This window comes from Microcoleus sp. A2-C3, assembly GCF_036706065.1.
In the GTDB taxonomy this organism is placed as follows: domain Bacteria; phylum Cyanobacteriota; class Cyanobacteriia; order Cyanobacteriales; family Microcoleaceae; genus Microcoleus.
In genome coordinates this window covers 1-42,168 of the sequence record NZ_JAUBVX010000055.1, presented here as the reverse complement: position 1 = coordinate 42,168, position 42,168 = coordinate 1, and the positions used below count along the sequence as shown (strand labels likewise).

Annotated in this window: 28 protein-coding genes and 1 pseudogene; 17 read left to right on the top strand and 12 right to left on the bottom strand. The window is 45.0% G+C overall.

Going from position 1 to position 42,168, the window contains the following annotated elements; translation table 11 throughout:
* Positions 1–56: 56 nt before the first annotated feature.
* Positions 57–596 (bottom strand): ADP-ribosylglycohydrolase family protein, encoded by a 540-nt coding sequence (locus QUB66_RS24175; protein ID WP_332969968.1) that lies wholly within the window; start codon positions 594–596, stop codon positions 57–59.
* Positions 597–894: 298 nt separating this feature from the next.
* Between QUB66_RS24175 and minC the strand changes: the two genes are divergently transcribed.
* The 6 genes from minC to QUB66_RS24145 all read left to right on the top strand — a co-directional run bounded on the left by minC (position 895) and on the right by QUB66_RS24145 (position 5,950).
* Positions 895–1,698: a septum site-determining protein MinC gene (gene minC / locus QUB66_RS24170; protein WP_332969969.1), complete on the top strand. Its 804-nt coding sequence runs from the start codon at positions 895–897 to the stop codon at positions 1,696–1,698.
* A 395-nt stretch (positions 1,699–2,093) separates the two neighbouring features.
* Positions 2,094–2,900: a septum site-determining protein MinD gene (gene minD / locus QUB66_RS24165; protein WP_265237096.1), complete on the top strand. Its 807-nt coding sequence runs from the start codon at positions 2,094–2,096 to the stop codon at positions 2,898–2,900.
* Between the two features lie 115 nt (positions 2,901–3,015).
* Complete coding sequence (gene minE / locus QUB66_RS24160; RefSeq protein ID WP_332969970.1) at positions 3,016–3,399, top strand: cell division topological specificity factor MinE; 384 nt, start codon at positions 3,016–3,018, stop codon at positions 3,397–3,399.
* Positions 3,400–4,003: 604 nt separating this feature from the next.
* Positions 4,004–4,579 (top strand): TerD family protein, encoded by a 576-nt coding sequence (locus tag QUB66_RS24155; RefSeq protein WP_332969971.1) that lies wholly within the window; start codon positions 4,004–4,006, stop codon positions 4,577–4,579.
* Between the two features lie 12 nt (positions 4,580–4,591).
* Entirely contained in the window at positions 4,592–5,194 is a 603-nt protein-coding gene (locus tag QUB66_RS24150) for a TerD family protein (protein WP_332969972.1), read from the top strand.
* A gap of 54 nt (positions 5,195–5,248) precedes the next feature.
* A complete protein-coding gene (locus tag QUB66_RS24145; protein WP_332969973.1) occupies positions 5,249–5,950 on the top strand; it encodes a matrixin family metalloprotease in 702 nt (233 codons plus the stop codon).
* Between the two features lie 27 nt (positions 5,951–5,977).
* Here the strand turns inward: QUB66_RS24145 and QUB66_RS24140 are convergent, their stop codons facing one another.
* The 4 genes from QUB66_RS24140 to QUB66_RS24125 form a co-directional block, all read right to left on the bottom strand.
* On the bottom strand, positions 5,978–6,433 hold the full coding sequence (locus tag QUB66_RS24140) for a tellurite resistance TerB family protein (RefSeq protein WP_265237091.1): 456 nt from the start codon (positions 6,431–6,433) through the stop codon (positions 5,978–5,980).
* 578 nt (positions 6,434–7,011) lie between these two features.
* Entirely contained in the window at positions 7,012–9,624 is a 2,613-nt protein-coding gene (locus QUB66_RS24135; RefSeq protein WP_332969974.1) for a chloride channel protein, read from the bottom strand.
* Between the two features lie 40 nt (positions 9,625–9,664).
* Entirely contained in the window at positions 9,665–9,880 is a 216-nt protein-coding gene (locus QUB66_RS24130) for a hypothetical protein (RefSeq protein ID WP_265237087.1), read from the bottom strand.
* Positions 9,881–9,967: 87 nt separating this feature from the next.
* Positions 9,968–11,122 carry a DUF58 domain-containing protein gene (locus QUB66_RS24125; RefSeq protein ID WP_332969975.1) on the bottom strand — a complete coding sequence of 385 codons (1,155 nt, stop codon included), beginning with the start codon at positions 11,120–11,122 and terminating at the stop codon, positions 9,968–9,970.
* Between the two features lie 284 nt (positions 11,123–11,406).
* On the opposite strand from QUB66_RS24125, the gene QUB66_RS24120 reads away from it, so the two are divergent.
* The 10 genes and pseudogenes from QUB66_RS24120 to QUB66_RS24075 all read left to right on the top strand — a co-directional run bounded on the left by QUB66_RS24120 (position 11,407) and on the right by QUB66_RS24075 (position 30,593).
* Positions 11,407–12,687, top strand: a complete 1,281-nt coding sequence (locus QUB66_RS24120; RefSeq protein ID WP_332969976.1) for a type IV pilus twitching motility protein PilT — start codon at positions 11,407–11,409, stop codon at positions 12,685–12,687.
* Between the two features lie 697 nt (positions 12,688–13,384).
* Positions 13,385–15,013, top strand: a complete 1,629-nt coding sequence (locus QUB66_RS24115; protein ID WP_332969977.1) for a polysaccharide biosynthesis protein — start codon at positions 13,385–13,387, stop codon at positions 15,011–15,013.
* Between the two features lie 247 nt (positions 15,014–15,260).
* Entirely contained in the window at positions 15,261–16,466 is a 1,206-nt protein-coding gene (locus tag QUB66_RS24110; protein WP_332969978.1) for a glycosyltransferase family 2 protein, read from the top strand.
* 561 nt (positions 16,467–17,027) lie between these two features.
* Positions 17,028–17,174 (top strand): annotated as a pseudogene (locus QUB66_RS24105) (IS1 family transposase); the annotation flags it as partial.
* Between the two features lie 197 nt (positions 17,175–17,371).
* Positions 17,372–18,154, top strand: coding sequence for a helix-turn-helix domain-containing protein (locus QUB66_RS24100; protein WP_332969979.1), 783 nt, complete (start codon positions 17,372–17,374; stop codon positions 18,152–18,154).
* The gene (locus QUB66_RS24095; RefSeq protein ID WP_332969980.1) at positions 18,151–19,317 is read left to right on the top strand and encodes a DUF1822 family protein; all 1,167 of its coding nucleotides are present in this window, start codon (positions 18,151–18,153) and stop codon (positions 19,315–19,317) included. The genes QUB66_RS24100 and QUB66_RS24095 overlap by 4 nt, the downstream gene beginning before the upstream one ends.
* Before the next feature lie 31 nt (positions 19,318–19,348).
* The gene (locus tag QUB66_RS24090; protein ID WP_332969981.1) at positions 19,349–21,208 is read left to right on the top strand and encodes a CHAT domain-containing tetratricopeptide repeat protein; all 1,860 of its coding nucleotides are present in this window, start codon (positions 19,349–19,351) and stop codon (positions 21,206–21,208) included.
* The gene (locus tag QUB66_RS24085) at positions 21,205–22,401 is read left to right on the top strand and encodes a tetratricopeptide repeat protein (RefSeq protein WP_332969982.1); all 1,197 of its coding nucleotides are present in this window, start codon (positions 21,205–21,207) and stop codon (positions 22,399–22,401) included. Before QUB66_RS24090 ends, QUB66_RS24085 begins: the two co-directional genes overlap by 4 nt.
* Positions 22,402–22,713: 312 nt before the next feature.
* The gene (locus QUB66_RS24080; RefSeq protein ID WP_332969983.1) at positions 22,714–29,463 is read left to right on the top strand and encodes a CHAT domain-containing protein; all 6,750 of its coding nucleotides are present in this window, start codon (positions 22,714–22,716) and stop codon (positions 29,461–29,463) included.
* Between the two features lie 110 nt (positions 29,464–29,573).
* Positions 29,574–30,593 carry a tellurite resistance TerB family protein gene (locus QUB66_RS24075; RefSeq protein WP_332969984.1) on the top strand — a complete coding sequence of 340 codons (1,020 nt, stop codon included), beginning with the start codon at positions 29,574–29,576 and terminating at the stop codon, positions 30,591–30,593.
* Between the two features lie 274 nt (positions 30,594–30,867).
* On the opposite strand, the gene QUB66_RS24070 is transcribed toward QUB66_RS24075, so the two are convergent.
* The 4 genes from QUB66_RS24070 to QUB66_RS24055 all read right to left on the bottom strand — a co-directional run bounded on the left by QUB66_RS24070 (position 30,868) and on the right by QUB66_RS24055 (position 36,156).
* Entirely contained in the window at positions 30,868–31,437 is a 570-nt protein-coding gene (locus tag QUB66_RS24070) for an RNA recognition motif domain-containing protein (RefSeq protein WP_265239380.1), read from the bottom strand.
* 1,289 nt (positions 31,438–32,726) lie between these two features.
* A complete protein-coding gene (locus QUB66_RS24065) occupies positions 32,727–35,168 on the bottom strand; it encodes a zinc metalloprotease HtpX (RefSeq protein ID WP_332969985.1) in 2,442 nt (813 codons plus the stop codon).
* Positions 35,169–35,509: 341 nt separating this feature from the next.
* The gene (locus tag QUB66_RS24060) at positions 35,510–35,887 is read right to left on the bottom strand and encodes a clan AA aspartic protease (RefSeq protein WP_332969986.1); all 378 of its coding nucleotides are present in this window, start codon (positions 35,885–35,887) and stop codon (positions 35,510–35,512) included.
* Positions 35,884–36,156 (bottom strand): hypothetical protein, encoded by a 273-nt coding sequence (locus QUB66_RS24055; RefSeq protein WP_332969987.1) that lies wholly within the window; start codon positions 36,154–36,156, stop codon positions 35,884–35,886. The genes QUB66_RS24060 and QUB66_RS24055 overlap by 4 nt, the downstream gene beginning before the upstream one ends.
* 199 nt (positions 36,157–36,355) lie before the next feature.
* Here QUB66_RS24055 and QUB66_RS24050 point away from each other — a divergent pair, with 199 nt between their 5' ends.
* On the top strand, positions 36,356–39,724 hold the full coding sequence (locus QUB66_RS24050) for a tetratricopeptide repeat protein (protein ID WP_332969988.1): 3,369 nt from the start codon (positions 36,356–36,358) through the stop codon (positions 39,722–39,724).
* Here the strand turns inward: QUB66_RS24050 and QUB66_RS24045 are convergent.
* The 3 genes from QUB66_RS24045 to QUB66_RS24035 all read right to left on the bottom strand — a co-directional run bounded on the left by QUB66_RS24045 (position 39,714) and on the right by QUB66_RS24035 (position 41,872).
* Complete coding sequence (locus tag QUB66_RS24045; protein ID WP_332969989.1) at positions 39,714–39,992, bottom strand: hypothetical protein; 279 nt, start codon at positions 39,990–39,992, stop codon at positions 39,714–39,716. The two genes, QUB66_RS24050 and QUB66_RS24045, sit on opposite strands and share 11 nt — an antisense overlap.
* Positions 39,993–40,401: 409 nt before the next feature.
* Positions 40,402–40,917, bottom strand: a complete 516-nt coding sequence (locus tag QUB66_RS24040) for a hypothetical protein (RefSeq protein ID WP_332969990.1) — start codon at positions 40,915–40,917, stop codon at positions 40,402–40,404.
* A 37-nt stretch (positions 40,918–40,954) separates the two neighbouring features.
* Positions 40,955–41,872, bottom strand: a complete 918-nt coding sequence (locus tag QUB66_RS24035) for a hypothetical protein (RefSeq protein WP_332969991.1) — start codon at positions 41,870–41,872, stop codon at positions 40,955–40,957.
* Positions 41,873–42,168 lie beyond the last annotated feature (296 nt).

The following is a 42,168-nucleotide window of genomic DNA, read 5'->3' as shown; positions in this document are numbered from 1 at the left end:
AGAGAAATTAAGATAGGCTACACACTGAAATTATCTTTCGGTTATTATAGGATCATTTATTCTGTGGGACTCTCTAAAGTACCAAAATAGCGGCAAGCATCGACGCAAGTACCAGCACCGTGAGTAGTGCGAGAACTTGCTCCAGATTTTTCTATGACTTCTAAAGGATTTTTAGCATAAAACAAAGGCACGGGAGCCAAACGCATAATCGAACCATTGCCAGCAGTCTGAGCATCGGTAAAACCGCAGTAAGGTTTTCTTGTATCTTCAAACTTCCAAAGTGCTTGTTGCACAGTATTTCCAATATCAAAACATTCACCAGTGCTGCTCAAATGTCCGTCTCGCCACCACCGCAAATAAGTTTCTAACTGATGGACTGGATCGAAACCTTTTTTCTCAATCAAACTTTCAGCTAAACAAAGTGCCATCGAAGTATCATCCGTCCACTCTCCCGGTTGCAGTCGAAACGGGCCGCCGCCAACCATATCGTTAATAGGCTCAAATGTTCCGGGGCGATGGAATTCTAAAGTTGTTCCCAAAGCGTCGCCAACTGCTAAACCGAGAAAACTACCGCGATAAAGTTCTATTTGCTGCATAAAGTAGTTAAAAATTAATAATTACAGGACTTAGACAAAAAGTGGTTTGACGCGCTACTTATCCCGCCTTTGGTGCGGAGTACACACCCTACTTTATTCCGATCTTAATTCTATTTCTCTGTGTTCTCTGCGCCCTCTGCGGTTAATTAAAAAAAAATCTTGGTGACAAACGAAATATAATTGCCTTACCTGCGGTTAAAAATAAAAAAACCAGACTTTTCGCCCCAAAAGCTGAGGCAAAAGACTACTCAGGCTAATATTGATGTTAACCTGTCTCTACCCGATATCAAACTGTCCCATGACACCCGATGCCACCGCCGGAGCTGCTGCTGCCGCCCCTCAATCAACACCCGAAGTCAGCTTAGAGCTGCAAGTCAGACTCAAGACTGAAGATGGACAGCTATTGTTGCTACTTCCCCCAGAAACCAATAACGAAGCCGCAACTGGTACGGAATCGACTTGGACTGAACTTTGGCAACAGCTAAAAGTTAGGCTAAATGCTGGAGAACGCTTTTGGCAGGAAAATGCAGAAGTACAATTGATGGGGAGCGATCGACTTTTAGATATCCGCCAACTGCAAGAAATCGCCGATGCCCTCTCTGAAGTGGAACTGCAACTCAAACGAGTCCACACCAGCCGCCGCCAAACAGCCGTTGCCGCAGCTACTGCCGGCTATTGTGTAGAACAGCAGCCTCCGGTTTCTTCCCTGAATAAATCCACTGCCCAAAAACCGCAATCGCTGGCGGAACCTTTATATTTGCAGATGACAGTGCGATCGGGCGTAGAAATTCGTCATCCAGGGACGATCGTACTTTTGGGAGATGTAAATCCCGGTGGCTCAGTCATCGCCGGAGGCGATATCCTAGTTTGGGGCCGTTTGCGGGGCGTCGTGCACGCTGGTGCCGGCGGCAACACCAACAGCGTGATTATGGCCTTGCAGATGGAACCGATGGTGATTAGGATTGCTAAGTACGTTGCCAGAGGCCCAGAAACCTCACCCGCTCAGTTTTTCCCGGAAGTCGCCTATGTGACGCCTCAGGGGATTCGGATCGGCAGAGCCTCTGATTTTGACAAATCGCAGTTAATCGGCGGTAATGAGTAATAAGTCATCAGTCATTAGTCATTAGTCATTGGTCATTAGTCATTGGTCATTGGTCATTGGTCATTGGTCATTAGTAATACTATTTTTCTTTAAGTCGGCGCTTGATAATTTTGGTCTTGGCGAAATTAGTCAGTCAAGGAAATTTTAAAATTTCAGTGCAAATTTAGAGACAATTCGTAGAACAATGAGAGTTATGAGTTTTGAGTGTTGAGTTGATTCAATGAATAACAGATTGCGGCCCAATTCTCATAAAATAATTGCCAACAAACGACAAATAATAAGATTAATTGCCAATGACCAATGACTAATGACTACTGACTAATGACCAATGACTACTGACTACTGACTACTGACTACTGACCAATGACTACTGACCAATAAATCTAAAATCGCTTATGGCTCGCATTATTGTTGTTACATCAGGGAAAGGCGGAGTGGGAAAAACCACATCCACAGCTAATCTCGGCATGGCTTTAGCTAAGCGGGGGCGCAATGTTGCCGTAATTGATGCCGATTTCGGCCTCAGAAATTTAGACTTGCTGCTGGGCTTAGAAAACCGGATTGTTTACACGGCATTAGAAGTTCTCGCCGGAGAGTGCCGGTTAGAGCAAGCTTTGGTGAAAGATAAGCGGCAGCCGCGTTTGGTGCTGTTGCCGGCTGCTCAAACTCGGATGAAGGATGCCATCAGCGCCCAGCAAATGAAGCAGCTTGTGGGGATGTTGTTACCAAAGTATGACTATATTTTGATCGACTCTCCGGCTGGAATTGAACAGGGTTTTCAAAATGCGATCGCCCCGGCGCAAGAAGGTATCATTGTCACCACTCCAGAAATCGCTGCTGTTCGTGATGCCGATCGAGTCATCGGCCTGCTGGAAGCCAACAACGTCAAGAAAATCCAGCTAATCGTCAACCGGATTCGGCCCGCAATGGTGCTGGCAAATGATATGATGTCGGTGCAAGACGTGCGGGAAATCCTCGCCATTCCGCTGTTAGGCGTTGTTCCCGACGACGAGCGCGTCATCGTTTCCACCAACCGAGGCGAACCATTAGTATTGTCGGAAACAGCCTCTTTAGCTGGAACTGCCTTCGACAATATTGCCCGCCGCTTAGAAGGCGAAAAAGTTGAATTTCTAGATCTCAATCCCCGTCGGGAAAACTTGTTTACTCGACTCCGCAAGTTCTTAAACATTAAAATTATGTGATGTGCTGCAATATTGGCGATCGATCTTGAACAGCAGCCACTGCATCACAAAAAGTAGCCGAAATTTTCCCCAGTGATTTTTTCTATGCCCAACCCTTGACAAACCAGATCTACCCATGCTGTACACACTTTTCGAAAGACTTTTCCCGCACCCCCCTGACAACAGCCGCGACGATGTAAAACGTCGCCTCAAACTGGTTCTAGCCCACGATCGCTCAGAGCTCAGCCCCGAAATGGTTGAGTCGATGCGCCGAGAAATTCTAGAGGTGGTGTCTCGCTATGTGGAAATTGATACTACCGAGTCGGAGTTCTCGCTAGCTAGCGATCAGCGGGCTACAGCATTGATTGCAAATCTCCCGATCCGGCGGGTGAGGCGGGAACATCCACCGGAAAATTTGCCCTATAAATTGCCAGAAAAATTGCCAGAGAATCGACCTGAAAATGTTGCTGAGTATGTACCGGAGTATGTAGTCGAAACTCTCCCCGACACTACGGATTAACCGGGATTGACATTTTTAGATCGGGTAATAAGTTCGATCGGCTCGATCGGCATTTAAACCAAACTATAGCAACCGCCAAGGCTGTTAGGACATAGCATAGAAATAGTCCCAAATCCTGCGGAGCGACAGCTTCGCTGTGCCGATGCCCAAACCGTAAAATGGCGAACTCGGTCAGAAGGTCATCCCAGGGCTGGGGTTGGATGGCATGAAGAAAATCGAAGCCGCTAAAGTTTTTGGAATCAGTCGCAACACCATCGAATTGTGGCGTCGATCTGCCGAAACACGAGACTTCCAAGCTGCCTGCCCTGTGGCAACCCCCGGTAATGATCACAAACTTGGCAAAGTAGCGGCGAGTTTGTCAAACTACACAATCACAATACCCAAGCTGAGATAGCACCACTATCTGAGGCAGGGAATGATTGCTTTGTACTCAAATCTCCAAAAAATAATTAACATTTGTAATCTCTATTGACATCTGTACAGTGAGCTAATATTCTGATTATTTAAGATTTTAAATTATACGCTTCTTTTCAGCAAAGACTTAAAAAACTTTTTAAGTCCGCGCCTCCCTCACCACTTCTAAAATAAAGAGGAAGATTGAATCATGGCAGTATCTCTGACAAAAGGACAACGGGTATCGCTAGAAAAAATTTCACCCGGTCTCTCAGAAGTATTCATAGGACTAGGATGGGACGTTAAAGCTACAGACACGGGCTCTGACTTTGACCTAGACTCAGCATTGTTCCTCCTAGGTGCTAATGACAAATTAATTTCTGACAACCACTTCATTTTTTACAACAATCTCACAAGTCCAGATCCCGACAAATCTGTACAGCATATGGGAGACAATCTCACCGGGGCAGGCGAGGGGGATGATGAAGTTATCAAAATTAACCTCAAAAAAGTTCCTAATGATGTCCAAAAAATTCTTGTAACTGTCACCATCCATGAAGCAGAGCAACGCCATCAAAATTTTGGTCAGGTGCAAAATTCCTTCGTGCGAATCGTTAATGCCCAAACACAACAGGAAGCTGTTCGCTATGACCTTGTAGAAGATTATTCCATAGAGACAGCGCTGATCATGGCCGAACTTTACCGGAAAGACGGCGAGTGGCGTCTCAATGCAGTGGGCTCCGGTTATAAAGGTGGTTTGCAAGCATTACTCGATCGCTATAGCTAAAAGGTAAAACACATGGGAATTAACCTACAGAAAGGACAGCGCATCTCGCTTTCCAAAGAAGCGCCAGGGCTAACAAAACTGATCTGCGGATTAGGGTGGGATGTGGCAAAACGCTCAGGTGGGGGTTTGTTTGGGGCTTTTAGCAATGCTCCAGATTATGACCTGGATGCCTCAGCGATCTGTTTAGATAAAAATGACAAAGTGAAGGATATGGCCAATATCATTTATTTTGGCAATCTCTCCCACCGTTCAGGATCTATTACGCATCTAGGTGATAATCTAACAGGGGCTGGAGACGGGGATGACGAGCAAATTCTCGTCGATTTATCTCGGATTCCCTCAGAAATTGTCAAACTGGTTTTTACAGTTAACATTTACGATTGCATTTCGCGCAAGCAAGACTTCGGACAAGTTCAAAATGCGTTTGTGCGTTTGGTTAATCAGTCTAATAATCAAGAACTTGCAAAATATAACCTATCAGGTTCTGAATACAAAGGCATGACGGGGATGCTCATGGCAGAAATCTACAAGCATAATGATGAGTGGAAAATGGCGGCGATCGGTAACGGTGTTAAGGTTAATGGGTTACAGGAACTTGTGAAAACCTATGCTTAACAACTCATTCAATACCTAGATGCTTCTTACTTGCTGGAATCAGATACCGAATCAATGTCTCTGTACGATCGCCTAGACTTAACCAAACACAATCGCCAGCTAAAACTCCCGCTTTCTCAACGGATAAACCTAACTAGAACCCCGAAACTCCGCTGTCAAGGCTGTCGTTCCCCTATCCAGCCTCAGTGGGAGTTTTGCCCTTCCTGTGGAGGATTTCTAAGCGATCGGGATAGCGATTTTCGCCGCTGCATTTGGGTAGATGTATCAGGAATGGATGTCGCACCAGAAAGTAGAGAAGCGATCTTTTTCCTGTTGATGGACGCCTTCTCCAAACTCTACGGCGCGTTTAGAAGCATCAAGGTATTTTTGACCTCTGAGCCCCCCGATCCCAAAGAGTGGGGTTCAGACTTTACCCATGTTTATATATTCGCGGATAATCAGCCCGTTGACTATCTCGGCGTGGCTAGTTTCAAGTATGGAATGGTGACAGATCGGGCGATTATTCGCATTGACCAAGTATTCTATGCTTCTGACAATGCCAGACTTAATGTCAATCAACAATCTAACTTAATTGCAAATACCATTGCCCATGAAATAGGACATACACTAGGACTCGATCATTCTGCACTTCCGACCGATGTCATGCACAATGGACTTGTTCATACAGTTCATAGCTTAATGCCTCCTTCATTTCATGCAGAGCAAATAAACTCAATGAACAATGCTATTCGCAAATATAAGGCTTTGAAGAATTGATTGGCATGAACCAGAAAATAGTTGAATTTAAAGGTCGAATTCCCCAGGATTAATGCCTACAGCATGGCAAGCTTCTTTGACAATCTTCTTTTCATCGCTGTCAAAATTACCATCTGCACCACCGATGATAATGCCGATTTGGATGACAGCACGACCTTGGTCTAGTTTTTTATTGAGTTTTGATATGGCTTGGATAGCCTCAATTTTACCAAAATCGAAGTCTTGTGATAGCTTCTCACAATAGAATTCAAATTTTTGCTTCAATTCCAACGCTGGAAAAATTTTGAGTGTTTCATTTGAAACTATTAGAGCCGCCGTCTTTTGTCTTTCAGCGGAATTGATAGTGCCGTCAGCAGCAGCAATCAATGCACATATTGCCATTGAAGCATCAGCAAACTCATTATTTTTAAATTTGGAAATATTGGTTTGCAAAGAATCGTTAATTTTTGATACGTTCTGCTTGAATTGATCCCAAAAACTCATTTTTTCTCCTGTTTGGTGAACGAGATGTGATGTCCGTGACCGGAGTCAGAGTAATCTAAGCTGCTCTTAACTTGCCAAGCAATTGCCTGACCCTGTAAGACGCTCAAGTTTAGAGATTACACTCCTGTAGTTTATCATGTTTATTGAGATTTTAGATTAATAATAAATTATTTCGGGGTCAATTTGCAGCCGGCTGATAAATATCCGTTGCTACCCGCAGGGAACTAGGGTCATTGAATTATAGCCTTTCTCAAAAAGGTGAGGTACAGGTTTAGATTTTAGATTTTAGATTTTAGATTTTAGATTGGGGGATTTTAGATTGGGGGATTCATGGATCGATCAATACCTCATGTTTGTGAGAACTGCTATAGCACATAGAACCACTTCCAGTCTATGTCCTAACCGACGAAAGCGGTTTCTATAAAGCGGACTTCAGTCCGCACTACGAACCAATGGCGAAATATGTCAATCGATCGCTCCACGATTCCTATCGTATCCGCTAGATTACTATAACAAAAACGGTTCGTATTGCGGCTAATCAACCGGATATGAGATATTTTGTGGTTCATTTTCATGCTTCAAAACGCTCTCACCAAAATCACATTGCAGTTACTTTGACGAGAAATCAGGGCTGGAATATTTCCCTGTTTCATCTGTTGCAACAATCCCTCTCGACTCGCACCCAAAATAATCACATCGCTTCCATCCTGCTTGGCATAACTCAATACTGCCGCCGACACAGAATCAGCACATACAGAAGTCGTCAAGATAGAGGCATTCACTTGGGGCTTGAGAAACTCAGCGGCAACTTTCAAGATTTCCTCGGTTGGTTCAAAGTCAGCACGATCGGCTTGGCGCTCCTCAGAAGCATCGTACACATGAAATAATCTGACTTGTGCGGTTTTGCTCATAGAAATCAATCCAGGTAGCAACCGAACTGCTTGCTGGGCATTGGGGCCGCCTGCCATTGGTACTAACCACCGCTCAAAAATTGCTCGATCGGTTAACTTAACCAACACTACTTCACAAACAGCCTGTCGAATCATAGTATCGACAACTCGACTAAAAACCCGCCCCGGTGTTTTAGTGCTGCCTTTCCACCCCATGAAGACGAGATCGATATGTCGCTCTTCAATCGTTTCGAGAATGGCACTTGACAAATCATGCGCCACTAGAATCTGGGTATGGATCGGAACTTGCCACGCTTGACACAGACGGGTTGCCTGCTTTAGTAGCTTTTGACACTCCGCCGTTTTTACTGGAGTTTCTGCAAGCGCCTCATGTCTTGACACAACAATCACCTGCAAACATTCAATTTCATAGTTGCGATCGCGGGCAATTGCCACTGCCATTTCTAACAGCGTCAGGGATGTTTTTGGATTGCTCAACGGCACGAGGATGCGCCCTTGTCCCGTTTCTGGCGATTTGGTTTGGTGAACGATCCGAGCTCGTTCTACCTTTGGTTGAGCGAGATTTTCGTTGTTGAGATAGGCTGCTTCAACGCGAATAATATCGCTGCGGGTAATAATACCGACCAATCGCCGTCCTTCTACGACTGGTAAGCTATGGAGATTGTGTCGATCGAGCAAATGCAGCACATAGGCAAGCGTATCTTCTGGGTTAATGCGAACAGGCTCTGGTGTCATCAGCTCGCTGACAAGATTCTCACCATTCAATCCTCGTGCAGAAAAGTTGGCAATATCCTTTTGAGTTACAATGCCGACAAGCTTGCCGCTTTCTACCACCGGAAACGTGCGGTGGGTAGACTGAGAAAAAGCCTGTAACGCTTCTTCCAGCCGAATTAGACTAGAAAGCGTTTCTACTTTCGGCTGCATCACATTCAATGCAGTTAGATCTGTCCAAGGATCTTGAGCGCTCGTTTCTTTCGTCAGGTGAATGCCTTTAAAGGCTAGCAAGCGATCGTAAAGCGAACCCTCATCAAGCAATTCTGCAATCAGATAAGAAGTTACAGATACGATCATCAATGGCAACACTAAATTAAAGTCAGTCGTCATCTCAAACACCAGGATTACCGCAGTAATCGGAGTGCGAGCAACCGCACAGAAAAATGCCGCCATCCCCACCCGCGCATAAGTGGTTGCCAGACTTAAACCCAAAACTTGGTGTTCTGCGACTCCTACGAGGTATCCTAACGCTGCACCGAGTACCATACTGGGAATCAGCAACCCGCCCGGTGCGCCAGAACCGTAGGTGACGACGATCAGAAAAAAGTGGATGCAAAAGACGATCGCCACGAGTTGCCAGTCTGCATTTCCGGTTAATAGCAGTTCTTTGAGTCCGGCATTGTCTCGAAATATATCTGGTAAGGCAGCGAGTGCAATTCCCGTAATCAGCCCAGCAAATCCGATGCGCCAGGGTAAGCTGACATGGAAAAAGCGGCGGTACAACGTCAAACTTGTCAGGATTGAGCGATTGAACAGCACGCCAAGTCCGCCTGCTAGGATTCCTAGCAGCAGGTAAAAGGGAATCTCAGCAGCAGAAAAGCTGGTATTAAAGACAACAAGATGCAGGTCTAAATCGAGATTGTGCGAACCACTGATCCGAGCGACAACTGACCCGATGAACGAAGCTAGGATCGCGGTTCCCAAGGTGATTCCAGACACGTCTTGCAACAGTTCTTCGACTACAAATAAAACACCTGCGATCGGCGCGTTAAACGCGGCTGCAAGTCCCGCTCCGGCTCCGGCTGCGAGGATCTGACGGCGATGATCCGGTGAAGTTGGAAACCATCGACTCAGTTGACTCGCTAACGCTGCCCCAATCTGTACTGTCGGGCCTTCTCGTCCGAGGGGTATGCCGGCAGCGAGTATGAGGGTGGCGCTGACCAACTTCACTAGGGCAATTCGTAAATTCAAAGGCATCGGAACGTTGGCGAGTACCGCCTTGACTTCGCTCATGCCGCTCCCGCTGGCGGCCGGAGCCAGGCGATCGACTATGAATCCAGACAAGAATCCGCCTAGGGCCCCGATCAAGGGCAGCGCAATATAGGCCGGGATTAAATGCGTTGCCTGCTGCCGCCAGCCGCCGAGCCAACCTACTCCTTGTGCCAACAATAGCGCAGCCAGTCCTGACACTAGCCCAATCAGGCAGGCTTCAAAAATCGCCAATCGCTTGGGACGCAACAGTTGATGGGAAAAGCGACTCCAGATAAGTTTTCCGATGCGTATCATTTTGCCTTTGGGAAAAGTGCAGACGTTGACGATCCTCCGGTTAAAGCAGCGGTTTGGGGGATGGTGGATTGAGACCCGCAGGCTGCTCGGTGGGCGATCGCCAAAGCTGTTGTGGGTGATGCCTAAACCAGTAGTCTATCGTAATGCCACCCACGAACAACAGCAGCAATAAATATAGTTCTGTTCGCCCAAAAATAAAGTTTGAGCGATCGCCGGAAGAAAAATTTCTCTCTTTGTCATCAAATTCGTCTTTCATATTTCTGTACACAAAACTATAAAAAGGCTCCCATTCTGAGTAAAGCGGCTCCGATCTTCATTCTTAACGATCGTAGCGTTTAAAAGTCTAGGAGACGCTTGCTTGTAACTGAAGTTCTAACGGTCGGTCGGAGCGAATTTCTAAGCCTGGTAAATCGTGTTTTACTAATATTTTTTCGTCTGTTTCAGCAGTGGCGCTCGGCCACAGTACCCAGCGGCTGCCTTGGGAAAGAGTGCTTAAACTGGCAGCGTTTTGAGTCAGCCAAATTATCGACAGTTTCGATCGATTCTTGATCGCCTCTTCCCCAGCATTAACCGCGGCTAAAGTTTCCAAAACTACCCGGTTCCCCGATACGAGTCCGGTTCCGGCAGTCCAAAGTTTGACGTTTAACAGGCGCTTGCTAGCATAGAAGTAAAGAGAAGCTGCTACTGTCACGGCTCGTTCAAATTCCTTTGCTTCCCACATGGCACCGCTGTCGAGAGCAATAATAATTTCTTGACCGCCGGCGGCAACTTCTAACTCTCTCACCCGCAGTTCTCCGTAGCGGGCGCTGGTGCGCCAGTGAATCAGGCGGGTGGGGTCTCCGTGGCGGTAAGGTCTGAGGTTGCGGGTGAGGCCTTCGGTAGCAGTTTGCGATCGACTGCGATTGTACAATTGCGGGCTGTCTTCTTGACCGATGCGATCGATCAAAGGACAAGTGCTCAACGGCAAAACCAGCGGGTAGACAACCGCTACCGCTTTCGCCGGACGGCTGCGGCGGCACCAAAACAACCCTAAAGGCGCAGCCGTTCTCAAGTGCACCTCTTGCCAGCGATAGATACCGCGCTGCCGGATTTCTAGATAGTATGTATCCCTGTATGTACTGTTAGGCTCTATGACTTCGATCGGGCGGACGACCTCTTTTCCCAATACAAACGGCAATATGTCTACTACTTGCAACAAAGTTTTAGGTTGGCGATCGCGATTTTCGATTTCTAGTTCGATCGTAATTTTATCCCCCGCACTCACTGGTTCGATCGGGCGACGGCGGACTTCCAAGGAACGAAGCGATTTTGCCGGCAAAACCGCCGCTACTACCAACAACGCCAAACTCCCACCGCTTAGTGCGTACAGCCACCCAGCCATTGTATTAGTAGCAGAACCAAAAAAGAAAACCGTCATTCCCGATAGCAGCCAACCCGCGTAGGCGGGAGTAACAGCGCGATTTTCGAGCCAGTCGGCAATTTTTTGAATGATGTTCATACAAGTTAAAACTGTTAATTGCTCGATCGCCCACCAAGCCTAATTGTAAAATATTTTCACCATTTAGCACCGAATTAGCAAGCGAGCGATTAGATTAGAAATCGGGCATTTTTTCGCAATAAATCTACATTGACCCCGCCCAAAAACGGATACCGTGCCATGTACACTCAATCACGGTCGATCCCCAAATTTTAGACTAAGAGTTCCTGCTCCCAGATTAATCTGTGGAGTAAATCTAAAATCTAAAATCTAAAATCTAAAATAGACTGACTGGAGACCAAAAAATGAACCCATTAAACAATCCTACACCCGTTCGACCAGACGCTCAAGCCCGCCGCACACCGCCGCCTCCGCCGCCCTTGGGTGTAACACCCGCCCATCCTGCACCCCCACCGAGTGCCCCCCCCTCGGCCCAGCAGCGTCCTGTTGAGACTCCCGTCAGTACGATCGAACAAATGGTCAGAGATGCCCATAGCGCAGGTGCTTCCGACATTCATGTTCGAGTCGGCCAAGTACCTAGATTTCGGATTCGGGGCGTGATGCAAATAGCAACCAGCCACCCGAAAGTAACACCAGAAATTTTTGAACACTACTTAGCTGAAATTCTCAGCCCCGAACAACGAACACAGTTTACTAATACCAAAGAATTAGATGCAGCAATTTTTTACCCAGGCTTCGTGCGCTGTCGTGTCAATTGTTTTGATTCCCTCAGCGGTGGTGCCATAGTATTGCGGTTGATCAGTTTGGAAATACCGACTATCGATTCCTTGAGGTTGCCAGAAGCTCTCAAAAATATCATTTTGCGATCGCAGGGATTAATATTAGTTACAGGGCCTACCGGTTCGGGAAAATCAACAACAGTAGCTGCGATGATCGACCATCTCAACCAGATGGAACAGAAGCACGTAGTTACAATTGAAGACCCGATCGAATTTATTCACCCTTCCAAAAAATGCTTAGTTAGCCAGCGGGAAGTCGGCTTGCATACCCACGAGTTTCAACAGGCTTTGCGGGCAGTTTTGCGGGAAGACCCCGATGTAATCCTGATCGGAGAAATGCGCGATCGCGTTACCATCAATACAGCCCTGCAAGCAGCTCAAACAGGTCACTTAGTAATTGGAACCCTCCACACTCGCAGCGCCATTAACGCTATCAACCGATTGTTGAACCTCTACCCGCCCGAAGAACAACAGGCGATGCGGATTCAAATTTGCGATTCTTTAGTAGCGGTAGTTGCCCAACTTTTGCTGCCAACTGTTGACAACCGCCGCGTCGCAGTTCACGATATTTTAGTGAATACGCCAGCTATGCAGGAATACTTGATGAAAGGTGCTGATGATGAAGCTTTCCGGTTGATGGAAACTGACACCTACGAAGGAATGCAGATTATCAACCAGGGGCTTTACAAATTAGTGCTTGAAGGCAGAGTGACCATCGAAGAAGCGGCTAAAACTTCTCCCGAAGCCAGCGATTTAGACCGTCGTTTGCGGACAGGAGGCTACGATCCTGCCTCGGCTCGCGAGTTTGAAGGCAGCAAAAAAGAGCGCAGCGTTCGCGCCCGGTAGCAACACACATACAGGGGTAGGCACAGCAGCACTACCCCTGCGATCGGGTAGCAATCTTGGTGTTGCTTAATCATGGTATGAAAAAAATAAGTGGAAAATCCAAACGCTTTGTGAATACTGGTTCCTATGACGGGCATATTTAGCCTTTCATACCGTAAATCAGCAACGCCGCAATCTTTTGGGCCGACCGAAATATTTGGCGCTGTTGTGCCTATACTTACTTAAATTAACTATATTTAGTATCAAAAAAAACACTGTATTTAAGTAGTCAAAGGCTAGAAAATCAATTTCAAGTATATTTTTAAGCTTTTTTAACGCCGCCTACTTTACATTAACTTTAAAATTGCGTGAAAAATCGCAGGGAATTGCAAAGAAATAGTAAAGATTAGTCCTGAGTATTGCCAACAGCCAGCAACTTAAGTTTATAGTTGTAGTGATCAATTTTTGACCGATCGCGTTCCGACTTAGCCGATCGCAAAAGTAAGCAGGTTAAAAAAGCGCTTAATAAAACTACAAGTAGGCTTAATACAAGTAATTTACTAGGAGAACCGATTGCCTGCCTTTCCAATTAAGTCGCTTTCAGTCTAAAAACATCCTAAAATCCAGCAGACTTTTAAAGATTCTGTCCCTTGAAAATCTGTTTAAAAACTTTGAATCAGCAACGGTATTTCTAGAATTTACAGGAGCAAAGAACGTCATGAGTGCATTTAACCTCTCAGAAATGTTTAAAGGTGCCAGCAAAGCTGAAATAATCGATCGCATCCAGCAGCTAGTTCCCCCAGGTTCCCCGGAACCGCAAGATCCTGAAATCCTAGCAGTCTTACAAAGTCTCACCGCAAAGCTAATCGCCGCCTATCAAGCCGACGGACAACTAGAAAGCGAACCTTTTAGCGACGTGCGCGATCGCACCGTTCACCTCTACGCCTCCGCAGTCAGCAGCAAAATCAAAGGAAAAACCATTCTCGTAACCGGGGGAGAAGGATGCGTCGGCGGTTTCTTAATCGAAAAACTCCTCGAATTAGGCGCAACTAAAATCATTTCCGTAGACAAAGCCCGATGTCAAAACCCCGAAGAAACTCTCCCGCACTTTAACAAAGAAGGTGCAGTAACTTTCTATGCCGCCGACATTCGCAACTTCGAGGCGCTGAAACACATATTTGACATAGAAAAACCAGACATTGTTTTTCACCTAGCAGCCCAACGCCAACCAGGACTAGCTGAAATCCAAATCCGAGAAACAGTGACAACCAGCCTATTAGGATGCCAACACGTCATCCAACTCTGCGAAGAATACGGCGCAGAACACTGCATCTTCTCTTCCACAGGCAAAACATCTCGATATTTTACAACCGAAGTTTACGCAGCCTCCAAAAAGTTTGCCGAATGGCAATTTGCCAAAGCAGCTCAAGTAGGAGATGTAACTTACGGGATGGTTCGCTTTACTCATATGTTGGAAAATAGCTTGTTCTGCGAGCAAATGTCCAAAAAAGTAGAGCAAAGTAAAACAGTCAACGTTCACGCTCCCCACCGCTATGTAACCGCTCAAAATCTGATCGAAGCCGTACATTTATTACTGAATGCGCTGATTGTTTCCGTTCCCGGAAAACTGAAATTTGTCGCCGTTTCCAATCTCGGATGGCCGACAGAAACCCTGGAAGTCGCTCTTTATAAAATTCTTGAGTCAGGAAACAATCTGCCGATTTATTTTCAAGGACTTTTACCGGGCTACGAAGAACCGTTTTTCCTCGGACAGTTTGACTGGAACAAACCGACAGATATTCACCTCCTAATTAATGTTCTGGAAGATCCTTTTAGAATTGTTGACGATGCTGGCGACATGGTGACTGTAGAATTAGCTCCTTTTTCTTTGCGCGTGTTAGATAAACAAGTGTCGAACCTGGAAAGCTTAATCAGCGATCCAGATTTCCCGGAAGTGCAAATCAAGCACGCTTTAGTCGCAGCGGAAAAAGAAGTGATTGCTTCCTCTTTTGCGTGGAGTTCCCCTCAAGATTTGTTGAAGATTTTGCAGTGGGGCATCAATCCCAAGAAATTGCAAGGTTACGGAACAGAAATTTCTGACTACAGGGAGATTATCGAACTCCTTCTGCAAGGAATGTACGGGCGGCTTAACCAAGAAATCTTGAACAGTGCTGGAGTTACTGCTGATGAATTTGATGACTTAGTTGAGAGTCTTTCTACACTGGATTCTATTCAAGGAGAAGTGGGATATTTGCGATCGATGTCGAGATATCTCAGAGAATTTGTACTCCCCGCACAGTTCACCCAAAAAAAATATGAACCTGTTCCTGTCCGCGAAGCAGCTTAGCTTAAAAAGTTGTAGAGATTGCTTCGTTGTTTTTTATTAATTAACAGCAGAACACCTCGAAACCCGGTATCTTTGAGATACCGGGTTTCTCAAGTATTTTGAGATTAAATTGATCTACTTAATATTTGTCATAATCGACATTATATGATAGTTTAGATAGCGTTACTCCTTGAGTTGACAAAGGTGCAATTTGATTAAATCAACTCAATGACCGCAGCAAATAAAATAAAATTAAGGTACTAGAATTGTGCAAATTAATCAGCTAGCGTTCCTATTTATTGATATTGTACTTTTGACGATCGCCCTAATCCTGCTAATTCCCGTTGCAGTTCTATTCCTAGAATGCAGTGCAGCTTTTTTGTCCAGCCTCCGCCCCACAGCCGAAACTCAAGAACCGCGCCCCAAAGTGGCGGTGTTAATTCCCGCCTACAACGAAGCAGCAGGAATTGGTGCCACCATCTCCACCATATTGCCGCAGCTAACACCTCAAGACCGCCTGTTAGTGATTGCTGACAACTGCACGGATGATACGGCAGAAATCGCCCGTAACTGTGGTGCAAGTGCGATCGAGCGCCACGACACAGAACGCAAGGGGAAGGGATACGCACTGGATTTCGGCTTGACTGCGATCGCCTCAGACCCCCCAGAAGTAGTGATCATGGTTGACGCCGACTGCATCTGTGGGCCAGACGTGATCGAGAAATTAGCCCGCGTTGCGATCGCCGAACAAAGGCCAGTCCAAGCCACATATTTAATGGAACAGCCGCCCAATCCTACCCCAAAAGATTCCATTTCTGCCTTAGCATTTCTAGTGAAAAACTTAGTCCGGCCCAGCGGATTAAAACAGTTAGGATTCCCCTCATTGCTAACAGGTACGGGGATGGCTTTTCCCTGGTTAATCATTCGAGATGTTCCTTTAGCCAGTAGCAATATCGTTGAAGATATGCAAATGAGTTTGGATTTGGCGATCGCCGGACATCCAACCGTATTCTGCCCCGAAGCCAAAGTCACAGGGTGTTTGCCGCAGCAACAGCAAGTAGCTAAAACTCAAAGAACCAGATGGGAACACGGACACTTGCAAACCTTACTAACTCAGACTCCCCGGCTAGCGACAGCCTCCGTCGAGCAACAACGTTTTGACTTAATGGCGATCGCCCTTGACTTGTCCATCCCTCCCCTATCGCTTTTAGTCGCTATCTGGCTAGCCGCTTTTGCCGCCTCCATACTAGCAGCAATCATCGGAACATCCCCGATTCCTGCTATCTTGTTAGCAGTACAAGGACTGCTAATTTTAGTTTCAATTGTCAGCGCTTGGGCAAAATTTGGGCGTGCCGATATTTCCGGTGCAACTCTTTTATCCGTACCTTTTTACATCCTTTGGAAAATTCCTTTATATCTGGGTTTTATCCTGAAGCGGCAAACCAAATGGGTGCGAACAGAACGCGATGTTTAGAAACTTTATGGACTGACAACCAAATCAACAGAGTTTTTTTGAGTGCTCAGAAACCGCGTTTTTTAACAAAAATATTTGCTGAGAACCCCGTCAAGTTCCAATACGGTTTACTTAAGACGATCCCCCCTAGCCCCCCTTAAGAAGGGGGGGACAAGAATGACCTCAAAGTCCCCCTTCTTAAGGGGGATTTAGGGGGATCTCCGGGGCATAAATATGTTAAGTGAACCGTATTGCATCAGGTTCAGATAAGGTCTCGATTCTTCAAGGTGAAGCTTAACAGTTGACAGTTGACAGTTGACAGCGAAGTTTTTAGGCTGGGGATTTAAGCCCCAGCTTAAAAACAATCCACCTAAAGGTGGGGGCTTAAATCCCCTGTGCTTTGGTCAAAAGCACTGATGATTCACAATCTTTGAAGTCATACAGATAGAAACAGAAGAAGTGATTGCCGACGCAATGTGGTCATTCGTCGCAAAACAACGAAAATTTTTATAGTAGAGGAGTTATATTATTTCCGGTGCCACCGGAAACGATCTAACTTCAGAAATTCACCGTCAAATCGGCAAAGATAACACCCAGAGGCTAGAACGAATTAACCCGATTGTGCGACAACTTTCAGGGCGATGGCATCGGCGACAGCAGAAATTTGCCAAAATTTGGGAACAGATAAAGGTGATGGAGAGGCTGATGGTCAGCTATTTCAACCGCATAGTTCTTTGATGCACGAGCACTGGCTTGATGGGCGATCGACCTATTTACAAAACTTTACCTACAAAAAAAACAGCCACATCGACCGCACAGCAAAGGTTTCAAGCACAGTCACAAAAAAAACTTGGAAATTTCGCAAAAAAAATCCTAACTCAACCTGATAAATAAGTGTAGGAACAAAGTTGCGGCCGCACTTAACTATGAATGATCAATCCCACCCCTCCGAGGGGGAAGACCAGTTATCCGACGATTCTGATGCTGCTGGGGGCTCAGGAAAATCTGGAAATTGCGATCGAGATTCCGCCCAGCAGCAAATCCTCGAACTCGTCATCGAAGCTTGTAAGCATCCCGTGGGTAGTCTCCGGCGAAGTCGTTTCTTGAATAAACTGATTCGAGAGATTATCAAATCCGGCAAACTCTGGAAAGAAAACACACCTCACTACGAAGAGGCATTGCACAAGACATGGATCTATCTTTCTGGCAATTTATGTGAAGCTACCACAGTAAAACAAGCTTACAATCCCGAAATAAGTCAGATTACCACCTGGTTAAATCCCTATCTCAAAAAGCGGCTGTTAGATTGTCATCTGAAGCAACAACAAGAAAGGGCAAGACACATACAAAATCCAATAGCCTCTTTAGAGGAATTATCAAACCGAGAGGATATCAAATACAATGAAAATCTGAAAGCCAATCCAGATGTCAGTTTCTATTTAGACGAACTTTTAGAATGGATAGAAACCGATCCCAATGACGAATTAAAAAACAGACACGTCAGAGGAAAGCCGCAGATAAATTGCCAAGTTTTATTGCAGCGCAAGTGTTTGTATGGTCAAACTATTCAAGAGATTGCCAAAGAGTTTGGGTGCGCCCCTTCCACCTTATATCAATTGCTCAACAATGACTGTCGCCATCTGCTGCAAAATTTTTCCGAAAATCAAGGATATCAAACTTTCAACATACCAGGAGTGCCGGAACAATGAACTATGAAAACCTTTCAAATCTCGAACCTTTGCCCATGCCAATCACTCAAAGTTCACTACAACTTGCTCGACAATTTGCCGCCCAACAGCGCCACCCGCAAAGACAAGAGCAAGTTTATTTCAATACTTTGGCAGTGCTGGCAGTTCACGATTACCTGCAAATCTTGAATATTGAAACTGATTTGACTGAGTGCGATAGCTGGAATCCCGCAATGCGCTTGTTTACAGATGCGGCAGATTTGTATATCAAAGGATTGGGTAAAATTGAATGCCGTCCCGTTAGAAATCTGCATCAAAATCAAGCAACAGCTAATGACAATTTGTCAGCAAATTCTCCTGTAAATTGCCCAGTTCCCGTGGAAGCTAGGGCTGATCGTATCGGTTATATTGCCGTAGCCATTGATGAAAATGAAAAAGCAGCGAAATTGCTTGGTTTTTCTCCGACTGCGGAAACGGGCGAATTAGTATTGAACGAATTACATTCTCTTGACGATTTTTTAGTAAATCTAGAACGTTTGTTTGACGCTAAAGTTGACCTAAATCAGTGGTTGATGAATGTATTTAATCCTGATTGGCAACCTTTTGAGGCAATATTTGACCCTGAACCACTGGAGGATTCGCCCCGTGAAATCGAAAATCCAATTCCGTCAAAATTGGGTAATTGGTTTAAGAATATTGTTGAAACAGGTTGGCAGAAATTTGACCAAGGTAAGCAAAATTTAGAAGAAACAATTTTTCCTGATCAGCATCCAAATTTTGCATTCCGAAGTGGTGGAAATTCGAGACAAAATTTATCATTATCAGGGGGACAAGCCAGCCTCCAGCAGAGATTTCCCGAAGCGGATGTTGCGAGGGCTAGATTGATTGATTTGGGAATGCACTTGGGTAGGACAACTGTGGCTTTGTTGGTGGCGATCGCCCAACAGAGCGATCGCACTGTCAGAGTTCATGTCCAGTTGCATCCGGCGATCGGACAACGCTACCTCCCACCCCATACTAAACTCTCGTTAATATCCGATACTGGAAAAATTTTACACAAAAGTGAATCAACGGTTCAAGATTTGTGTATTTTGCTGAAAGATTTTGAGGTAGAACCCGAAGAGAGCTTTAGCATCCGAGTAGCAATAGATGATTTGAGCATAACAGAAAATTTTGTGGTATGATTTTGAAAATCACTACACTCGCCTCCAATTTATGAGTAAGAGTATTATATTGGTTTTGGGTTCTGGGACTTTGGGAAACGGTTTTGCTCACATCACAGCGGAACTCAAAGAATCGGAAAAAACCTTAATTAAAATTTCAGGAAGCTTGCCACCTGCGCCGGAAATTGCGCTACTGCATGACAAATGGAAAATGATATGTAATGCTCTTAAACCTCGGAGCAATGATCCTCGGATCAAGGTAAAATCCACGGGTGTTACAAACATTTCTGAGGATAAACCTGAAGCCGTATATAGGAACTTGCGGGAGCAAATGAAAAAGTGGCTGGAGTCTGACGAATTTTGTAGAAAAATTGAGTCAAAACTCAGAACGCACATCGGCAATGTATCTGAATCTTTTAAAATATTTTTAGAAATAGACAAGCCTGAAATTTGGGAGTTACCTTGGGATGTGTGGGCATTTCGCGAAGATTACGCCAACTGCGAAATAATTCCCACTTCGTCAGAATATGGCAAGAAAAATCAACAGAAAACCACAGCAGACATAGCTCAACCTTCTCAAGGGAGAATTTTATGTATTGCTGGGAATAGTAAGGGAATTGATATTGAAAAAGATCAAATAATTATACAAAAAAGTTTGGGCGAGCTTTGCGAATTAAATTTTCTCAAAGAGCCAACTCCTGAAAAATTGCATGATGAGCTTTTTGATGATAAAGGCTGGCAAGTTTTCTTTTTTGCTGGACATAGCAACAGCGACAATAATGCTACTAACGGAGTGCTGTATATCAATCAAAATCCTGATAACAATAGTATTAAAGTAGAAGATTTAAAAGCAGGTTTAAAAAAAGCGATTAGCAAGGGCTTGCAGTTGCTGATTTTCAACTCTTGTTCAAGCTTGGGAATTGCGACGGATATCGTGGCTGAGGGTTTAGATTTACCGTCGATAATTGTGATGCGCGCGCCGCTACCTGATGTAGTTGCTCAAGATTTTGTGAAGTCTTTATTCACATATTTGGCTGCGGGAGAGCTTTTATTTTTAGCTGTGCGAAAAGCTAAGAATGACTTGCAGAAATGGGATTCTCAATTTCCGGGTGCAAGCGGGATTCCTATGCTGTGTCAGCATCCGACGTTTGAGGAGTTTGTTTTACCGCAGCCGGAAGCCGATCGCCCTGTCGTACCTACAACAGACGCTGTAACTGCCAATCGCCACCCAAACCACCAGCAATTTACCATTTCCACTAAATTTATGCAGCGTACCAGTATCAGTTTAGCTGGTTTGGCGATCGGCTATCCATTGATCGGGCAGAATCTGGCATCTGCGATCAATACATTTGGGATGGAAAACCACCGTAGTAATCAATTTTTAATCGCGAAAGCTTCATACAATCTAGCTGTATTAATCAATCCTACTAACGGCGAGCCTTACTATAACTTATCCGAACTTTGCAAAGACTTAAGCGATCGCAAATGCGAGCGAGAATCAATGCAAAGTGCAGTCTGGCTGGGAATTCCTGAAGCTCACGCTCAAATATCTAAATCGTTTCTGCGGGAAAATAAACCTGAAGACGCTTTAAAGGCGATCGCACTTTGCTTTCAAAATGCTAAACAGGATGGAGTCAAATCAGCTTGTTTCAAGAATCGCGGCTGGGTGCGCTTGAACCAAAAGCGATACGATTCAGCGGAACCAGATTTAAGACAAGCAATATCTCTCAGCAATAAGACTCCAGAAGCTCATTGCCTTTTAGCGCAGGTACTGGAAGCTAAAGGAAAACCACAAGAAGCACTGACACATTGGGAAGAAACACTGAAATCTGCCAATTCCAGGATACCAGCACAAGATGAATGTATCCAAATGGCAAAGGAACGTTTACCAAAAACAGGAAAAACTAAATGAAAAAACGGACGACTGTTATTATGGGTGCAAGCGCGATCGCATTTACGTTAATTGCGATCGATATTTTGCCTCATCCCCACTTCGGAAGTGACACCAATTTATCCAAAATATCCGCTAACAATCTAATAATTTCCTCAGCAATCGCAGCAACGACAAGAATACCCAACGGACAAATCCTGAATATTAGCGGGGAAGTGCAGCTACAACGTCAAGATGGCAGAAATATTCGCCCGACAGCCGGTACACCGATTTATCCGGGCGACAAACTGCAAACTGCACAAAATGGACAAATTACGATTCAATGTGCAGATTTAGGAATTAAGTCAATTAAATCGGGCGAAAATCAATTAAATAGCTGTTTGTTGGTTAGCGACAAGTCGAAGTCTGACTGCAATAAAAACTTAATTAGATGTCCCGATCGCGGTGATGATAAAATTGCTTGGAATAACGCGCCAATTCCTTATATAATCAGTCCGAGACGGACGCAATTGCTGGGAAATAAGCCAACTTTGCGCTGGAATCCGGTTGCGGGTGCGACTAGCTATAAGTTGAGCATCCTCGAAAAAAATGCGAAGTTAAATTGGGAAATGACGGTTAAGGGTACTGAGGCGGTGTATCCGGGGGAACCGGTGCTGAAACCGGGTGTTAAGTACCGATTGATTGTGGAGACGAATACGGGGGTTTCTTCGGAAAGTCCGCTGTCAGAGGGAGATTCAGAGTTTAGTTTGTTGGATGAGAAGGAGGTTGAGAGGGTTAAGGAGGCTGTGGGGGCGATCGAGCAACAGGTACAAAATGCAGCGAGTCAGAAATTGGCGATCGCACAGGTTTATCGTAGCGCAAACTTGATTGCCGAAGCAATAGAAATCCTGGAAAGCTTACCAGCAGCGGGAGTTGAGACAGCGCCAATTTACCGGAAGTTGGGAGAAATGTATCAAGGGCGATCGCAACTAATGCCGCAGGCTGAAATATACTATAAAAGGGCGATCGATAAAGCTAAACCAGACGATATCGAAGAGCTAACCGATGCGCGTTACGGTTTAGCACAAGTTTATTCATCCATGCGGAATTATCCCGAAGCGATACAGTATTTGAAGTTAGCAAAAGAGGGATATCAAACTTTAAAAGACTTACCAATGGTGGAAAAAATAGGGAAGCAATTGCAAGATGCCCAAAGGAGGAAAGATAGGCAATAGTATTACTGAATTTGCGATCACCAGAATTTGTAGGGGGGGTTCACCGTTGATTTTGTTGCCCATAAACAATCTGAATAAACCCGCCCCCACCCCACCAATAATCTGAATAAACCCGCCCCCACCCCACCAATCACCCCAAAAAACATCCCCACCGATGGATTAAATTGAATTAATTATTAATTCTTCGGTGGGGGTGGGGGCGGGTTTATAAAATTCATCGCTGCGTGTCAAATATTTCGGTGAACCCGCCCCTACAGGATTGTGATATTATGTATTTATTGTTAATAAATTTATCATCTACTAACAAAAATTATGAAATTAGCCGATACAAAAAATATATTTATCCTCACATTCCTCTCCTTTACCAGCTTAGCAACTTGGGAAATCGGACTTTTCACGCCATCCCAAACAGCCACCGCCCAAATTACTCCCGCTGCTGACGGCACAAATACTCAAATCACCCCGAATGGCAATCAATTCAATATCCAAGGCGGCCAACAATCCGGCGATGGCACTAATTTGTTTCACAGTTTCCAGCAATTTGGTTTAACTCAAGGACAAACTGCCAATTTTATCTCAAATCCCAATATCCGCAATATTTTAGGGCGAGTTGTCGGCGGCGATGCTTCACTGATAAACGGCATAATTCAAGTTACGGGCGGTAATGCTAATTTATTTTTAATGAATCCGGCGGGGATTGTTTTTGGTGCAAATTCTAGTTTGAATATTCCCGGTTCTTTCACGGCGACTACTGCAACAGGAATCGGTTTCGGTAACAATTGGTTTAGTGCGGTTGGTACGAATAATTATACAGAGTTAGTCGGAAGTCCGAATACTTTTGCTTTTACAAATCTACAGCCGGGAGGAATTATTAATCTTGGCAGTTTGGCTGTGAAGCAGGGACAAAATTTAAGTTTGTTGGGCGGCACGGTTTTGAGTGCGGGACAACTTGCTGCACCGGGAGGCAATATTACTATTGCGGCGGTTCCGGGTCAAAGTTTAGTTAGAATTAGTCAAGCCGGAAACTTATTAAATTTAGAAATTAAACCTATTACTGATGCTTCATTGCCAGTTGCTAATTATCAATCTTCCACCTTATCAATTGCTCAATTACTGACAGGGAAAGGTGAGACTAATGCAACGGGAGTAACAGTCAACAATGATGGAACTGTACAGTTGAGTGGTGCAGGGGGAATCGTACCAACCGACACAGGGACGGCAATTGTATCTGGTTCTGTTGATGTTTCTGGCGATAGTGGAGGAACTTTCAACTTGTTGGGTTCGCGCGTGGGTTTAATTAATGCCAATATCAACGCTTCCGGCATTAATGGCGGTGGCAGTGTGCGCGTTGGCGGTGATTATAAAGGTCAAGGTACAGTGCCAAATGCCTTGCGTACATTTGTGAGTAATGACTCGACAATTAATGCTGATTCTATCAGAAATGGTGATGGTGGCAGGGTGATTATTTGGGCTGATGGGCTGACAGGCTTCTATGGAAACATTAGTGCTCGCGGCGGCAGTAATTCTGGTAACGGTGGCTTTGTTGAAGTGTCGGGGAAAGAAAACCTAATTTTCCGAGGTTTAGTAGATATCTCTGCCTTGAATGGAAGTTTTGGCACATTGTTATTAGATCCAACTACCTTGACAATTGTTGATAGCGTAGCTGGTAGTGGAACTCTCGATACTCCTAGCCTGCTTCCAGACAGCAAAATATTGGCTGGTGACGGGAATATTGGTGCTAATACTGTTAGTTGGGGGCAAATTAATGCCCTAGGTGCTAATGCCAATATTGTTTTAGAAGCAACAGGAAGTATCACTATCAGCAATATCACTGGTGTGGTATCTGGTAAAGCTGATTTAGTTGCTTTACCTTTGACTTCTGGTAGTCTGAAAATCTCTTCAACGGGTGGCGGAATCACATTTGTTGATACCAATGATACTATCCAAACAGAAGGAGGGTCAATCACCTTGCAAGCGCTGGGTGGAAATATCACAGCCGGCACACTATCTACAATCGGCTCGTCGGTACCGTCGGTCTTAGCGTTGGGAGGCAATGTTACCCTTGAAGCAACTGGTGACATTTCGGTCAATTCCATATCTGCTGACGCTAAAAGCGGGGGAAGTATCACCATCACCAGCCAACAGGGTAATATTAATGCTGGGGAGCTAAAATCTAGCGCGAGTATTGGTAATGGCGGAGAGGTTCAAATCCAGGCTGCTGGTAACATCAAGATAATTGGCATTATAGCCGGTGCAGGTGGGGAAAATGGTGGGAATATTACGCTTACCAGTCAAGCAGGCTCTATTGAGAATAGTCTTTATCTTAACACTAGCGGCACAAACATTGTCGGAAATATTACTCTGACTGCTGCTCAGGATATTGTTATGCTTAATTCTTTCGTATCTGCTGTTATCTATTCAAATACTGGAACAGGGGCAAGAATCGAATTTACGAGTAAGACAGGTTCGATCGATACTAGGAGTTCTGATATTAGATCTTTGAATTTTAGGGGTGGTAATTCTGGCAATATTATTTTTACCGCCGATAAAAATATTCTTACAAGTGATGTCTATACTCGTGTAGACTCCGGTAATGGACGAGCTGGAGACGTTATCTTCACTAGCCGCAATGGTACTATCAACACCACAACAGGCGGATTAAATTCTATAGCTTATATGGGTGAAAATGCCTCGGCTGGCAATATTAGATTTGACGCTGCTAAAGACATTTTAGTTGGCAACATCATTGTTGTTTCAAAAACTGCAAATCCCCAGGTTAGCAATATTAACTTGCTTAGTCGTACAGGAAATATTCAAACCAAAACAGGAGTATTACAGACATCTAATTTTAGTGGTAACGGGGGGAATATCACCCTAGATGCAGCAGCGGGCAATATTACTACTGGGCTTGTCACAAGTGCATCTATTGGCAATGGTGGCAATATTAATTTTACCTGCGGTGGAGCAATTGATTCTACTGCCCAACAAGTTTTATCGAAAAGCGTGAATGGAAATGGAGGCACAATTACATTTCAATCTGGTGGCAACATTATCACCAGTGCTGTTAATGCACAGGGAACATTAAATGGTGGAAATATTGTTTTGGAAAGTGGAGGTATGGTTAATACTACTGCTGGAATTCTCAACTCTCTAGGCGGCAATAGCGGCGGCAGTATCACTATCAAAGCTGCCAGCAATATTATTACATCCGATATCGCCCTCCTTGTAACTGGTGTCAATGCAAACAGCGGTAGCATTACTATCACTAGCAGCAGCGGCAATATTGATACTAGCAAAGGTGCATTAGCCGCTCCTTCTGCTAATGGCAATGGCGGCAATATTACTCTAACTAGCCCTACTGGTAGCATAGCCACAAGCGTTGTCAATGCTATTGCTACTGGCAGCGGTAATGGTGGTGCACTGACTTTTGATGCCAAAAATAGTATAACTATTAATAATGGGAATATCGCTACCAAAAACAATGATATTAACTTCAATGGTGCGATTTCTCTGACAGGGGATACGTTGGTCAGCATTAAAGGGACTGGTGACATTACTTTTAAGTCTACAGTTGACGGGCCGTACAATCTGACTGTCAAGCCGGAGGCGGGAATTGTTCGGTTTTTCGATCCTGTCGGCAGCGTGACTCCTCTCAACAGTGTCAATATTCAAGATGATATTCCTGCAACTCCTGTGGCTCTAAGTGTGCGCGCCACAAATAACATTACTGCCCAAAATATTACCTCGCCAGCGGGAATTACACTCACCAGCGATAAAGGAGAAATTCAAACAGGTAATCTGAATTCAAGTTCCTCTAATAATGGTGGCAATATCGCTTTGAAGGCTGGTGGCAATATTACTGTCAATCAAATTGACAGTCAGAGCCTTGGTAGTGATAATGGTGGAAATATCTATGTTTGGACTGAAAAGTTTTTTCGGGCGGTAAACTCTTTTTCAGATAGAAATGGCGTTCCTGCTAGCATTTCCTCTGCTGGAGGTGTAGGGGATAAAGGCGGTCCAATTTTGCTGCGTCACGGCGGTAATGGACTGACGCCTTTTATTGTTGGCGATTCAACAACTAACGGAACTTTTGGTGCTATTACTAGGGGAAATAGCACGGCTGAGTCAAAAATTTCGTCGGGCAATAGCTATCGTTATACACACAAACAGGATACAGAAAAGATTGAAGTTCGATCTGTGCCAAATCCTGAGCCATCACCAACACCGACTCCTTCGGCGACTCCTGCATCTGCACCTGCACCGACTCCTTCGGCGACTCCTACATCTGCACCTGCACCGACTCCTTCGGCGACTCCTGCATCTGCACCTGCACCGACTCCTTCGGCGACTCCTGCATCTGCATCTGCACCGACTCCTACATCTGCACCTGCACCGACTCCTTCGGCGACTCCTGCATCTGCACCGACTCCTTCGGCGACTCCTGCAACTACTCCAGCACCTGCAACTACTCCAGCAACCACTCCTGTGCCTGCGCCTGCGCCTGCAACTACTCCAACGCCTGCAACTACTCCAACCCCTGCAACCACTCCAACGTCTGCAACCACTCCAACGTCTGCAACCACTCCAACGCCTGCAACCACTCCAACGCCTGTAACCACTCCAACTAATCCAACGCCTGCAACCACTCCAGCACCTGAACCTGCAACTGCGCCTGCACCTGCAACTTCTGCGCTTGGGGTTATCGCCATTGGGAGTCCGTCGTCAACAACTACTGCATCGCCTGTACTTTTATCGACACCCAGACGCCAGCCACCACAGGGTTTATCCGCCGCCCCAACGCCATCCCCAACAACCCAAAACGCCGCCCCTACTCCCATCTCAACACCCGAAATCCCATCCCCAATACCCGATCGCCCGATCGCCCCAACCCCATCTCCATCCCCAACACCCGAACTCCCGCCGATCGATTTTTCCGCTATCCAAGAACTGCTAAACACCAATTTCTTCACACTTCCGCCCCGCACAACCCGCACACAGCCGTCAGCCCCAACAATACCAAGCGCCAGCGATCGCATACCCGCTGCACCCACAATTCCATCGATCGCCCAACTCACCGCCCCGATCGCCCTTCCAAGCTCGATCGCTCCTCCAAGTGCGATCGCGACAAATCCAACAACCGCACTCCTACAATCGCCTTACAACCCGCCCTTAGCAGCAATTTCACCTGTAATTGCACCCTCTTTTTCTCCCATTCCCGCACCCATTCCCACAGCCGCAATAGCACCCGCCCAAGCGCCAAATCCGCAACAAGATTTAGCTTTGTTAATTGGCGATTTATTAGGAGCAAAAACCACCATCACTCTCAATCCTGAAACCGGAAGCAAAACTTTTAATTGGGCATTTAATAATCCCCAAAACAATTTCTCTCTCACACCACCTGCTCTTCAAAAAGCAGCAGAGATTACTTTAATAACGCCTCCTGAAAAGCCACCAGAAAAACCGCCAGAACTTGGTTCTTCTGCTACAACAGAACCAGATGGATGGATAGTCTTAACACCTAATCCTGCGCCTACTATTGAGCCGCCCGTTGAGGCGATCGAGCCTGATTCCTCGGTAAACATTCCCGAAACCACTCCGCCACCAACTCCAGCACCCGCACCAATTGCAACTCCCGCACCAATTCCAACTCCAGCACCCGCACCAATTCCCACATCCGCACCAACTCCAGCACCCGCACCAATTCCAACTCCAGCACCAACTCCCGCAGCCGAAACTCCCCCACTCGCAAATATTCCCAATCTCTTTCCCTTAGAAATTAGCAGATTTAGCGTTGAACAAGCTTTAGATCAAGGCAATCCTGATGATGCTATTGCCCTAATCGACAAACTCTTTGAACAAGACTATGAAAACTATTTTGAAGAAGATTTTGCCAACAAAAAAGTAAATGTTGAATACATCAGAGAAACTCTGAAAACAATTAAAACAGAAACCGGAAAGCAAGCCGTAATTGTTTATGCCTTCGCCAGTCTCGAATCGTTATCGCTAATATTAGTAGTTCCCGAAGGCCCTCCAATTGTGAAAAGAATTGAAGTCAATCGGGTACATTTGAATCAACTTGTAAATAATTTTCAACGCACAATCTCAAACCTAGATAATCTTGAAGACCAATATTTGCCAACTGCGAAGAAACTGTATGATTTATTTGTTGAGCCAATTTCTAAAGAGTTAGCAGCATTAAATATAGATACGCTAGTTTTTTCCTTCGATGCAGGTTTGCGACAATTGCCCATAGCAGCTTTCTACGATGGCGAACACTTTTTAGTAGAAAAGTACAGCCTTGGTTCAATTCCTAGTGTCAGCTTGACTAGCACTAATTATCAAAGCTTGAAAAATGCCCAAGTTTTAGCAATGGGTGCTTCTGAATTTCTCGATAAAGATCCTTTACCTGCTGTACCGATCGAATTATCGGCGATCGCAGGTACGATACGCAACAACCAAAATGCTCCCGAATTGGCTTTGTGGCCCGGCCGCTTTTTTCTCAATCAAGATTTTACCCTGGAAAATCTCACCAAACAGCGGCAACAAAAACAGGCGTTTGACATTGTTCACCTAGCTACTCACGCCAGCTTTCCGCTCAATCAAAACGGACGCAAGGAGGCTGAGATTGACCTCTGGAAGCGCTCTTTGGCGCTGGATGAATTTCGGTTGGCGAAGTGGTACGATCGCAGACAAGTACAGTTATTGGTGCTCAGTGCGTGCGAAACTGCGATCGGCGACAGTACCGCAGAAATGGGTTTTGCTGGACTCGCAGTCCGCAGCGGTGTAAAATCGGCTTTGGCGAGTTTGTGGAAAGTTAATGATTTCGCGACTTTGGGGCTGATGACTGAGTTTTATGCTAATTTGCGATCGGCTCCCATTAAAGCTGAAGCTCTCAGACAAGCTCAACTGGCGATGATTCGCAAACAGGTAGTCATTAAAGATGGTAAGTTGGTGGGAACTCAAAGGGCGATCGATCTGACTCAAGCCGGACAAGTAGCAAATTCTGATTTATCTCATCCCAAATTTTGGGCCGGATTTACACTAATTGGTAGTCCTTGGTAATCAGCTAGCCCGCATCTAATTTTAATAGCAAATTGTCAAAAAATGTTTTTTGCAAAAATGAGATGCTCCAGGAAAAACGTCAAACTAAATTCTTTATCCAAGCAAAAACTATGAGCAACTTTACTAAAATATTCAATTCCAAAGATAAATCCTCAATCAAATTGAATTTAGAGGAATCCGTCGCGGCGGTAGCGCTTGTCGCAGCCGAAGCCAACGCCCCTGACGCAGACGCAGATATCTTGGAAAGCATACTTTGGGATTCAGAAATATTTGCTGAATTCTCGGAAGATGATATGTCAGCAATGTTTCAAAATTTGGCGAATATTATCGCCGAAGATGGTTTGGGAGGATTATTTAACACGGCTTCTGAATCACTGCCAAATGAGTTGGTGTTGGATACTTTTGCTATCACCGCAGCCATGTTTATCGTAGATGATACAGTGTCCAAGAAGCACCGGGATTTTCTCAAAAAATTTCAAGAAGTATTAGGTGTAGACGATGAGGAAGCTAACGAAATTATCGAGGATGTGATTGCTGCATACTCATCAGTAGAACTAGAATTGGAAGAGCCTGATTTCGATGTAGAGGAGCCGTTGTACCTATCTGCTCAAGGCAATTTTGCCGTCTCGATTCCAGTTGACAAGCAACGAGGCGGTAAAATTGACGATTCAGCAGGCGGTGTTGAATTTTCTGACGATTTTGGTGTTTTGCTGAAAATTGATTATTTCCCGATTTCTGGCGAAGTGGAAAAATTGATTGAGTCAGCGGGCGAATGGGCTTATCTTACTTCGTTTCTTAACAATTTTATTGATAGCCAAATTCTCGCTAAATTTGCTGATTCTAAGTTACTCTACACTGAATATTTAGAAGATGAAGAAGCTTATTTTGCAGTGGTCGATTTGCCTGCGGGTGCTACTCTCAGTGTGACAAAAAACGACGACCAAGTTACTCGGATGGATGCTTATCGGGGATTTATGGCTTTTATCGTTGACGATTTTTGCTACATGGTAAGTTGTCAGCGAATTTATGAGAACAAGGACGAATTGGGTTCTCTTGAGTCGGAGGTTGAGGGCCTTATGAACAAGATTTTTGACTTCATTGAGACGATTGAATTCTCTGGCGCAGAATAAACATGATTTATAGCGGATCGAGAGAAAGATGAAGTATTGACCAATTAATGCCTCAATCTCTCAATCGCAAAAGGTGCGTCGCCATGAGATTTGAGATTGAATGCTAGAGATTAAACATGGCGACACACCCTACGAAATTTCTAGATATTAGAGGTTTTTTGCAATAAAATAGTGCGATCGAGAATTAGGCTTTTTGACCGATTCTCGATCGCACTTCCAAATAAACTCAGTCAACCGCAGTCGAAAGACAGCAGCAATTAGCAGCCATTTTCGACTAGCTAGCAGTCTGAGCTTCCAATTTTTGCTTGAGTTCTTCCAAAGCACTCGCCCAGCGTGGATCTGGCTGTACCGAGCCCGAATCACCACTCGACACCGTTGTTGTTGACTGATTGCGGCGAGACTTGTTGTTGTCACCCCGACGACGATTGCTTTTACTAGAACCGCCTCCACCTTGGGTAGGGGGAGCCGAGCGCTGCTGTTGCGGCACAGGTGCTGGCACAGACGGCGATGTCGATGCTGACGCCGACACCAACTGCGGTGAAGCAGGCGATGATGACTGTTGCTGATCGTCTTCGCCCTTCTCAGATTTACCCTTAGAGCGGGGCAGTGCCTTTTCTATTTTCAGCGGGTTTTCCTTGAACATCAAGCCGTTGTACTTCTCAATAACTTCGTCGGCTTGTTCGTCAGTGAGCACCGTCACAAAACCGAAGCCTCTGCATTTACCAGTTTTGCGGTCTGTAATTACCTTTGTGGTAACAGATTCACCTTCTGGTGCAAAAACTTCTTGCAATTCTAGGCGATCGAGTTCTTTTGGTAAATTACCAACATAAAGGCGAATAGACATGAAAAATTCCTCCAGACTTGGATTTTAATTAATTTGATCGAACAAAGTTACCTGAAGTCAAATCAATATTGACCGCAGGGAAACACCGCATAACCACAGAATTTGCACATTCCTCCCACCAACCTTGACAGCTCCCCCCACCTTTTAGAACAAAAAGATGATTTACTCTGATCAGGCCGGAACTTAACCGCCAATAATGCAGAGAGCTTTTAAATCTCAGGTTGTTGTGTAAACTTTTAGTCATCACTCAAATGTTTAGGCTATTGGCTGTTCTGTATTACTTGCTTCCGGTTTTGATTCAGAATGTTTATAGCCAGCGCCGTGTAGAAATTTATGTCCAAGGATGTCAATTGCAAGCGATTGGAATGCCAGTATTCAGTCTAATACAGTGAGGGATAAAATCGCTAACATTTTTTCAGCCAGTAATCTTACCTCACCCTAATCTCGCTCCTAGTGTTGAGGACTACTCACTTACCCAGTATCCCTTAAATCGGGCCTGGTTGTGTCCGACCATTGTTTAAAGGTATCACAGGCTTGGTAACAGAGCTAGTTATTTAGGAATATTTCATGGCAAATTGAACGAAAAGCGCATCTGAATCACTTTTTTGAGTTCATCCGGCAGAGCTAAATTGGCTGTCTAAAAAAAACAGCCGACAAGCGGCTGGCTGAACTTGCTGTGTTGGGAGGTTGACAATTTTTACGCAATGCCTTATGGATTTTAGCCAACTGAAGTTATCGCGCTATTTGGTTCAATCCGATTCATGTAAATAAATGTAACAGAGTGTTGGCAAAAAAGCAACTTTTCTTTACAAAGGCTTTAGTCAGTAGTCAGTAGTCAGTAGTCAGTAGTCAGTTGTCAGTTGTCAGTTGTCAGTTGTCAGAAGCAAGAGGGAAGAAGGATGCGCGCTGCGCGTGAATATCCATAGGGTGCAGGCCGAACACCCATCCGCCCTTTAACTCAATACTCATCTGCGGTTGGGCGTTGTGCGCGACTCGTGCCACAATTTGACAACCAAGCTGTACTGGATTGAAATTGTCTATTTCAATTTCGCCTCAAAACTCATCAAATTCTCTCCCCATCTCCCCCTCTCCCCCTCTCCCCATCTCCCCCTCTCCCCATCTCCCCATCTCCCCATCTCCCCATCTCCCCATCTCCCCATCTCCCCCTCTCCCCATCTCCCCCTCTCCCCATCTCCCCCTCTCCCCATCTCCCCCTCTCCCCCTCTCCCCATCTCCCCATCTCCCCATCTCCCCATCTCCCCATCTCCCCATCTCCCCATCTCCCCCTCTCATCTTCCGCCCTGGATAATGATGTATGCGCCCCAAACAGCAGCAGCAAAAGCCAAAATCGCAGACCAAATCGGATGTCCGCTATCACTGACTTTCCCTTCTTGACTGCGAAGAGTTTCCAGGTCGATCGCCACAGTAGCACCTCGGCGCAGCCAACCAGTCGCCACAACGGGTTTTCCGATCAAATCGATCGGGCGAGTCGTCTGTTTGATCAAAAATGGGTATAAAGAACCGATCGGGCCAATCCTCGAAACATAGTGCAACCTCACCAAACCCGTCGCCGTTTGCAAGATCAAATCTTGTCCCAGCCAATTCTCAATACCAGCCCTACCCAAAAGTTGCCCGGAAAGCTGCACAGGTTGAGCATCGACGGGCCAAGTCTCAGGATTTGACAAAATCTCCGGTAAACTCGGTGAAGTGGTTTCTTGTGGCGTAATGTCGGGGAAAAAATAGTTAATCCGGATCAAAGTACCGAGACAAAATCCGATCGGCAAACAGCCCCAAAAGATCGATCGATCGCCCAAAAGCCAATCCAGTTGCCAAATACTCGTCTTGGAAAACAGCCAGCCAACCATCCACAGCAGCCCGACAATCCCCAAACCCATCGGAATCCCAAAAAACGGCGCACCCTGTAAAAATAGTGTTGAGTCTTTAAATTCGAGTATTGATTTAAGAGACAATTTTGCTTTCTTGGGTTGTTCCGGCGACAGACTCGCCAAATCCAACTCAGTCTCCAGTTTCCAGAATTGAGCGTAGAGTTCCAATAGCTTGAAACGCTCTCCCACCAAAGGATGCGCGCTGTTAATTGTCAACCAAGTGCGGTGAGGATTGGTGACATCCCACAGCAAAATTTGTGCTAGTGGCGCGCGTAATGCAGCACCACCAAGGGTTACAGCTTGTGCGACGCCGACGGGTAACAATAAATCGAAACTTTCGAGGAAAAAGCTTGTTTGTTTTTGCTGTTCGATATTAGCAGCAATGCCGATCGCAATTTTAGCGATAGCCCGCGTCAAACCGTTGGGATTGCCGGTAATTTCTGCTGAAGTTCGATCGCTAAAATACACTCTACGGCGCGACAACCACAACATCGGCCAGCGCAACAACTTATAAATCCCGTAACTAATAGCAGAAATTGCAGCGGTTATAAATCTGACAGCAGAACGCAAAAAGTCGATCGTCATTAAATCACACAACCGCTCGCCCCAGTAAGCAGTCTGCCAATATATAAGGTAAGGAATCTGAATCACCAACATCGCCAGCGACATCGGCGCAAAATCCCAGTGAGAAATATGGGCTAATTCCCGCGCGAAAATAGTAGCAATTTCATCATCCGTCAATTGATCTAACAGCCCTTGACTGACAGCAATCCGAGCAAAACGGGGCAAACAGCCGTAACTGAAAGCCACAGGAACATTTACTGGTAATAGTTTCAGCACCGGTACCGGCATATTTTGCTTGGTACAAAAACTTCGCAGTACGCGGCTAGCTTCCTTGCTGTGTTTGGATAAAACTGATCCGCGCAGGGTTTCGATGCCGCAAAATAGTTTCAGCAGCGCGTCTGTCAGCCAGGGAGAGGAGGCCAAAAGCAATCCGAAAACAAACTGGAGGAAGGGAGTTGGATCGCGGTAAAAAAGCTGAATCGGCTGGAAAATTGGCAATCTAGTAAATATGAAAAGCTGAACTAATAGAGAATTAGTGTTTGTCAGCAGGAATTGTAGGACAAATCGGGCTAGGAAAAATAGGGCGATCGCACTTGCAAAAGCTTCGATCCGAAACTCCAGCAACTTCAGCGGTTTGAGGGGACGCGGGTTTTTCGCGGTGCGCGCTGCTTCGCGCCAAGTTAGTTGGTAAGTATCTGTTGGGGAACCGGGACTATTTTCGTCGCTAGTTTCTGTATCGGGTGTGGTTTCTGTGGATATTGCCGGTTTGGGGGGTGGAGGTGGCGGTGAAATATGTGGCGATTTGGTGTTTCCTGGCGTGGCAGTCGGCTCTAAGGGTGAAAATCCGGTTTTTTGGTCTGCGGTTGGTCGTAGCGTAGCGGGGCGTAAGCCATCGCCCTTAACCATTTTTTTCGCTGATTCCGTTGCTGAATTGAAGGCGACAAAGCCTGTTTTTGGGGGAGTTTCCGGGGGTTTTGGGGGGCGAGGTGGGGTTAATTCGGTTAAAGTGCGATCGGCCCAGGTTTTGATTTGGGTGTTGGGGATTTTGGTGAGGGATGTGCACAGGGCGATCGCGCTTTGGAGATTTCCGGTTGCTTTGTACGCCGCCACTAACCCCATTTGGGCGCGGATTCCGGGCGGTTGATTTGCTGCGGTTTGGCTGACGGATTCTAAAAGGGCGATCGCGCTTTGGTAATCTTTTTGTTTCAAAGCCGCTAACCCAGCCTCTAGAGACTGTTTCAGAGATGAATCCGCCGAATTTTGATTGTTTGGAGATGCCATAACTGTGATTGCGCTTGTGTCTTGTCTAAGATAACCTCACCCAAAGGCAATTCGGCAACTATAGCCTTTCTCATAAAAATGAGTCGTACGGTGCGTCGCCTCGCGAAAAATCCCTGGATGCGATCGAGAATTTCATAGCGACGCACCGGGAAAACAGGACTCGCAAAACAAACAACACTTAATTTGTAGGATTACTTTTTGCAACTGGCATAAGGTGCGTCAGAATTGGTGTATGCAAAACAATTAGGTTTTGCCGTCTGACGCACCCTACTCCTTTATCTATGATCTCAAACTTTGCTTTCTAGCAAGATCGCACTTTAGAGGTCGGCTCCAACGCATTGTTAGACTGTCTTTACTTTGCATATTTCAACGTGCCCTCCTTCAAAAACTTGAACCATAAGTTGAAAGCCTTCCATCAATGACATTCCAACAAGAGGTTCTGAATCAGCTTCATCGATTGGGATAGTTATATAATCTCCATCCCAAACCAAAACTGCTTCATAGACATTAAAAACGCATTCGCTACCATCACCAAGAATAGCTCGTCCTCGTCTTTTCCATTTCAGATTTAATCGAGCAATTAGGTCTGGTGGTAATGAAAGCCAACCATTAAAACCCGTATCGATAATTGCCTCTTGATTGTAAACTTTACCCTCAGAATCAGATATCGAAAGCGTGATAATTGCTTCAAAATCACCATTAACGACTCCTGCGATCATACTAATCTCTTGGTTCGTCCACCAAATCGACGAACGTGTCGAGAGCCAATACGCACAATCCAGATTTGAGCGTCTGGGTGGCGAGTTTCAAGGCGATCGCAAGCAGCTATTTCACGCGCATCAACTTCAAAGTCTCCTGATTCGAGGTCGATCGCCACAATCTTTCCGTGATTACCTGCTTCAACTTGTGGACGTATTTGGGTTTGATAGATGAGATCGCCACGTTGAGCGAATTCTTCTTTACTATAGCGAGGCTGACGGACTGCCATAATTGTGATTCCTCTTTAAACCGCTACGTCCTTAGACATTATAATCGACAGACAAGCAAGTCTAAATATTGTATACGTCCAAACAACAATAAGGTGCGTTACATTTCATTAACGCACCCTACAAGATTAGCGATCGCACTAAGGGTTCGCAATGACATTAGCAGATTAATCCATAAACCACCACCAAACCCCAACAAATATGCCCATTGACGACGAAGACTTTGAAAGCCAATCGATCGCAGACGATCGCAAACTGCAACTTTTCACCGACAGATACGAATTTACGCGCCGATTTGCCTTTTATTTAAACGAAGACCAGCCCCGCGAACAAATTTTGTATTTTTTCGGCGATGGAGGAAACGGCAAGTCCTTGCTGCTAAAACACTTGCAGTTTCACTGCTGCAAAAAATTCCCCCCCGAAGTTTGGCAAGAATTGCGGGAAATCCCAGAAGCAAAAGCCGCCGAAGTTGCCGATTTTGTCCGCTACGCACAACCCAAAACCTACACTCCCATCCCCGTAGTGCGGCACGACTTCGGCTTGATACCGATTAAGGAAGATAAACCCCAAGATAGATTTTACGGTTTGCTGATGCTGCGGCGCAATCTGGCAGAGTCAGCCAAGAAATACAAATTTAAATTTCCTAATTATGATTTTGCTTGCTTTTGGTATTTGCTGAACAAAGGCGAGTCTGACGCAACTCTCAACCAACTTTTTCCCAATGATTTGATTGACTTTTTGACACCTGTAGTGGAAACCTTTGCCGGATTTCCCGTGGTGTCGCAAGTGGCGGCGGGGCTGAAATTGATTGATAAATTCGGCGGCATTAAGCACACGATGAAATTAATTCAAACGCGCTTGGGTGTCAGCGATGAACAAGCCGATGAAATTCGCCGTAAAGATATTGATATTGAGTTAATCGACTGTTTGCCGAAATTGTTTGCGGCTGATTTGAATGCGGCAATGGCTGGGAAACACAAACCCGATCGCCTGGTGATGCTGTTCGATACTCACGAGAAATTTTGGGATGAAAAACGCAATTCTCAAGGCGCAACTTTTTGGTATCAAGATGAGTGGTTTCGGCGGTTGTTGAGGGCATTGGATTACAAATTGGGGATTGTGGTTGCTGTGGCGGGGCGTGATTCCCCAGTCGCACAATTGCGGTGGCCCACTGCGTCGAGGTTTCCAATTCCTGAACATTATATCGATGCACAATTGGTTTGGCATTTGTCTCCGGCTGATGCTAAGGATTATTTGCATAAAGTGGAGATTGACAAGCCTGATTTGGCGGATGCTGTGATTAAATATGCCAGTGTTAATCCCGATGATTGTTGGGAGAATTTGCAGGTACATCCGTTTTATTTGGGTTTGTGTGCGGATGTGGTGTTGGCTGAAAGGCGCAGGGGGATTGAGTTGCTGTCGTCGGATTTTGCGCGGATTCCGAAGTTGGAAAATAAGACGGCGGAGTTAACGGATCGTTTGTTGATGTATGTGGATCGCGAAGTGCGATCGGCGGTGCATTCGCTGAGTGCTTGCCGCGCTTTTGACGAGGATTTGTACATGAGATTGGGAGCAGGTTGTCACTTCCAGGCTAGCAGTGCAAATTTTGAGATTTTGACGAGTTTTTCGTTTGTGTGGAAATCGGAAAAGAGGGGGGATAATTGGTATCGGATTCACGATTTATTGCGGCGCTTGGATGCGGATAGGGATAATGAGAAAACTCGCAGGGCTCATGGAGTTTTAGAGGGCTATTATCGGGAAGTGGGGGATGTGACTGAGGCGATTTATCATGCTAATCGCTTGGATTGGGAGCAGGGTGTGGAGGAATGGGTAGAGGTATTTGATGAAGCGGTGCGGCTGAGTCGTTATGGGGAATGCGAGTCGCTGTTGGAAGTTAGGGCTGTGTTGTGGATTAAAAGCGATTTTTGGCTTGGCAGAATTTCAGTATTGGAGGGAAATTACTATGCTAATTTTGCTAGATACGCAGAGGCAAAACAGGAATATTTAGAGGCAGTTGCAGCCTTAGATCGCCAAATCATCCTAACTCCCGACGATTACGCTACGCTCCAGGTCAAAGGGATAGCACTGCGAAGTCTGGGTGAATTACAGGCACAGCTAAGTGAGTTTGAGGCTGCTAAACTTTCTTACTCAGAGGCGATCGCTGCCTATAATTGTGCTTTACTTATTACACCGGATGATTGTAGATGGCTTACCAACAAAGCGAATGCGGCGGTAAGACTCGGTGAATTACAGGCACAGCTAAGTGAGTTTGAGGCTGCTAAACTTTCTTACTCAGAGGCGATCGCTGCCTTTAATTCTGCTTTAGTTATTGCACCCGATTTAATCAATGCTGTCAACAACAAAGGGACTGTGCTGCTAAGTCTGGGTAATTTACAGAAACAGCTAAGTGAGTTTGATGCTGCCAAACATTCTTACTCAGAGGCGATCGCTGCCTTTAATGCTAATTTAGTTATTGCACCGGATGATAACAGATGTTTCAACAACAAAGCAACTGCGCTGCTAGGACTGGGTGATTTGCAGGCACAGCTAAGTGAGTTTGATGCTGCCAAACAGTCTTACTCAGATGCGATTGCTGCCTTTAATTCTGCTTTAGTTATTGCACCGGATTTAATCTATGCTCTCAATGGCAAAGGGATGGCGGTGGTAAGACTGGGTGATTTGCAGGTACAGCTAAGTGAACTTGAGGCTGCCAAACAGTCTTACTCAGATGCGATTGCTGCCTTTAATTCTGCTTTAGTTATTGCACCCGATTTTATCAATGCTCTCAACAACAAAGGGATGGCGCTGCAAAGTCTGGGTGATTTGCAGGTACAGCTAAGTGAGTTTGAATCTGCCAAACATTCTTACTCAGAGGCGATTGCTGCCTTTAATTCTGCTTTAGTTATTGCACCGGATGATAACAGAGTTTTTAACAACAAAGGGATGGCGCTGCAAAGTCTGGGTAGGTTACAGGTACAGCTAAGTGAGTTTGAATCTGCCAAACATTCTTACTCAGAGGCGATCACTGCCTTTAATTCTGCTTTAGTTATTGCACCGGATGATAACAGAGTTTTTAACAACAAAGGGATGGCGCTGCAAAATCTGGGTAGGTTACAGGTACAGCTAAGTGAGTTTGAATCTGCCAAACATTCTTACTCAGAGGCGATCACTGCCTTGCATTCTGCCTTAGTTATTGCACCGGATTTTATCAATGCTCTCAACAACAAAGGGATGGCGGTGCAAGGTCTGGGTGAGTTACAGGCAAAACTAAGTGAGTTTGAATCTGCCAAACATTCTTACTCAGTAGCGATCACTGCCTTTAATTCTGCTTTAGTTATTGCACCGGATTTTATCAATGCTCTCGACAACAAAGGGATAACGCTGCTAGGACTAGGTATTTTGCATAAACAATTATCTGAGCAACAGGAAGCGCTCAAGAATTGCCAAGAGGCGCTGGAACTGTTTGATCGCTCTTTAGCCATTGCTCCTAATAACGATTGGCTTCGCAATCTGCGCGATTCGCTGCCACAATTCATCGATATTTTGGGTGAGGATACTGTCAGCAGTTAGCTTGATGGGAAGGAGTGAATCCGACAAAGAAACCGGGTTTTTCCCCAAATCTGCGAATCACAACAAAGTATTCTCGAAAAAACCCGGTTTCTGGCCACCCGCGCGTAAGTCCTAAATTTGCTACAATAGCCCTATAAAATATCAAAATATCAAAAATATGAACGATAATTTGGGTGAGGATACTTGATGTAATATCGTGTCCGATCGATCGCAATTCCTGTAGGGGCGGGTTCACCAACAATCGAAGATTCACATCGCAAATATTCATAAACCCGCCCCCACCCAACCAACCAACCCCGATCGCATAAATGATATATTGGTATTTGCGTTGAGAGGGGGCGGGTTTTTAAGATTGTCAATTATTGGCCGATATTGTTGGCTCACGGGCCCCTACAATATTGCTTAATCACTAACAAAACTTACCCACTCCGACAAAGAAACCGGGTTTTTTCCCAAATCTGCGAATCACCACCAACATTGTCATAAAAACCCGGTTTCTGGCCACCCGCGCCAGACTTACCCACTCCGACAAAGAAACCGGGTTTTTCCCCAAATCTGCGAATCACAACCAAGAATTATCGAAAAAACCCGGTTTCTGGCCACCCGCGCCAGACTTACCCACTCCGACAAAGAAACCGGGTTTTTTCCAAAATCTGCGAATTTTGTATCATTGTGAATTAACATAATATGGATAACTGCTGAATATAATTGATAACTTCATTTTTACTAATTATTTCAGAAGTTGGCACACAATAAGAAGGGTAAATATAATGAGTTTCACCTGTCGCTGCTGTTTTGCGTTTGTCTATTTTTGTGCCATACCTATCTGGATAAATAATCCACTTTGTACTGGGACGTGTTGGCGTTATTGCTCCCCAAGCTGTTTTGGTATTTCGACAGTACCAGATAACTACTGCTGGCGAGTTTACCCATTGTTTACTTTCTACTTCACCGCACATCCAACCTTTATAACCGGGCGGCATTTGTCGAATCGGATCTGTAATAGACTGAAACACTGTTTTTACAGATATCCAAAAAATTTTATTGCCTAAATTATCATACACAGGAATATCTTCGTCAGTATTAAACTGAGTAACAATAGACTCTCCTGCCTTAATTCCCCGTTTCTTGAGTCCATTACGAATAAGTGTTACAGCATAATCTCCTTCAGCTAAAAATTCTTTCCAAGTCATAAATACTTAATCATACTTTTTCCTTAAAATTTTATCATCAAAACTCATCTAAAACTTCTTCGTTTACATCTGGTAAAGAATTTTTCATTTGATTCATTTGTTCTTTCACCATTTCTATTAAAAGATCGTTGCAGTATTCAGCAATTTCTGGATAGTTGTCTGCCATCTCTTCTAAAGGTGTTACCACACACGGGTCGCTAATATCTATACCCAATTCCATCCACTTCCTAGTTTGTTCCACAGCTTTATTTACCACCCCTTCTACTCCGGGTAGGTAGTTACTTATCTCCTCTAAGGAATTTAATTTGGAACTTTCCCCTACAGAAATAGAAAGATTTTCTAGTTGCTTTTTATTAAGTATTTGAAGGTCTTGATCTTGTTCAAATACGGAAAGAAGTGAAGATGCTTCAGATTTGAGAATTTTCCTATGAGGAATCAATAAGTTTTTTACTAAAAAGTAAGCAATATCTGCAATAAATTTTCGAGCCTCAAGCGGAATATGATCCCAATAATTAGTAGCAACTTCTCGAAATAGCTGATATGCTCTAATATAATGTACGTACCTATCTATGGGATCTTTTGTAGTTTGATTCCCACCTAAAATCATCAAGTTAAAAGCCTCAAAAGACATTTGAAGAGCCTTTAATTCATTGCTAAAATCTTTGATTATATTGTTTACTTTTTCATCTGAATCAACTTTTTGATAATTGTTGGCTATATCAAGTAGGAGTTCATGCGCTTCTTGAAACTTCTTTGAAATCAGAAATGGATCTTTAGAATTGAAACCTTCATCTACTAAACGATTTATTTCATCTATTTTGATAGAAACTTTCAAATTTAAAGTGTAAAATTCAGAAGTAACAAATTCCGCTTCAAACTTTTGCCGAGCTTCCTCTATTTCGCTTTTGAAACTAGAGCTGAAAGCTTGAAATCTATCCAAAACAAACTGTGTCATAGTATTTAACCTCGCAGCAGTTGGCTGACTTGCACTAATCAAAGTAGGTTTACTTGCATTCTATCACAACCACACGAATAGTGCATCAAAGACTGATCGCACTTCCCGTACCTCATCCAAGACTTAAAAACAGAAAGTCCGCCTGTGCGGACTTCGTTTGTCTAGCGCCACACATCAGTCTGGCAGACTAATCACTCCAAATTCAACACACAATAAGGATAAGAGACCTCCACAAAAAGAATGATCCAACAGCTATGTGGGTTTAGCGAAAATTTCCACGAACCATTTTTGAAGAT

Bases quoted from the DNA above. Each gene is read 5' to 3' on its own strand.
- QUB66_RS24175 (WP_332969968.1), bottom strand. From the start codon at position 596: ATGCAGCAAATAGAACTTTATCGCGGTAGTTTTCTCGGTTTAGCAGTT.
- minC (WP_332969969.1), top strand. From the start codon at position 895: ATGACACCCGATGCCACCGCCGGAGCTGCTGCTGCCGCCCCTCAATCA.
- minD (WP_265237096.1), top strand. From the start codon at position 2,094: ATGGCTCGCATTATTGTTGTTACATCAGGGAAAGGCGGAGTGGGAAAA.
- minE (WP_332969970.1), top strand. From the start codon at position 3,016: ATGCTGTACACACTTTTCGAAAGACTTTTCCCGCACCCCCCTGACAAC.
- QUB66_RS24155 (WP_332969971.1), top strand. From the start codon at position 4,004: ATGGCAGTATCTCTGACAAAAGGACAACGGGTATCGCTAGAAAAAATT.
- QUB66_RS24150 (WP_332969972.1), top strand. From the start codon at position 4,592: ATGGGAATTAACCTACAGAAAGGACAGCGCATCTCGCTTTCCAAAGAA.
- QUB66_RS24145 (WP_332969973.1), top strand. From the start codon at position 5,249: ATGTCTCTGTACGATCGCCTAGACTTAACCAAACACAATCGCCAGCTA.
- QUB66_RS24140 (WP_265237091.1), bottom strand. From the start codon at position 6,433: ATGAGTTTTTGGGATCAATTCAAGCAGAACGTATCAAAAATTAACGAT.
- QUB66_RS24135 (WP_332969974.1), bottom strand. From the start codon at position 9,624: ATGATACGCATCGGAAAACTTATCTGGAGTCGCTTTTCCCATCAACTG.
- QUB66_RS24130 (WP_265237087.1), bottom strand. From the start codon at position 9,880: ATGAAAGACGAATTTGATGACAAAGAGAGAAATTTTTCTTCCGGCGAT.
- QUB66_RS24125 (WP_332969975.1), bottom strand. From the start codon at position 11,122: ATGAACATCATTCAAAAAATTGCCGACTGGCTCGAAAATCGCGCTGTT.
- QUB66_RS24120 (WP_332969976.1), top strand. From the start codon at position 11,407: ATGAACCCATTAAACAATCCTACACCCGTTCGACCAGACGCTCAAGCC.
- QUB66_RS24115 (WP_332969977.1), top strand. From the start codon at position 13,385: ATGAGTGCATTTAACCTCTCAGAAATGTTTAAAGGTGCCAGCAAAGCT.
- QUB66_RS24100 (WP_332969979.1), top strand. From the start codon at position 17,372: ATGAATGATCAATCCCACCCCTCCGAGGGGGAAGACCAGTTATCCGAC.
- QUB66_RS24095 (WP_332969980.1), top strand. From the start codon at position 18,151: ATGAACTATGAAAACCTTTCAAATCTCGAACCTTTGCCCATGCCAATC.
- QUB66_RS24090 (WP_332969981.1), top strand. From the start codon at position 19,349: ATGAGTAAGAGTATTATATTGGTTTTGGGTTCTGGGACTTTGGGAAAC.
- QUB66_RS24085 (WP_332969982.1), top strand. From the start codon at position 21,205: ATGAAAAAACGGACGACTGTTATTATGGGTGCAAGCGCGATCGCATTT.
- QUB66_RS24080 (WP_332969983.1), top strand. From the start codon at position 22,714: ATGAAATTAGCCGATACAAAAAATATATTTATCCTCACATTCCTCTCC.
- QUB66_RS24075 (WP_332969984.1), top strand. From the start codon at position 29,574: ATGAGCAACTTTACTAAAATATTCAATTCCAAAGATAAATCCTCAATC.
- QUB66_RS24070 (WP_265239380.1), bottom strand. From the start codon at position 31,437: ATGTCTATTCGCCTTTATGTTGGTAATTTACCAAAAGAACTCGATCGC.
- QUB66_RS24065 (WP_332969985.1), bottom strand. From the start codon at position 35,168: ATGGCATCTCCAAACAATCAAAATTCGGCGGATTCATCTCTGAAACAG.
- QUB66_RS24060 (WP_332969986.1), bottom strand. From the start codon at position 35,887: ATGATCGCAGGAGTCGTTAATGGTGATTTTGAAGCAATTATCACGCTT.
- QUB66_RS24055 (WP_332969987.1), bottom strand. From the start codon at position 36,156: ATGGCAGTCCGTCAGCCTCGCTATAGTAAAGAAGAATTCGCTCAACGT.
- QUB66_RS24050 (WP_332969988.1), top strand. From the start codon at position 36,356: ATGCCCATTGACGACGAAGACTTTGAAAGCCAATCGATCGCAGACGAT.
- QUB66_RS24045 (WP_332969989.1), bottom strand. From the start codon at position 39,992: ATGAATATTTGCGATGTGAATCTTCGATTGTTGGTGAACCCGCCCCTA.
- QUB66_RS24040 (WP_332969990.1), bottom strand. From the start codon at position 40,917: ATGACTTGGAAAGAATTTTTAGCTGAAGGAGATTATGCTGTAACACTT.
- QUB66_RS24035 (WP_332969991.1), bottom strand. From the start codon at position 41,872: ATGACACAGTTTGTTTTGGATAGATTTCAAGCTTTCAGCTCTAGTTTC.